The organism is Oceanisphaera submarina, from assembly GCF_046521305.1.
Classification (GTDB): domain Bacteria; phylum Pseudomonadota; class Gammaproteobacteria; order Enterobacterales; family Aeromonadaceae; genus Oceanimonas; species Oceanimonas submarina.
The window spans coordinates 1-56,010 of the sequence record NZ_JBKGFN010000012.1; the positions used below are offsets into that span (position 1 = coordinate 1).

The window sequence follows — 56,010 nt, forward strand, 5'->3', positions numbered from 1 at the left end:
CGTGTCAGTGGATGCGCATTATAGGGAGCGGCCGATTTTGCGCAAGGGCTTTTTTTGATAAAAACAGGCCTTTGGCGATCAATTGCTTATACTCCAAGCAAAAACACAGCTTAACCACAGAGTTACCCACAATGCAGCCTCGTTTTTATCGATAAAGCCGTTAGAATGGCTGTATCAGTGTTCGCCTTTCGGGAAACAATCATGGTCACACCATTGAAAAGCTATAACGGCATCACTCCCATTCTGGGCAAGGGAGCCTTCGTGGAAGCCTCCGCCGTACTCTATGGAGATATAGAGCTGGGGGAAGACGCCAGCATCTGGCCGCTGGTGGCCGCTCGCGGTGACGTCAATCTTATCCGTATCGGTGCCCGTTCCAATATTCAGGATGGCACCGTACTCCATGTCACCCGCAAGAGTTCCGCCCGGCCGGAGGGATTAGCCCTGCTGATCGGAGATGACGTCACGGTCGGGCACAAGGCGATGCTGCATGCCTGCATCATCGGCAACCGGGTGCTGATTGGCATGGGGACCATAGTACTGGATGGAGCTGATGTAGGAGATGACGTGATTATCGGTGCCGGCAGCCTGGTTCCACCGGGGAAGAAACTGGAGTCGGGCTATCTGTATGTCGGCTCACCGGCCAGGCAGGTGCGTCCGCTGACGCCAGAAGAAAAAGCCTTTTTACCCGAATCGGCTGCGAACTATGTCCGTCTTAAAAACGAGTACCTGAAACAATAGTGAGGAGTGGGAGAACAAGCCCAGGCAGACCCGCCGACTTGTTCTGGTATATATCTTGCGCCTCTCCCCTCACAGTTTTATAAATACAAGCCACCGTCGGGCGCGAAGGCTTCCTCTCCCACCAGCTCGGCGACCCGTTCTTCGATATCGAAACGTACCGACTCGAAGGCCAGCATGATATTGCCTTCATCTATCAGGCTCTGACCGGTCATGTGCTCGAGATGGGGCAACGCCAGAAAACAGTCAATTTTTCGCCCCTGCCAATGAGCGGTAAAGGCAATACCCTGTCGCTCCGATTGCCAGTCGAGATCGTCGTCTACAATAATGTCCTGATTCATGTTGCTGCCTCCAGTTTCGCTCGCAATGACGTCAACACCGGCATCATGTCTGGCCATACACCACGCCAGAGATAAAAGCTTTCAGCTGCCTGCCCCACCAGCATACCCAGACCATCATGTCTATGTTCCAATCCAATCTCCCTGGCCCAGGCGAGAAAGACGGTTTCTTCACGCCCATACATCATATCGTAGACCCGGGTCCCGGGATGACAAACAGCGGCGTCGAGTGACAGCCCCTCTCCCTGCAGGCTGGCAGAAGTGCTGTTGATGATGATATCGAAACCAACACCGGGCGTATCGAGTGGCGCACTGGTGATATTGCCAAGGTGCTCAAAACGCTGCACCAGTTCATCGGCTCTCGCTGGTGTACGATTTGCCACCACCAGTTGTGCCGGTTGTTCCTCCAATAAGGGCGCCATGGCCCCCCGGGCCGCACCACCGGCACCGAGCAGTAATATTCTGGCGCCAGCCAGGGGGAACCCCAGTCGTTTGAAATCCAGCACCAGGCCCGCGCCATCGGTGTTGTCCCCCAGCCAACGGCCATCCTCCTGCAGATGCAGGGTATTGACGGCACCAGCCAAACGGGCCCTATCCGTCAATTCTCCTGCCAACTCCATGGCCTGAGTCTTGAACGGCACCGTGATGTTGCAACCTTTGCCGCCTTCGCGTGCAAAGTGCATCAGGGTATCGGCAAAACCATTGAGGGGCGCAAGCAGGCGCCGATAATCGACTTGCTGGCCGGTTTGTTCGGCAAAACTGCCATGAATAAAAGGTGACTGGCTGTGCTTGATCGGATGACCGATAACCGCATATCTGTCCATGAATTCTGCTCTCGTAGCTGGGCGTAAACACCGGTACCGGATAAGGGCTGCCTGCATCCGGAACCGACGGCAATAATGATAATATTGCCACCGCCGACGCTTTTTTGGTTGCATTAATTACTAAAACGAATAGATTTTGCGCTAACGAACAGAAATTTTGTGGCTAGCCTTGGATACTGAACTCTTAAAAACCTTTCTGGAAGTTTCCCGCACCCGCCACTTCGGCAAAGCGGCGGAGCACCTTTACCTGACGCCGTCGGCGGTCAGCTTTCGGATTCGCCAGCTCGAAAGCCAGCTGGGGGTCACGCTGTTTACCCGATTGCGCAACAATATTCAGCTTACTTCCTCCGGTGATGCGCTGATCCCTCACGCCGAGTCCATGCTGCTGGCCTGGGCCCGAGCCCAGCACGAGGTGGCCCTGAGCGAACGCCAGACCCAGCAACTGGCGGTGGCCGGCACAGCCAACTTGTGGGATGCCTATTTGCAGGATGGATTGCACCGGCTTTACTGCGAACTGCCGGCACTGTCATTGCGTGCAGATATCCGGACTCCGGAGCAGATGACCCGCGCCCTGCTCGGGCGCACCCTGGATCTGGCGTTTCTGACCGATCCGGCTCGTATCGAAGGGGTCCGTCATATCGCCATACACACCATGGAGTTGCAGCTGGTTTCCACTTATCCGGGTCTGGATACCACCAAGGCCATGGCTCAGGATTATATTCGCATAGACTGGGGCACCGCCTTTAATACCCAACACGCCAAGCTGTTCAATACCTCGACCCCGCCCCTGCTGCATACCGGTTCGGTACGGATTGCACTGGAATATCTGCTGCATCATGGCGGCAGCACCTTTCTGCCCAGCTCCATGATCAGCAACTACCAGCAGCAGGAACAGCTGTTCATCGTAGATGATACTCCCTCAATCAAGCGGGAGGTCTATGCGGCCTATCTGCCGGGCGGGGAACGCCAGGGACTGATTGACCAGGTCATCACCCTGTTTGGCCCCCAAATCGACGGCGATTAAAACCAGTCTCTCGGTACCAGGAAGTCGTTGAGTCGGGACTCTGCCGTCCCCGGCTCCGGCTGCCAGTTATATTCCCAGCGCGCCAGAGGGGGCATCGACATCAAAATGGACTCGGTTCTGCCCCCGGTCTGCAGGCCAAATAGCGTGCCTCTGTCATATACCAGGTTGAACTCCACGTAACGGCCTCGCCGATAGAGCTGAAACTGTCGCTCGGCCTCGCCGTAAACAGTGTCCTTGCGTCGCTCGATAATAGGGATATAAGCATCGAGATAGCCACGCCCCACCGACTGCATGAACTCGAAGCAACGCTCGAAGGGCCATTCATTCAGATCGTCGAAAAAGAGTCCACCCACGCCCCGGGTTTCATCTCTGTGCTTGAGGTAAAAATAGCGATCGCACCAGGCCTTGTATTCCGGATACACCTGCTCACCGAAAGGCGCGCACAGATCCCGGGATACCCGGTGCCAGTGCCGGCAGTCCTCTTCCACCGGATAGTAGGGCGTCAAATCGAAACCGCCGCCAAACCACCAAACCGGATCGGCGCCTTCTTTCTCGGCGATAAAGAAACGAACATTGGCATGACTGGTCGGTACATGAGGATTATGAGGATGGATCACCAGCGACACGCCCATGGCTTCGAAGGAACGACCGGCCAGTTCGGGCCGGTGCGCCGTGGCAGAGGCCGGCATGGCGGTACCATGAACATGAGAGAAGTTAACGCCCCCCTGCTCGATCACGCTGCCGTTGCGCAAGACCCGGCTGCGGCCACCACCGCCTTCTGCACGAGTCCAGCTGTCTTCTTCGAAGCGGCCGGTGCCGTCCGCCAGCTCCAGCCGAGTGCAAATATCATTCTGTAACTGCAGCAAAAATGCTTTAACGGCCATGATATCCGGTTTACCGCTCATGTCTCTTCCTTCTAATGTGATGTTCAGGCCGCGCGCACCACGGCGCCGGTAATGCCATCCCGGATCAGTGACGGATTGGCACGCCCATCCGTCTGCCCGGGCAGGATATAGTCGAGCGTGGCTCCCATTAATTCCGCCAACTGCTGCTCGCTTCTTGCCGGCGGCTCTCCGGTTTTATTGGCACTGGTAGAGACCAGCGGCTTGCCGAAGGCCAGGCACAAATCGTGAACCTGCCGATGCGCCGTGACCCTGACCGCCAGCGAGTTGAACCGCCCCTTGAGCCAGGTTGGCACCTCGGGTCGGGCCGGAATAATCCAGGTATAGGGGCCGGGCCAGCTGTTGAGAATAACCTCGAGCCGCCCTTTCGGTAACGCGGCCAGATCCAGGTAGGGCAACAGCTGGCTGAAATCGGCGGCAATCAGTACCAGTCCCTTCTCTATTGGCCGCTGCTTTATCTCGAGCAACCGCCGCACGGCTTCCCCGTTATCGGGATCGCAGCCCAGGCCAAATACCGCCTCGGTGGCATAACCGATGATACCGCCCCGGCGCAATTGCTCTAGTGTGGCGTTCAATTCTTGTGGGTTCATTAACTGACAATTTCCTTCATAAAACAATTCAACGCTGGTAACCACAGCCCTTGTTGGGGCAATGCAGGCCGCCCTTACGCTCCGCCAGAATGCCGAAGCCGCATTCGGGGCAGGGCTCGGCCACCGGCCGCTCGTTAATCACATAACGACAGGCCGGATAATGATTGCAGGCATAGAAGCGTTTACCATAACGGGAGGTTCTTGCCACCAGCTGGCCTTTGTTGCAGGCCGGACACGACGGATCAGTCCGCCCCTGATCGTTGATGTCGGCCACATGGTGGCAGGCGGGATAATGGGTACAACCGATAAAAAGGCCGTAGCGGCCTTTCTTGATGGCAAGAGGATAACTGCATAGCGGACACTGGCTGCCTTCCAGCACTTTCTCTACATCCTGATCGTGTTCGATGACCTTGAGCGGGCGCAGATAATCGCAGGCAGGGTAGGACGCACAACCGACAAAGGCGCCATGTTTGCCATGACGCAATTCCAGCGTACCGCCGCATCGGGGACAAGGCTCATCGCCCCAATCAGGGCCAGGTTCCTGGGTATTAAACAGACTGGAATCGATTTTCGACATACCGCGCCTCCGAATTCATTGACCGAATTCTACCAGCGCGGCCGCCTTCAGTGAACCGCCCCTTCCGGCTGTTCGAAAATCAACTCTTCCAGCTGCTGATAGGCCGACTCGCTGCCGGGCACATTGAACAGCACCATCATCACCACCCACTTGAGGTCATCCAGCTCGATTTCCGGCGGATCCAGCTCCATCAGCCGATCGATGACAATCTCGCGAGTTTCGGCATTCAGCACCTTTATCTGCTCCAGGAACAACAGAAACCCTCGCCCCTCCGCGTCTATCTTGTACAGCTCTTCCTGCGTATAGATACGGAATGAATCAGGTGCGGATCTCGCCCATATCGGCGCCTCTTCCGCTTCCTGCAATTCGGCAAGGCGTTCCAGCCAGGCCAGCGCCTTGAGGATCTCTTCCTTGTGAAAGCCCGCCTGGGTTAATTCATCGGCGAGAGCATCCTGTTCCACCATGGCATCTACATCGGTATGGATGTAGGTTTCGAACAAGTACATAAGTACATCGAACATGCTCAGCTCCTCCTCGCTCTGACATAACCCCCGGGTACAGCCTCCACCCAGCCAGCCAATTCCAGCTCGACCAACCGGGTAAGCACCTCCTGCACCGGCTGCTGACAACGGGATGCGATCAAATCCACCGCCGTTGTCTCTAAACCTACGTTATCCAACAACTCCGGATAAGGCAATAATTCCTCAGTGGCCGCTGGCCGAATTTTGATCGCCGCCACCGAAAATGCCACCAGTTCATCGAGCACATCATCGGCGTCGGAAACCAACTTTGCCCCTTGCTGGATCAACCGGTTACAACCACTGGCCTGCGGATTTTGCCGGGCACCGGGAATGGCGAACACTTCTCGCCCCTGCTCCATGGCGTAACGGGCGGTGATCAGGGAGCCGCTGCGCTCGGCGGCCTCAACGATTAACACCCCCAGACTCAAGCCACTGATAATGCGATTACGGCGAGGAAAATGATGCGCCAGCGGTCCTTCCCAAGGGTAGCATTCGGATAGCAGGGCCCCCCCGCTATCGATAATCTCCGAGGCCAGACGCTGATGCCGCTTGGGGTAACACCGGGCCAGTCCCGACCCCAGTACCGCCAGAGTGAGGCCATCGACATCCAGCGTCGCCCTATGGCTGAGGCCATCGACCCCTATCGCCAGGCCCGAGGTAATGACGGCACCGGCAGTCGACAATGCCGGAACCAGATTTTTGGTATTTTCTCTGCCGACATAGGAGGGATGGCGACTGCCAACCACCGCAATTTGTGGCAGCGGCAAGGTCGATAGCTCGCCTTCCACAAACAGCAGCAGCGGGGCTCCGGATACCGCCCTGAGCTGCTCCGGATAAGCCGGGGCATCCCACGGCAAAATATGACGATTCGACGCCTGCCCCTGCCATTCCAGCAATGGCTCCAGAATCGCTAGGTGCGATGTCTGCAGCTGCTCCAACTGCTCTTCGCTCAGGCCGCTGGCGGCCAGTTGCCCGGAGCTGTACCACTGCTCACCGAGCTTGCTGCGCAGCCGAATGGCCCGAACCGGCCCTATGCCCCTGGTACGCTGCAGTGCCAGCCAGGGGAGCAGCGGATGCTGCTCAAGACCCGAACCCGGCATCACTCACATGGCTCAGCGAATAATTCCTCTGAACCAGGCCTCTGTTGTCCAGCACCAGGGCGGCACTGGTTTGATCGTCAACCCTGAACACCATGATACGGGCTACCGCCTCGGCCGGTAGCTGCTCGGGCCGGCCACTGGTACGCAGATAGGCACCCGCCTGGCTCGCATAGCTCAGCCTGCCGGAAGAACCGGGGGTAACATCGTATACACCGGGTCCGGGTTTCATCACCGCATAGAGATCACCGGACCGGACACCATCCGTATGCCCCTTGTTGATAAAGACGACGCCATGGCGTCCGGTGACACTGCCCTCGGTACCCATGGCCAGAATATACGCCTGATCGAGCCTCGGCCCCGGCCGGGGGTAGTGAAATGCGGCAATGCCGCCATCCATGGTCAGGGGCAGCACCTTGTCTCCCTGGCGAATCTCCTGCTTCATGCTGCTGACCCGGGCCTCGGTCATCTGATAGCCCCTCGGTTCCCCTGCCAGCAAGGTGCCAACCAGCGCCGCCTTTTGTCCAAGTTCGGCATGAGTAACACGATCGGTCAATATTTCCAGCGGGCGATAAACCCCATAGACGGTGCCCGGAGTCAGCTGCCCGCGCACGTAGACCGACGAGTCTTTCACCATGGTCTCCCGGCCCTGCTGATCGCCGAGGATATAAGAAGCCCGATCAAATACTGCCGGCGACATGACGCGATGGCTGTCAACGAAGTTCAGCATAGAGCTGAGCGGAATGGTCGCCACTGAGGGGGCTGTGCGTACCCGTGGAGAAAGACGCACCACCTTGTCAGCCTCTCCCTTGACCAAGCGGGGCTGCCCGTCCACCCAGATCAACCGCAGCACATCGCCCGGGTAGATAAGATGAGGGTTGGCTATCTGCTGGTTGGCCTGCCACAGCTTCGGCCACAGCCAGGGAGATTTCAGAAAGTGAGCCGAAATATCCCACAGGGTGTCTCCCTTGCGTACCCTGTAACGCTCGGGATAGCTCTCATTCAGCTCAAGACGACTGGTATCCGGCTCATGGCCGTTATCCGGTTCAAAACTGTTGGCCTGCAGGCCAAAACAGCACCCGGCCAGCAACCCGAGTAAAAATCGGCCTCTCTGCGTCATAACATCCGTGTCCTTAAGTTATTAACTCTTGCTGTTTTTTATGCGCTTAAATGGCTAAAATACTATCAGTATCGATACAGAAATCAGCAAGGTAGTCATGGCAAAAGTATTAGAAGTATTACGTTTTCCCGATGAGCGACTGCGTACCGTCGCCCAACCCGTCACCGAGTTCACTCCGGCTTTACAGCAAATTGTAGATGATATGTTTGAGACCATGTACGCCGAAGAAGGCATAGGCCTGGCGGCAACCCAGGTCGACGTTCATCAGCGGCTGATCGTGATCGATGTGTCCGATGACCGGCAGCAACAACTGGTGCTGATCAACCCGGAAGTGCTGGAGCAAAGCGGCAGCACCGGCATTGAAGAAGGATGTCTGTCGGTGCCCGGTGCCCGCGCCCTGGTGGAAAGAGCCGAGCGCATCAAGATCCGGGCCCAGGATCGTCATGGCAAGGCATTCGAGCTGGAAGCAGACGATCTGCTGGCCATCTGCATACAACATGAAATGGATCATCTGATCGGCAAGCTGTTTGTCGATTACCTTTCTCCACTCAAGCGCCAGCGCATACGCCAGAAAATGGAAAAGCTTGCCAAGCAAGAAGCACAATAATTCCAATAATAAAGGACGCCCCTTGAGCAAACTCAATATCATTTTTGCCGGCACCCCGGACTTCGCCGCCCGCCACCTGCAGTCGCTGCTCGGCTCGGAACACAATATCGTCGCCGTTTATACCCAGCCGGACAGACCCGCCGGCCGTGGCAAGAAGCTGACCCCCAGCCCGGTCAAGGTGGCCGCCGAACAGGCCGGCATTCCGGTATTTCAGCCCCAGAGCCTGCGCAATGAAGAAGCGCAACAGCAGCTTGCCGCCCTCAACGCCGATATCATGGTGGTGGTGGCCTATGGTCTGATCCTGCCCCAGGTGGTGCTGGATACCCCACAACTGGGCTGCATCAATGTGCACGGTTCCCTGCTGCCACGCTGGCGTGGCGCCGCCCCCATTCAACGCGCCATCTGGGCCGGCGACCGGGAAACCGGCGTCACCATCATGCAGATGGACAAGGGGCTGGATACCGGTGCCATGCTACACCTGGCTCGTCTGCCGGTAGCGTCTGCAGATACCTCCGCCAGCCTGTATGACAAGCTGGCCGACATAGGTCCCCAGGCGCTGCTGCAGGCCCTGAGCCAAATCGCCGATGGCAGCATCACCGCCGAGCCCCAGGATGACGCTCAGGCCAACTATGCGGAAAAACTCTCCAAGGAAGAAGCGCTCATCGACTGGCAGTTGCCGGCCGAGCAGCTCGAACGCAATGTCCGAGCCTTCAACCCCTGGCCGGTCAGCTATTTCATGGTCGGCGAGCACAATATCAAGGTCTGGCAGACCGAAGTGCTCGATGAAAACAGCGACCAGCCACCCGGTACCATCATTCGTGCCGGCAAGGCCGGTATCGACGTGACCACCGGCAACGGTGTACTGCGTCTGCTCACCCTGCAACCGCCGGGCAAGAAGGCCATGGCCTGTCAGGATCTGCTCAACGCCCGCAAGGACTGGTTCCAGACCGGCAACCGCCTGGCGTGAACACACTCAACTCAGTGGTAATCATATGAAAACCCGTGCCGCCGCGGCCAACATCCTTCATCAGGTACTCAACCAAGGGCAGTCGCTGTCTACCCTGCTGCCGCGTTATCAGCAGGAAGTGGCCGCCAAGGATCGCGCCCTGCTGCAGGAGCTGTGTTTCGGCACCCTGCGCTGGTACAGCCGACTCGACGCCATCGCCAAGCAACTGCTGGAAAAGCCGCTCAAGGGCAAGTATCAGTCAGTGCATTCGCTGCTGCTGGTGGGTATCTATCAGCTGCTTTATACCCGGATACCGGCTCACGCCGCCCTGGCGGAAACCGTCAACGCCTGCAAACTGCTGAAAGCCGACCCCTTCAAGGGCATGGTCAATGGCGTACTACGCAACGTACAGCGCCGGCGGGAAGAACTGACCGCCAAGGTCGACGCCCTGCCCCAGTTGCGCCTCGCGCATCCCAACTGGCTGGTCAAGCGCCTGCAAAAGGCCTATCCCGAACAGTGGCAGGACATCCTCGAGGCCAATAACCAGCATCCGCCGATGTGGATCCGGGTCAATCAGGCTCATCATTCGCAGGAAGATTACCTGGCATTGCTGCAGCAAGCCGGTCAGGAAGCAGAGCCCGACAACCTGGCCGAGAGTGCCCTGCGCCTGGCCCGACCGGTGGATGTGGCCACTTTGCCCGGTTTCGAGCTGGGTCACAGCTCGGTGCAGGATGCGGCGGCACAGATGGCCGCCCAACTGCTGGAAGCCGCCCCGGGCGATACCATTCTCGATGCCTGTGCCGCCCCCGGTGGCAAGACCGCCCATATTCTCGAGCGCCAGCCGGCGCTGGCCCAACTGGTGGCCCTCGACATGGACGGCGAGCGTCTAAAACGGGTGCACCAGAATCTGGAACGCATCGGGCTGCAGGCCACGGTTATTCAGGGAGACGCCGCCCGGCCCGCCGACTGGTGGCAAGGCGCGGCCTTCGATCGTATCCTGCTGGACGCGCCCTGTTCAGCCACCGGCGTGATTCGCCGCCACCCGGACATCAAGTGGCTGCGCCGCCCGGACGATATCGCTCAGCTGGCAGCGCTGCAGGCGAAAATTCTCGACGCGCTTTGGCAACAGCTCAAGCCAGGTGGCACCCTGCTCTACGCCACCTGTTCCATCTTGCCGGACGAGAACAGCACCCAGATCAAGGCGTTTCTGCAACGTACCCCGAATGCCCGTCATCTGCCCCTGCACCCGGGTGATACGGTCGAACAACCGGGCTGGCAATTACTGCCGGGAGCCGAACAGCGGGATGGCTTTTATTACGCCAAGTTGAGTAAATTGCCATGAAAATCATCATCCTCGGCGCCGGTCAGGTAGGAGGGACCCTGGCGGAAAACCTGGTGGGTGAGAATAACGATATCACCATCGTCGATACCGATAGCGAGCGGTTGCGGGAACTGCAAGACAAATACGATTTGCGGGTCGTCACCGGCCACGGTGCCTACCCCAACGTGTTGCGCGAAGCCGGTGCCCAGGATGCAGACATGCTGGTGGCGGTGACCAGCAGTGACGAAACCAACATGATCGCCTGTCAGGTGGCTTATTCGCTGTTCAACACGCCCAACAAGGTGGCCCGGATCCGCTCGCCGGAATTTCTGGCCGAGCGTGAACGGCTGTTTCTCAACGAGGCACTGCCGGTCGACAACCTGATTGCGCCCGAGCAGTTGGTGACCGAATACATCTATCGGCTGATCCAGTATCCGGGAGCCCTGCAGGTAGTGGACTTCGCCGAAGGCAAGGTCGGCCTGGTGGCGATCAAGGCCTATTACGGCGGCCCCCTGGTGGGCAATGCCCTGTCTACCCTGCGCGAACACATGCCCAACATCGATACCCGGGTAGCGGCCATCTTCCGTCAGGACAGACCGATACGCCCCCAGGGCACCACCATTATCGAAGCCGACGACGAGGTGTTTTTCGTCGCCGCCAGCGGCCATATCCGTGCCGTGATGTCGGAACTGCAGCGTCTCGAAAGCGACTACAAGCGCATCATGATAGTCGGCGGCGGCAACATAGGTGCCGGTCTGGCCCGTCGACTGGAAAAGCGTTATTCGGTCAAGCTTATCGAGCACAATCCCAGAAGAGCCGAGCGGCTGTCCGAGCTGCTGGAACATACCATCGTTTTCTGCGGTGACGCCGCCGATCAGGAACTGCTGGTAGAAGAGCATATCGATCAGGTCGATGTATTCATCGCCGTCACCAACAAGGACGAGGCCAACATCATGTCGGCCATGCTCGCCAAGAAGCTGGGCGCCAAAAAGGTGATGGTACTGATCCAGCGCGGTGCCTACGTGGATCTGGTACAGGGCGGCAGCATCGATGTGGCCATCTCGCCCCAGCAGGCCACCATTTCGGCGCTGCTGACCCATGTACGCCGGGCCGACATCGTCAACGTCTATTCCCTGCGCCGCGGTGCGGCCGAGGCCATAGAGGCCATCGCCCACGGTGACAGCGCCACGTCCAAGGTGGTGGGCCGCCAGGTCGGTGAACTCAAGCTGCCCCCCGGTACCACCATAGGAGCCATAGTGCGCGGCGACGAGGTACTGATCGCCCATGACAGAACGGTGATCGAACAGAACGATCACGTGGTACTGTTTCTGGTGGACAAGAAATTCATTCCGGAAGTGGAGCGGCTGTTCCAGCCCAGCCCCTTCTTCCTTTAAGACTCGGTTTTTTCATCATTCGGGAGAAATGGTGTTCAACCTGCGGCCCATCGCCTTTATCCTGAGCATGGCTCTGTCCAAACTGGCACTGTTCATGTGGTTGCCAACTCTGCTGGCCCTGTCGGGCCGCAGTCAGGGTTTTCAGGAGTTTTTGCTGGCAACCCTGCTCACCCATAGCACGGCTCTTTTTTTGCTGGCCTTGGGACGGCGCGAAAAGATCCACCTCAGAATCAAGGAAATGTTCCTGCTCACTACCCTGGTGTGGACATTGATCTGCGTGTTTGGCGCCCTGCCTTTCGTATTCATTAGCCACATCGACTTCACCGATGCCTTCTTCGAAACCATGTCGGGGGTAACCACTACCGGTTCTACCGTACTCACCGGCCTGGACAGTATGCCCGCCGCCATCCTGCTGTGGCGCTCTGTGCTGCAATGGCTGGGCGGTGTCGGTTTTATCGTGGCAGCGGTGGCGGTACTGCCCTATCTCAATGTGGGCGGGATGAAGCTGTTCCAGACCGAATCCTCCGACTGGTCCGACAAAAGCGCGCCACGAGCGGCCACCATGGCCAAACGCATCGTGTTGCTGTACCTGTTGCTGACATTGCTGTGTGCTGCTGGCTACTATCTGCTGTCGGACATGAACGCGTTCGAAGCGCTGAATCATGCCATGACCACCCTGAGTACCGGCGGCTATTCCACCTCCGACGGCTCCATGAATCACTTCTCCCCTTCCGCACACTGGGTCGGAACCCTGTTCATGTTTATCGGCGGCCTGCCCTTTTTACTGATGATCTACAGCCTGCAACATCGTAACCTGAGTCTGTTCCGGGATGCCCAGGTACGCGGCTTCTTCTGGTTGGTCCTGGCAACCGGTCTGATGCTCAGCCTCTATCTCTGGGCAACGGGGCGCTACCCGCTGGGTGACGCTGTTCGTATCAGCCTGTTCAACCTGGTCTCGGTGATCACCACCACCGGCTACGGGCTCGGCGATTTCGGCGCCTGGGGGGCCTTTCCGCTGGTGCTGTTCGGTCTGTTGATGATGTGCGGCGCCTGCTCCGGCTCTACCGCCGGTGGCTTCAAGATCTTCCGCTTTCAGGTAGGCATGACCCTGTTTCAGAAGCAGTTACATCAACTGATGCACCCAAGGGCGGTGTTTCCTCAACAATATAATGGCCGTAGCGTCAATGACGACATCATTCGTTCGTTGATCACCTTTATCTTCGGCTATTTCGCAACCATGGTGGTGCTGGCCCTGCTGCTGACGCTGATGTCGCTGCCGCCGCAAGTCGCGATCAGCGCGGCGATGACGGCCGTCGCCAACGTGGGCCCGGGCATAGGTGAAGTCATAGGCCCGAGTGGCAACTTTGCCGGCCTGCCCGACGCAGCAAAATGGTTGCTGGCACTGGGCATGCTGATGGGGCGGCTGGAGATCATGACGGTCATGGTGCTGTTCTTCCCCAGCTTCTGGCGCAGCTAGCCTGATGTAGCGAGGTGTGAGGCCTTAGGCCCGCCCCCTCACGATCTCGGGCAGGCTTTCTTCCTCGGCAGCCCTTTCCCGCAGGTGTTCGGGCAGGGGCTTGGTCACTTCCACCCCCAGTTCGCGAAACGCCTCGGCCTGACGGATCAGGTTGCCGCGGCCGCTGGTCAGCTTCTTCATCGCACGTTGGTAATTATCGTCGGCCCGTTGCAGCGACTGGCCTACGGCTTCCATGTCTTCCGTGAACAGACGCAGCTTTTCGTAGATCTTGCCCGCCGATTCGGCAATCTTGCGGGCATTCTGATTCTGCCGCTCCACCCGCCACAGATTCTCTATGGTGCGCAACGCCACCAGCAGGTTAGTGGGACTGACCAGAAGGATATTATGATCCAGGGCATACTTCACCAGTCCCGGCTCCGCCTCTACCGCCACCAGGAAAGCCGGCTCCACCGCCACAAACATCAGTACATAATCGAGGGTTCTGACCCCCTTCAGGTTCTGATAGTCCTTGCGTCCCAGCTCGCGAATATGCCCCCGCACCGAGGTGACGTGATCACGCAGCGCCTGCGCGCGCACAGCCGCATCCTCGCCGTTGAAGTAGCGCTCGTAGGCGGTAAGCGAAACCTTGGCATCGATGATGATGTCCTTGTCTTGCGGCAGATGTACTACCACATCCGGCTGGTAGCGCTTGCCTTCGGCATTGTTCAGGCTGAGCTGGGTGCTGTACTCGTGCCCCTCCCGCAACCCGGATTCGGACAGCACCCGCGACAAGACCACTTCCCCCCAGTTGCCCTGCTGTTTGCTGTCTCCCTTCAACGCCCGGGTCAGGGCCGCGGTCTCCACGCTCATCTGCTGGTGCAGCTCGGCCAGCCGTTCTACCTCGAACTTCAGGCTGTGGCGCTGGCGGCTTTCGTCCGCATAAGTTTCCTGCATGCTGCGACGAAAGCCTTCCAGTTGCTCACGCAGCGGCGACAACAGTCCGTCCAGGCTGTTCTGGTTCAGTTCACGGAAACTATGGGTTTTCTGTTCAAAGATGCGCTGGGCCAGGTTCTCGAACTGCTGCCCAAGTCGGATTTCACTCGCCTCGAACTGGGCCTGCTTTTCTGCCACCCCCTGTCGCTCCTGACGCAACAGGGTTTCGTATTCCTTAAGCCGGCCGTTCATTTTCAGCACCAGTTGCTGCTGTTGATCCAGCCGTTGCCGGGTCTCCTGCAGCTCACTATTGCGCTCTTCCAACTGAGTCTGCAACTGCCGATTCTGCTGGGCCAGCAATTGCAGTCGGGTACCCAGACCGAGTCGGGTCAGACCCCAGCCGGCCAGCCCGGCCGCTGCCGCCAGCCAGTAAGGCCAGCTTGTTGCCAATAACGAGGCCATCATCGCCTCCTCTGCTCAAGCATCGCCAGCACCCGCCGGTTAAAACGCAGCCAGAGCAAAACATAGAGAAAATACAGCAGGATAATCAGCCATTTGTGCTGATTTACGCCATTATCGAACTCCGCCAGCGGCAGCCCTCGCAGCTGGCTGTACAAAAATAACAGCAGCGGAAACATCAGAAATACCGACCAGCGCCAGCACTGACTGAGAAAAGAAATAAAAAGGCCGTTATCCAAGGTGTGAATCCCAACATACGATGATCAGGCAACAGCTTAACAGCGACCACGAGGGAATTCAGCCGGATCGCCCCAGATAACTCTTTAACTGCTCGGACGGAATTGAACTGCAGGAGGACAACGTATAGGCGGCCCACCGTCCGGCTTGATCCAGCGCCGCCGACATCGGCAGGTCCGCCACCAGACCGTGAATGAGGCCACCGGCAAAGGCATCGCCGGCGCCGGTGGCATCCACTACCGACACAGGACGGGCCGGTACCCGAATATGCTGATCGGCAGAAAACGCCTCCGCGCCCTGTTCGCCGTGCGTCACCACCAGCCATTGCAGCCGTTCACCGGCCAACTCACGGGCATGGTCGAACACGTTATCCTGCCGGGCCAAATCGGCGGCGGAAGCGATCATCACCTGGCAGGGCCGGGACCAGCGCCCCTCCTTGGGGTACTGACTGACCACCAGGCTGTGCTCCGCCATCTGCGCCATGTAAGCGGCGGCCTCACCGCCGTCATGGTTCACATACAGACAGTCTACCGGCGCTATCGGCAGGCCTCCGGGCAGCGCCGGGCGCCGGTGCTGGCGCAATATGGTCCTTTCACCCAGACTGTCGACCAGCACCAGCAGCTCGCCGGTTTCCCCATCAAACTGCTCCAGGTGCGTCACATCCAGCCCCAGATCGGCGGCTTGCCGGCGTAACCAGTCACCGGTATCGTCGTTACCGATCCGGGCGGCAATACTCACCCGATGCCCGGCCCACAACAAGCCAATGCCGGTGTTCGCCGCGCCGCCACCCAGACGACAACCCTGATCCCGATACAACAGACGGCCGCCGGCGGCTAGTGGCTCGTTCAACACCAACACATGATCGCAATTCAGATTGGCCAGCAGCAGTATTTTTGCCATTCAGCACCCTTAAGGCTATTTCACCGTTATCTGGATAACATCCGACATCACCGGGGGTTGATGCGGAACATGCTGTGCATCTCCCAGCACCAGTTGCAACCGGTAGTCTCCCGGCGGCAGGATAAGCCGGGTTTCGGTCTGACCGCCACCGAAGTGGTGCACCTGGTCGCTGGCGGGCAGCGGCTGAGACAAGTCCGGCATGGGATCGGCGTTAATCAGCAGATGATGGTGGCCGGTGTTTTCCTTTTCCACCCCGGCCGGCGCCACGCCCATGCCTTCCAGCCCAAAGCGCACGGTAAACTCGCTACCCAGCACCTCACCGTCGGCCGGACTGAGGAAATAGACCCGGGCGCCCTCAGGCGCCGGGGTGGCCGATACCGATAACGCCGCCACCAAGGCGGCAGCACCGAGCATGTTCGTTACTCTCATCATTTTCAGTCTCCGTGGGGATATGAGCCCCAAGCATAGCAGCTGGTTTCGAAGCGATGACGGCGCCAAAACCCTCCGCTGTCGATTCAGTCGGCCCGGCCCATGTAACGACGCTCAACGGTATGAACTCGCACCTTGTCACCGATTTTCAGATATTCCGGCACCTGAATGGTCAGGCCGGTGGCAAAGGTGGCCGGCTTGGTGCGGGCCGAGGCAGAAGCCCCCTTGATATCGGGCGTGGTATAGACGATCACCATCTCCACCGTCTGGGGCGGCTCCAGGCCAATCACCTGATCGTCCACCAGCATCACCTGAATGCCCTGGGTATTTTCATCCAGAAACTGCAATTCGTCGGCAATGTCGCTGCTGCGCACCGGGTACTGACTGTAATCGTCGGTATCCATGAAAATATGGTCATCACCGTCGACATAAGACAACACCACGGTGCGCCGCTGCAGTTCGACGGTAGTGAGCAGCTCATCCCCCTTGAAACGCTCCTCGACCTTGAATCCGCTTTTCAGATCGGTGAAACGCATTTTGTACAGGGTGGCGCTACCGCGCGCGCTCGGGCTTTGCACCTCGATATCGCGCACCAGCAACAGCTTGCCGTCCAGTTCAACCACCATGCCTTTCTTGACTTCATTTGCCCTTGCCATGATTCGTCTCCTGCCGTCAGATGGCGCATCTTAGCCAAGGCCTGACGCCGACACCATCCCCCCATGATGATTTAAAAACCGGTAGTATTAGTGATTGTCATACGACTCCGCTTTACCATGATTATTATCAATAAAATCACGATTTTAGACGTATCGCTTTAGGGGGGACACTGATAGTCTCATACAGGCTGGCAACATCTTCGCATCATGCATTAGTCAGCCTGAATATAACAACATAACAAGCACGGGACGCTTCAACCTGCGGAATGGAACACCGGCACGGCCTTGGCTGCTGTTGGCATTATCCAATGGTCACGGCTCATCCCCCACCCAGAATTCAACAGCAACAGCCAGTGGCGGCCAGCCATTGGGAGGATGGACATGCAATTTCTGAATAATCTCAGCCTGCGTTACAAGTTGCTGGCCATGGTCGCCAGCCTGTTTATCGGCATTCTGCTGGTACAGGGCTCGGCCATGATCGGCCTGCGTCACGAGTTGCTGGATGCCCGCAAGGAAAAGGTACAAGAGCAGGTAGAAACGGCAGCGTCACTGGTCGGTTACTACTATGCCCAACGCCAGACGCTGGGCGAAGAAGAAAGCAAGCGCCTGGCCAAGCAGGCGGTGGGGGCACTGCGCTATGGCAGCGACGGCTACATGTGGATCAACGACATGCAGCATCGCCTGGTACTGCACCCGATCAAACCCGAAGTCGAAGGCAAGGACATGACCCAGGTGCAGGACGCCGCTGGTCAGTACCACTGGCAGGCCATGGTGCAACGGGTCAAACAGCAAGACGCCGGTTTTGTGGAATACAGCTACATCGGTCCCCAGTTCGACTCGCCCCAGCAGAAGGTGTCTTATGTGCAGGGCTTTACTCCCTGGGGCTGGGTCATCGGCAGCGGTGTCTACCTGAGTGACATCAACACCTTGTTCTGGCAGCAGGCCACCAAGTCATTGCTGTTGATGGCACTGGTCATGGCGCTGGCACTGATTGTGGTGGCGTTGATCAGCCGTTCGCTGACCTTCTCGGTAGCGCGGGTACTGGATGTGGTGCAGCAGTTCGGCAAGGGCGACTTGAGTGTTCGTACCCACTCTACCCGCGAAGATGAAATCGGTCAGCTGTCGCGCGGGGTCGATACCATGGGCGAGCAGCTGTGTACCTTGCTGCAGAAGGTACGCAATGCCTCGGCGACCCTCGATGATGAAGCGGAAGGGTTGAGCGTCAAGAGCCAGCAAACCCGCGCCAGCATGCAGGCGCAGTTTTCCGAAGTGGATCAGGTGGCCACCGCCATGAACGAAATGAACGCCACCGTGCACGAAGTGGCCCGCTACGCCAACGATGCCTCTCAGGCTGCCGATCACGCCAACACCGAGGCCTGCATGGGGCACGATGACGTTGCCCGCAGTATCGATACCATGCTGCACCTGGCCGAGTCGGTTACCCAGGCCGACAATGCCATGCGCGAGCTGGAAGGCCAGACCCAGCAGATTGGCTCCGTGGTCGAGGTGATTCGTACCATCTCCGAGCAAACCAACCTGCTGGCCCTGAACGCCGCCATCGAGGCCGCCCGGGCCGGTGAGTCCGGCCGCGGTTTTGCCGTGGTGGCCGATGAGGTGCGTTCGCTGGCGCAACGCACCCAGGACTCGACCGGTGAAATTCAGCGCATGATCCAGCAACTGCAGAGCCATGCCGGCACCGTGGTCGAGCACATGCAAAGCAGTCAGGAACAGGCCGGAATCAGCGTCGATGTGGTGCGCGCCGCCGGTAAGGATCTGGAGAAGATTCTGGACGAGGTGCAGCGCATCAACGACATGAACGCCCAGATCGCCACCGCCTCGGAAGAGCAGTCTGCCGTGGCCGAAGAGATCAACCGCAACCTGCTGCACATCAACGAAGGCTCGCAGGAAGCGCTGCAGGTGAGTGAGCTGATTTCACAAACCAGCCACCGGGTACTGGGCGCCTCGCGCGATCTGAGTCAGCAGATAGCGCACTTCCGGCTGCAGCAACCCGAGGAGCACAGCTCCGTGTTTGATGCCATCAAGGCCAAAACCCAACCCGCCTGATCCGGCACCAGCAACAACAAGGCCGCCCATTGGCGGCCTTTTTTTATTGCCAGATTGCATCACCAGACGTCATCGTCAGCGCTATACCGTCTCGCCTTTCAGCTCAATCACCATGTTGTCCCACCCCGCCGTCACCCCGTTCGGCAGAGCATGTTGCTGCAACCAGACATGAAAATCATGGCCGATATGAGTCAGGATCATCTGCTTGGGTCGCAGGCTGTCATGCAGTTCCAGCACCTGTTCCAATGCGTTGTGGTTGCGGCCCTCGCTGCCGGGAGGAAAGCTGCAGTCGATCACCACCGCATCCAGTGTTGGCTGAGCATGCAACCAACGGCTGCTGTGCGCCGGCAACCCCAGAGTATCGGTCAGATAGGCCAGTCGGCGCTCGCCAAAGTGAAACAGATACCCCAGGGTCGGGCGGGAGTGCACCAGATCGAGCGGAGTAATGCTCAACTCGCCCAACTGCCATTGCTGCCCGTGCTGCAGCGGCGGCCGAAAATCCAGACAGCCGGGATGCTTGAGCAGGTCGGCGCAACCGGCCGAATCGTTCGGGCACCACACCCGTATCGGTGCGCTACGGCCCCAGCGCAGATGAAACAGCCCCTGCACATGATCCACATGAAAATGGGTCAGCAGAATGCCCTCCAGGCTGCCCGGCACAAAGCGCCGGTGCAGATCCATCAGGCCGCCGTCGATCAACAGCCGGTGGCCATCCCATTCCACCAGGGCCGAACAGGGTTCACGCCCCTGTTCCGGCTGGGCATGAGCCTGGGCACAATAATGGCAGTCACAGCCATACAACGGCATGCCACCGGCGGCGCCCGTTCCCAGCAGGGTCAGACTCATCATCTTATTTTTCTCCCTGCAAATACCCCTGAAACTGACGCAGGGTCTCGGTCAGGGGCCCGCCGTTGTCCAGCCGCCATACCGAGTCCGGCAACCCACGGCTCTGGACCCGCGCCCGCTCCAGCCGCCGGAGAATATCGTCCTCACTTTCCCGCCCCCGAGACCGTAATCGCCGGCCCAGGATATCCGGAGAGACAGTGACCATCACCGGCACCAGCCGCTCCCCGAACCGGGCCTGCGCCCGGGGCAGAATGGCCCGCGAGCCGTTGACCATGATATCGACGCCGGATGCCAGCCAGGAGTCTATTTCGCATCCCAGGGCGTAGCGATGGCCATTGGCCTCCCAGTCGAGCGCAAACAGACCGAGCTGCTGTCGCAGCCGAAATTCCTCGTCGGAGAGTTCGACATGATTTTCGCCCCCGGCCGAGGCGGCGCGGGTGATATAACGGTGGGCCACCAGCAACTGATTAGCGAGTTGCTTGCGCACCACCAGCATAAAGCTGTCCTTGCCGGCGCCGGAAGGCCCCATCACATAAAACAGCCGTCCCCTGCCATCCTTCATGACACCACTCTCCTGCATCAGTACGCCAGTTCACCCCGGCACCAGACCCGGGTCGGATAGATCTGGCCGTCATGCTGTCGTACCAGCACCAGATCGGCCCGCCGGCCTTCCGCCAGTACCCCGCGGTCGTCCAGCCCCAGGGCTCGCGCCGGGTTACAGGTCGCCAGCCGCACCGCATCCGCCAGCCCCAGTGCATTACGTTCATCTTCCGCCAATCGGAACACGGCGTCGAGCAGACTGCCCGGATAGTAGTCGGACGACAGCACATCCAGCACCCCCAGTGCGGCTAGCTCGTGGGCGGCCACATTGCCCGAATGGGAGCCACCGCGCACCACGTTGGGCGCGCCCATCATCACCATAAGATCATGCCGATGAGAGGCGGTCGCCGCTTCGACCGTGGTCGGAAACTCGGCAATCACCATGCCCAGCCGACGGGATTCCTGTACATGGGCCAGGGTGGCGTCGTCGTGGCTGGCCAGGGAAATGTCACGCTCCCGACACTGGCGGGCAATTTCCGCCCGGTTGGGCGCCGACCAGCGGGCCGACAACGCCAGCTGGCTCCGTTCAAATTCCTGCATCTGCTGATCGTTGAGGTGATACTTGCCCTGGTAATACTCCCGGTACTTGACCATATTGACGAACTGGCGCTGGCCGGGGGAATGATCCATCAGCGATACCAGCCGTACCTCCGGCAGTTCCAGATAATGCTCGAACAGCGGCACCGTGGTCTCGTGCGGCAGCTCGCAGCGCAGGTGCAGCAAATGCTGGGCCCGGTTCAGGCCCTGCCGTTCGCTGTTCACCACCGTATGAATCATCTTGTCGAGGTTGTCCTGACGGGTGCCGCCGTCCCGCTCGTCGCCGATGGCCACCGCATCCAGTACCGTGGTGATGCCCGACGCCACCACCTGGGCATCGTGGGCGCGCATGGCGCCAAAGGGCGGCCAGCTGACCTTGGGCCGTGGAGTAAAATGCTTGTCCAGGTTGTCGGTATGCAGCTCCACCAGGCCGGGCATCAGCCAGCCGCCGTTGCCGTCAATGGCGCCCGGCTGTTGGCTCGGGCTGTCAGCCAGGGCGCGGATCTCGCCATCGATAACCTCGACCGAGCCCGGCACCACTTCGTTTTCCAGAACCAGGTTCACATTGGTAATAATCATGCGGAATGCTCCTCTTGCGCTGTGGCTGGCTGTTGGTTGCTGTCGGACTGGATTTCGTAGAGCTGGTCGGCCACCTGCTCGCGCACGTCTTCATCATGAAAGATGCCGACGATAGCCGCACCCCGGGCCTTGGCTTCCCGAATCAGTTCCACCACCACCGCCCGGTTGGTTGCATCGAGCGAGGCAGTCGGCTCGTCGAGCAGCAGAATCGGGTAGTCGGCAATAAAGCCCCGGGCAATGTTTACCCGCTGCTGCTCGCCGCCGGAAAAGGTCGCCGGCGCCAGCGCCCACAGATGCTCCGGCACGTTGAGCCGGGTCAGCAGCCGCTCGGCACGTGCCTGGGCCTCGGCCCGGTTGCCGCCCTGCTCGATCATCGGCTGCATCACCACCTCCAGGGCGCTGATACGGGGGATCACCCGCAGAAACTGGCTGACCCAGCCGATGGTGTGGCGGCGCACATTGACCAAAGTGCGCGGCGGCGCCTGAGTCATGTCCAGCAGTTGTCCCTGATGCTGTACCTCGATGCGGCCACTGTCGGTCAGGTAGTTGCCGTACAGGGTACGCAGCAGGGTGGACTTGCCGGTACCAGAGCGACCGTGAAGTACTACACACTCCCCCTGCCCGACCGAAAAGGAAGCACCGGCCAATACCGGCAGCCGAATGCCATTCTGGTTGTGCAAAACGAAGGTTTTGCGAACATTCGAAACGTTTAATGCGAAAGTCATGACCGCTCCTAGCTTTGCAGTACAGAAGACACGAGTAACTGGGTATAGGGATGCTGCGGATCGTCCAGCACCTGATCGGTAAGCCCGGTTTCCACCACCCGGCTTTGTTTCATCACCATCAGCCGGTGCGCCAGCAGGCGGGCCACCGCCAGATCGTGGGTGACGATCACCACCGCCAACCCCAGCTCGGACACCAGTCGGCGCAGCAGATCCAGCAGGCGTGCCTGTACCGACACGTCCAGCCCGCCGGTGGGTTCGTCCATGAAAATCAGCTTGGGATGGGTCACCAGGTTGCGGGCAATCTGCAGCCGCTGCTGCATACCGCCGGAAAAGGTCACCGGCATATCGTCGATGCGGTCGACGGGAATTTCCACGTCCTGCAGCCACTGCAGCGCCTGCTCGCGAATGCTGCCATAGTGGCGCTGGCCCACCGCCATCAGCCGCTCGCCGATATTGCCGCCGGCCGATACCCGCGGCCGCAGCCCGTCGAGCGGATGCTGGTGCACCACGCCCCAGTCGGTGCGCAGCAATTGCCGGCGCTGGCTTTCGGCCATTCGATACAGGCTGACCACCTGCTGCAACTGGCTGTCGGCGCTGCCACGCAGATAGAGCACTTCGCCCTCATCCGGAGCCAAGCGGCCGGAAATAGCCTGCAGCAGAGTACTTTTACCGGAGCCGGACTCGCCGACGATGCCCAGCACTTCGCCCGGATAGAGATCGAACGACACCTCGCTGAAGCCCTTGCCCGGCGCGTAGAGTTTGCTGAGGTTCTGCACCGACAGCAGCGGCTGTTCCTTCACCGTGATGGTGATTTCCGGCCGGGCCGTGATGTCGGCCTTCGGAGCGGATAATACGGGCTGATTCATGACTGTTTCTCCTGCTGCTGACGGCAATAATCGGTATCGGAGCAGATAAAGACCCGGCTACCCTGATCGTCGGTCACCACCTCGTCGAGGAAGCTGTCGGTGGAGCCGCAGATATCACAGGGCTCGTCCCACTGCTGTATTTCGAAGGGATGATCCTCGAAGTCGAGGCTCTTGACCCGGGTATAGGGCGGAACGGCGTAGATGCGCTTTTCCCGGCCGGCGCCAAACAGCTGCAGCGCCGGCATCATGTCCATCTTGGGATTGTCGAACTTGGGAATCGGCGAGGGATCCATGATGTAGCGGTCATTCACCTGCACCGGGTAGGCATAGGCGGTGGCGATATGGCCGTAACGGGCGATGTCTTCATACAGTTTGACGTGCATGATGCCGTACTCTTCCAGTGCGTGCATTTTGCGGGTTTCGGTTTCGCGCGGCTCGATAAAGCGCAGCGGCTCCGGAATCGGCACCTGATACACCAGGATCTGGTCCGGCCCGAGGGCGGTTTCCGGAATGCGGTGGCGGGTCTGGATCAGCGTGGCCTCGGTGGTCACCTCGGTGGTGTTCACCTGGGCCACCTGCTGGAAGAAGGAACGAATGGACACCGCATTGGTGGTGTCGTCCGCGCCCTGGTCGATCACCTTGAGGGTATCGTCGCGGCCAATCACCGCCGCAGTCAGCTGCACGCCGCCGGTGCCCCAGCCGTAGGGCATGGGCATTTCCCGGCCGCCGAAGGGCACCTGATAGCCGGGTATGGCCACCGCTTTCAGCAGCGCCCGACGGATCATGCGCTTGGTCTGTTCATCCAGGTAGGCGTAGTTGTAGCCGTGATGCTGTACATCGTTGGTGGTCTGGTGAGTCATCATGCCTGTTCCCCTGCCTGGCCGGCTGCCGGGCCATGCGTTTGTTCGTGTTCCCGCCGCATCTTGCGCAGCAGCTCCAGTTCGGCCTGAAAATCCACGTAATGCGGCAACTTAAGGTGCGATACAAAGCCCGAGGCTTCGACGTTGTCCGCATGGGCCAGCACAAATTCCTCGTCCTGGGCCGGTCCGGCCACCTGCTCACCGTATTCCGGCGCCTGCAGCGCCCGGTCTACCAGCGCCATCGACATCGCCTTGCGTTCGCCAAAGCCGAAAGTCAGGCCGTAACCCCTGGTAAAGGCCGGTTTTTGCTGTTTGTCGCCGACAAAGCCGTTGATCATCTGACACTCGGTCAGCTCGATATCACCGATATCGATGGCAAAACCCAGCTCTTCCGGCACCAGTTCCAGGGGCACTTCACCGCAGCGGATTTCGCCGGCGAAGGGATGGTTGCGGCCATAGCCACGCTGGGTGGAATAACCCAGCGCCAGCAGAAAGCCTTCGTCACCGCGCACCAGTTGCTGCAAACGGGCGGAGCGGTCGCAGGGGTAAGTGGCCGGTGTCATGGTGATATCGGCCGGCGTTTCGCCGTTGTCGGTTTCCGTCACCATCAGCTCGAGCTGTTCGAGAATACCGGCCACCTGGGGACAGGCTGCAGGTTCGCTCGCCACCGGCTCCGGTCCCGGATGTTCGCCGTCGGCCAGCAGGGTAAAGTCCAGCAAGCGGTGGGTATAGTCATAGGTCGGCCCCAGCAACTGGCCACCGGGCAGATCCTTGTAAGTCGCCGAAATACGGCGTGCGATGCGCATGGCGGCGGTATCGACCGGCTCGGTCGTCGCCAGCCGTGGCAGGGTGGTACGATAGGCGCGCAGCAGAAAAATCGCCTCCACCAAGTCGCCCCCCGCCTGCTTGACCGCCAGCGCCGCCAGTTCCTTGTCGTAGACGCCGCCTTCGGTCATCACTCTGTCTACCGCGCCGGCCAGCTGCTCTTCTACCTGAGCCACGCTGATTTCGGGCCTTTCGGTATTGCCCCGTCGTTTTTTCGCCTGCAGTTGGTGTGCTGCGGCAATGGCTTTTTCGCCCCCTTTCACTGCTACATACATGCTTATCTCTCCACTCGGGTGGTACGCGGAATGGCAACCAGTTCCCGGTCGCACACCAGCATCAGGTCGATACCCAGCGGGAAGGCCGCATCCCGCTCACTCAGAAAACGCACCAGTGCCTCGGGCACCTGTCCCAGAAAAATACGGCGAGTATCGGGAATACCCGGCCCCGACAGGGTGACCTCGACGCCCCGGTCCAGCGAGTCGGTTTCGATCAGCAGGGTAGCGCCCTGATCCGGGTATTCTTCATTGCCCACCGGCAGGCGACTCAACAGCGCGCCGCAGTCGTCCAGGTCGGCACCGGCCAATACCGCAAAGTCGGCCTCGGCGGCGTCGCTACTCAGCGGGGCCGCCACATGAAAGCGAAGATTCTCGAGCACGGCATCGTCCTGCTGCAGCGCAGGCGATAACCAGAGCCGGGTGCCGCTGTCGGCCAGGGTCAGCAGTGTCTGCACACAACCGGCGCTCAGGTTGCCGAAACGGCCGGCGCGGTCCAGTTCGACCCGGGTGCCCGGCTCCGACATCGCCTTCAACAGGCGGCGAAAGCAGACCTGACTGTCGTGGATGGCATCCGTAAATGCCGTGGTGATCATGGTCATTCGTCTTCTCCCCGCACCATGGTAAAAAAGTCCACCTTGCTGGCCGCCACTTGCTGGCGAGTAGCGGCTTCCTGCTCTGCCCTCTGCGCCGCCAGCGGAGCAATCAACCCCTTGTCCAGCACTTCATGCCCGCTGCGGGTTTGCATCAGCGCATCAATCAAGGCCGCCAGCTCCGCATGGGGTTTGTTGCGACCGCGCAGGTAGCTGTAGCCCAGCTCGCCGCTGTTCAGCTTGACCACCGCCCGGGTAATGGTGACATCGCCGAGGTTGAACTGCCGGCCGGTGGCGCCCATGCGGGCCCGAACCTGGGCCAGGCCAATCTCGGGAGCCCGAATCAACTGGTACTCAGGGGTCAACTGCAGGGCTTGCCAGCCGCTTTGCAGTGCCGAAAACGATGTTCGGGCCAATACCGACATCCATTGTTTGCGTTGTGGTGTATTCATTTAGTGCTCCACGACATATTCAATTAAATCGGAACGAGCCGAACTTACGGAAAACTCCGCTATCTGTTCCGTTCCTTTAAGCTGGTTCTGGGTTTTAATCCGCATCACCGGAATGGACTTGTTGATCTGCAATAAACGACTTTCTTCACCGGAGGGTATTCTGGCCCCCAGGCGGGTCGACTTTCTTTTCAGCTCGATATCCAGCGTTCGTTTTAAAAACTCGTGCAAGGAGCCTTGCTGAAATTGTTTTAATACCGGCCACCACTCCGGGTTACTCAAATAATGGTGGATGACGGAACGGGGAATGTTTTCCGTTTTCCGCAGTGTTTGTATGTAAATAATCTTCTGCTGCTGACCCAGCTGTAATTCATGCGCCAGCCGGGCGGTAACCGGTATCAGACGGGCGCCGATCACCTGGCAGCTGGGCAGAGAACCCTGCTCCAGAAAGTTGCCGGTGAAGTGGGCCCCATCGTGCAGCTTGTAGAGGTGCGGCTGACGCAACACCATGTTGCCCTTGCCCTGATGGCGCTGAATCAGGCCATTGGCCACCAGCTCGTCGATGGCTCGCCGTACCGTGTGGCGATTGACTCCAAAGCGCTCGGCCAGCTGCATTTCGGGCGGAAGATAATCACCCGCCTTGAAATACCGGTGAATATCCGCTTCCAGTTGCCGGTAAATAACCTGGTAGACGCGCATGCTTCCCCCTTTCTCTCTGGCCTGTTTATTCGCCGATCTTGTCTAGACAAGTCTGGCTAAATAAATCAGATATAGCGTTTGCGAATGGCCTGCGAGGCCACATCGAGCAGGCTCACGGTCACGATCACCACCAGCATGATGGCCGCCGTCTGTTCGAACTGAAAACTGCGAATCGCTTCCCACAGCAAGACCCCGACGCCGCCGGCACCCACCATGCCCACCACGGTGGCCGAGCGTACGTTGGACTCGAAACGGTAGAGCGAATAGGAAATCCACAGCGGAATCACCTGCGGCAGCACACCGTAGAGAATTTCTTCCAGCTTGGTGGCACCGGTGGCCCGCACCCCCTCGATGGGGCCCGGCTCTATCGCTTCCACCGCCTCGGAAAACAGCTTGGCCAGCACGCCGGTGGTATGTACGAACAGCGCCAGCACCCCGGCAAAAGGCCCCAGCCCCACCGCCACCACAAACAGCATGGCAAACACCATTTCGTTGATGGCCCGGGCCGCATCCATCAGCCGGCGCATCGGCTGACACACCCACTGGGGAAACAGGTTGTCGGCACTCAACAAACCGAAGGGAACCGCCAGCACGATGGCCAGCAGCGTGCCCCACAGCGCCACCTGCAGGGTGACCAGGGTTTCTTTCAAATACAGCTGCCAGTGGGTAAAGTCCGGCGGAAAAAAGTCGACGGCCAGCTCGGCCATGTTGCCGGCATCCTGCACCAACACCGCCGGATTCATTTCGGCGCCCTGCCAGGCCCAGGCCAGTACCAGCGCCAGCAGCATCCACTTGACCATTTGCCCCAGGCGCGAGCCTGGTTTAGGCCGGGTAACGACGTCAGTATTCATCTTTACAGTCTCCGATGCCCCCCCGGGGCCGGCCATGCCGGCCCCGAGGCGGTCTTTAGTTGGTCATGGCTGCCAGGGCAGACATCTGACGATTCAGAGCCGCCAGTTCCATTTTTACCTGATTAATGTCGGCCGCATCGGCCTCGTTGTTTTCCAGTTCGTTCAAATCCTTGAACAACTGCAACTGGCGGATAGGCAACAGCTGCATGTCGCTGGAAGGAGTGAACGAGTCCCACTGCAACGCTTCCAGAATCGCCTTCTGCTGCGGATCATCGGACTGGCCATACTTCATGAAGAAGTCGTACACCACCTGCTTGGTGGCTTCCGGCAGATTTTTACGCCAGACAATGGGGTCGGCCGGGATCAGTGGTGACTTCCACAACACCTTGATATTTTTTACCTTCTCCGGGCTGTGCTGGGCGAAGCGCTCCAGGCTTTCGGTGTTGTTGGTGGCCACATCCACCTGCTTGTTGAGTACGGCGAACACGTTCACCTCGTGGCTGGAATTGAGGGTGCGCTTGAACTCCTGGGCAGAAACCTGGTTCTGGGCAAACACATAGTAGGAAGGCACCAGAAAACCGGAGGTCGAGTTGGGATCGCCATTACCGAACGTCAGCTCTTTACGCTGTGCCAGCACGTCGTCCACCGTGTTCAGCGGGCTGTCCTTGTGGGCGATCAGCAGACTCCAGTAACCGGCCTGGCCATCTTTGCCCACCGTCTGGGCAAAGATTTCTCCCCCGGCCCGATCGACTGCTTCCATCGCCGACTTGTTGCCCAGCCAGGCAATGTCGACCTTGTCGAAGCGCATACCCTGAATGATGCCGGCGTAATCGGGGGCGAAGAAGGCGTCCACTTCCACCCCCAGCTGTTTTTCCATCTCGGCGAGGAAGGGTTCCCAGTGCTGCTTGAGATTCTGCTGGGATTCGGTAGAAATAATGCCGAAGTTGATGGTCGACAAGGGCGCGTCCTCGGCCAGTACCGGGGTGGCGATCATGGCGGCCAGTAACGAGGCGCCACCGGCGAGCTTCTTCAGTGTTCGAATCATGACAATTGTCCTTGAATGGAGCGGGATGCAAAGGCGGGGTTGACCCGCAACGGGGTAATCGCCGGGCCCTGAATGGCGGCGGTAGCGGTCGTGGGGGCTTTGCTGTACAGCGCGGTCAGCGCCTGCTCGCCGATATCGGCCGCGGCCCCCTGATAGAAGACTTCACCTTCGCGCAGGGCCACCAGTTGCTGGCAGTATTTCAGTGCGTAATCCACCTGATGCAGGGTCACGACGATGGGGATGCCTTCCCGCTCGTTGATGTCCTTGAGCAGCTCCATGACGTTACGCGCCGATTCGGGATCGAGTGACGCTATGGGTTCGTCGGCAAAGATGATGCGCGCCTTCTGCATCAGCGAACGAGCGATAGCCACCCGCTGTTGCTGACCACCGGACAGGGTAGACACCCGCTGGTGGGCATAGTCCGCCATGCCCACCCGATCCAGCGCCGCCATGGCCTGCTGTTGCTGCTCTTGAGTAAAACAACCGGTCAGGGTGCGCCACTTGGCGGTGGAGCTCAGGGCCCCAATCAACACATTGGTCAGCACGCTCAGACGATTCACCAGATTGAATTGCTGGAAGATATAACCCGCCCGGGCCCGGCAGCGACGCACCTGCTGCGCCGCCTTGCCCCGGGATTGCACCAGCTCCCCCAGGATCCGGACCTCGGTACCTTCCCGGCGATCGGAAAACACCAGACCGCTCAGATGACGCAGCAGAGTGGACTTGCCCGAGCCGGACGGCCCCAACAGCGCGGTGATCCCCGGGTGGGAAATATCCAGACTGATCTCTTTCAGCGCTTTTTTATTGTCAAAGCTCTTGCTCAGACTTCTGACCTCAATGATCTTGTTCATTGCTAGCAGCCTCACGATAGGTTCGGGAGCCATACTGGTGGTCGAAGATGACGGTTTTATTGAAGAATTAAGTCAACCGGATGAACAGCCGCCACTGTTGCAGCGAAAAGAAAACTCTCAACACACTGTTATTAAAGGATTTATTGAGGAAGGCGGTATTATGCGGCGCACTTGTATAGACAAGGCTTTCAGAAAAGCTTCATCTTTCAAAGCGATGAGGAGAGCACAGCTGTCGCTCAAGGCGAAGGAAATGAAACGACGGCAATGACAACTGAAGGAATACGGCGGAAGAGAGAAAGGCCCGGGACTGGCGCCAGGGTAAAAGCCGAGTCAGAGCCGAAAACAACAAGGCCGCCAATGGGCGGCCTTGTTGTTATATAGCTTGACGCTATTTGGTGATACCGGGTGATTAGCCCTGTAGCACCTTGTCCAGCGCCTGCTCGAAGGTGGCGACGGTGCGATCCACATCCTGCAGTTTGTCGAGACCGAACAGTCCGATGCGGAAGGTCTGGAAATCGGCCGGTTCATCACACGCGAGCGGCACACCCGCGGCGATCTGCAGCCCTTCGGCGACAAACTTGCTGCCGCTCTTGATGGCCGCATCCTCGGTGTAGCACACTACCACGCCAGGGGCGGCAAAGCCGTCTGCGGCCACGCTCTTGATACCCCGCTCGGCCAGCAGGGCGCGTACCCGGTCACCCAGTTGCTGCTGACGCCGCTTCATCTCCGCAAAGCCCAGACCACAGGTCTCCTTGATGGTATCGCGGAACTGGGTCAGGGCATCGGTGGGCATGGTGGCATGATAGGCATGACCGCCCTGCTCGTAGGCTTCCATGATCTGCAGCCATTGCTTCAGATCACAGGCAAAGCTGCTGCTCTGCGTCTGCTCTATGCGCTGGCGCGCCAGCTCGCTCATCATCACCAGGCCACAGCAGGGAGAGCTGCTCCAGCCCTTCTGGGGAGCGCTGAGCAGAATATCGACACCGCATTCCTTCATGTCTACCCAGATGGCGCCGGAGGCGATACAGTCGAGCACGAAGAGGCCACCCACTTCGTGTACCGCCGCGGCCACCGCCTTGAGGTAGTGATCCGGCAGCACCATGCCGGCGGCGGTTTCTACATGGGCGGCCAACACCAGGCCCGGCTTGTTGGCCCTGATGCCGGCAACCACTTCCTCTATGGGGGCCGGGGCCATGGCCGCCTGGGGGCCTTCCTCGACAGTGCGGGCCTTGAGCACGGTTTCCGACGCGGGTATCTTGCCGGCCTCGAAAATCTGGCTCCAGCGATAACTGAACCAGCCATTGCGAATGATCAAGCAATCCTGATCGGTGGCAAACTGACGGGCCACCGCCTCCATGCCGAAGGTACCACTGCCGGGCACCACCACCACCGAATGGGCCTGATACAGTCCCTTGAGGCTGGCGGAGATATCACGCATCACCTGCTGAAAACGCTGGGACATATGGTTCAGGGATCTGTCGGTATAAACCACCGAATATTCCAGCAGGCCATCGGGGTCGATATTGGGCAGTAATCCGGACATAATTACCTCTTGGGTCAAATAACTGATACAAAAAACGCCGCATGTGAGTCAGCGCCCAGCGCCGGCAAGCAGACCTTCAGCACCAAGAATGGCACAGGTGAGCCCGAAGAGGCGAGCCCATTATGAGTCTGTGCGGTGCCTGACCGGTATTGTGCAGCCGGGACGGCCACCCGAGCGTGGGTTTTAATGATGCCCAATCTGTCTGTATATAACAAACACCTAATGGATAAAATCCATATTTACGGCCGTTGCCAGCATCTACGAACAGGGTGTTGGCATAAACTCGATATTTATAACCAGGATGACAACTCTCTATGAACGAACAATTCAGTCTGGAAGGACATGCCTTTATTCCCCTGCACAACCTGCTGAAAGTACTCGGCTGGTGCGACTCCGGCGCCATGGCCAAGATGGTGATCGATGAAGGGATGGTACAGGTAAATGGTGAAATAGAAGTGCGCAAGCGCTGCAAGATAGTGGCCGGTCAGTGCGTTAGCTTTAACGGACAAGAAGTCGAGGTCACCGAATAACCATCATGAGGCCCAGAGTCGAACCCGCATCGCCCAGGGCACCGGCGGCCCCCACCAGGGAGGACGGAAATGCCGGAACGGCAGCAGCATGCGGACAGAGGGATCGGCTCTGCCGACCTTCCGTTTCAGGGACAAAACGGAGAGCGGACATGAATGTATCTACAGCGAGCCGGCGGAGCGGGTCCTTTATCCGGAATTGATATGACAATCAAACAGTTCGATTGTTTAATGGGCCAGGCATAAACCAGATGCACGGAAATCGGAAAACAAAAAGGGCTCATCATTTGATGAGCCCTTTTTGAGGATTTGGTCGGCATGAGAGGATTCGAACCTCCGACCCCTTCGTCCCGAACGAAGTGCGCTACCAAGCTGCGCTACATGCCGTCAACGGGGCGAGAATTTACAGAAATGACGGTATTGTTGCAAGCTATTTTTAAGCGCCGGCACTATTTAGATCCCAGCAGGCGTCGACTCCAGTCCGTCACTCGCCCCTCGGTCAGATAAGCTGTCGCTTTTTCACGCCAACTGCCTGATAAATAGTCTGATTCGGCCAATTTCTGTAACGCCGCCCGCTCGAAGCTCTGATTAAACACAATGTCACCAACCCGCTTCACCGGCATGTGCGGGCAAGGTCTCTCGACCAGCGTCATTTCGGCCTCCGGATCCACTTCGCCTTCTTCCAGTACCCGCAGCAACCAGCCCGTTCGACCATTGGCCTGCACCAGTACCGAGAAAAAATCATAACCGAAGCGAGCATTGAGCTTGTAGCAGGGCGAGCGCGGCTGGCTTATCTGGATCAGGGCCTCGTCCAACCGGTAGATATCCCCGATACAGGCCTCCGTTTCATCCAGGCCGATGCCGGAGATATTCTCGCCGAAGGCCCCCGGCGCCAGCAACGCGGATGAGGCGGTCAGCCCCATGCCCTGAAACCAGCTGCGCCAGAAGCCGTAATGCTCTCGCGGGTAGTAATGCAGCGCCCGCTCGGGCCCCCCGTGAAAGCGGCCAGATACCTGGGCGTCGTCGCTCAACCCGGTCAGACTGCAGAATTGCCGAACATTAACCGCTCGTTTATCGATGGCACTGCTGATGCTCGGGTTCAGCATGGCCGGCTGGCCCGCCAGTATTTTCACCTGCATGATGACCTCCCGCTGGCCTGAAACAATGAGATTAAGGAAATGCCCTGCCAGGCAGGTGGATTGAGTCTATAACAAAGTATGGGCTAACTCATTACGGGATCATCGGGGATCGACCGCCATGAAGAAATTGCTGCTATCACTGCTCGCCCTGTTCAGCCTGTCTGTGCAGGCAGCACTGACGGTCAGGATCCCGCTGCCGGAGCCCGCTCCGCCACTGTACCCCTACTATCGGCAACTGCTGACCCTGGCACTGGAAAAGAGTGGCGAAGACTTTGCCATTGATCAGGTAGCACTGAACGAACCCCAGCAGCGGCTGGCACAGAGGCTGCTCGAGGGTAAAACGGTCAATCTGCTCTGGATGGGCACCTCCGGCGAATACGAGCAGACACTGCTTCCGGTGCTGATACCCCTGCTTCGCGGCCTGTCCGGCTTCCGGTTGTTGCTGATCAACCAGACCCGGCAACAGGACTTCAGCCGGGTGCAGAGCCTGGGTGAACTGGCCACCTTTATCGGCGTGCAGGGCATCGGCTGGAGTGATATCGATATTCTCAAACAGGCGGGATTGAACATCAGTGCCGCCCCCCGAGACACCATTCTGGACATGCTGAATCGCAACCAGCATGTGGACTATTACCCGCGCAGCCTGGTGGAGGCCCACGCCGAGCTGGCCGCCACCACCGGGCACTATCCACTGCTGATGGCCGAACCCCGATTGCTGCTGCATTACCCTTTCGCCATCTATTTTTTCGTCAGCCCCGAATACCCCGAACTGGCCGAGGCCCTGAAACGGGGATTGACCCTAGCCTATACCGATGGCAGTTTCATGACCCTGTTCGAGCAGTACCCACCGATCCGTGCCAGCCTGCCGGTACTGCAACAGCCGAGATTACGGCTGGAACTCGCCAATCCCTTTATGAACGAATCCAGCCGCCGGGTGCCGGCGCAGTACTGGCACCCGGCCGCCCGGCCTTGAAAAACGGCCGTCGGCTGTTCACTATCATTGAGTCATGATCCTTGATGGAGTTACATCCGGTGAAAATCGCCTTTTTCAGCAGTCAGCCCTACATGCAGCAGCCTTTCGCCGCGCACAACCGGGACCATGGCTTCGACATCAACAGCGGCAAAATCGGCGCCCAGGGGCTGGACATCTGTGAAGAAGAGGAAAACCTGTTCTTCAGCGACAAATCCTGTGAAATCATCCATGATGACACCTTTCATCTGCGGTCGACCTACCCCAACGTGATCCTGACCGATCACCAGGCGTTTCTGACCCGGGAGGCACTCGCCGCCATCGCCCATATTACCCTGGACAACCTGCAACGGCTGTCCTGCAACAAACCTTGTGATAATCAAATAAATTAAGGAGTCGTTATGAAAACAACCATTGCCGCCACCGCCGCCCTGCTGCTGACCGCCTGCAGCGGCGGCCTCAAGGTGATCGAGTCCGATCTGCAGCATCACCACTGGAACCTGACCGCCATCAATGGCGTGGCCGTCGACCCGGAGATCAAATCGGATCTGGAAGTTGCCGAGCACTTCAGCATCAACGGCATGGCCGGCTGTAATCGCTTCTTCGGCAGCGCCACCCTGGAGCAGGGTCGTCTGAAAGCCGCTCCCCTGGCCAGTACCAAGATGGCCTGTGACCCGATAACACAACAAGTGGAAACCGCCGTACTGCACACCCTGAGCGAAGGCGCCACCGTCAACAACAAAGGGCAGCAGCTGGAGCTGGTCGGCGAGAAATATACCCTGACCTATCAACTGGCCGACTGGATGTAACCATGAACGAGCACTTCCTGATCTGCCCGGTCTGTCAGGCCAAAAACCGGATTCCCGGCGAACGACGGCAACAGACGCCAAAATGCGGTAAATGCAAGGAGTCCCTGCTGCCGCACCAACCGCTGACGCTGGACGGCCCATTCATGGACCGGCTACTGGCGAACGAAACCCTGCCGCTGGTGGTCGACTTCTGGGCGCCCTGGTGCGGTCCCTGCCAGAGCATGGCACCGGTGTTTTCTGCCGCCGCCGGCGAGATGAATGGCCAACTGAGACTGGCCAAGCTGGATACCGAGGCGCATCAGGCGGCAGCCGCCCGCTTCGGCATCCGCTCCATCCCTACCTTGATAGCTTTCAAACAGGGCAAGGAAGTCGCCCGCCAGTCCGGCGCCCTCTCCGCCGGCCAACTGCGGCAATGGCTACAGAGCCTGCCGGTATAAACGGAGATAAAAACAGGCTGCGTCCGAGGAAAATATTGAGCAAGGGATCATGGATTATCAGACGCGCAAGCTGGTATAAGAAGGTTTTTACTCCTGTGGAATGCATGATGGATCAACTCGAACAACAGCGCCTGGCGCACATCCTGAATCAGACGCGCAGCATTGCCCTGGTCGGGGCTTCCAACCGACCGGAACGAGCCAGTTATCAGGTAATGGAATACCTGCTGCAACACGGCTATCAGGTGCACCCGGTCAACCCGCAGCTGGCCGGCGCCGTCATTCTCGGCCAGACTTGCGTCGCCGAGCTGGATGAACTGGATCAGCCGGTGCAGTTGATCAACGTATTCCGACGTGGCGAATATGCCGCCGACATCGCGCTCGAAGCCATCGCCCATGACGCCCGGTGTCTGTGGCTGCAGGAGGGAGTTCAGAGTGCGGCGGCAGCCGAATCCGCCGCCGAGGCCGAGCTGGAATACGTCGAGGATCTCTGCATCAAGAAGGTACACCGACAACTGCTGGGCTAACCACCACATCCATTCCAAACAAAAAGGGGCCCTGGCCCCTTTTTGTTACAGACGATCAGTGCTGATGGTGCTCTTGCGGTGCTGTTGGCTCCGCATCCACGGCGACTTCCACCACTATGGTACCGGCCTGCTTGAAGTGCAGGGTCAGCGGGAAACGCTCACCGACTGCCGGCACCTGCTTCAGCCCCATCAACATCAGGTGATGGCCACCCGGTGCCAGCGTCAGCTCGCCACCGGCCGGGATCACCAACTCGTGCAGCTGGCGCATCTTCATCAGCTCGCCGTCCTTGATGTGGGTGTGGATCTCCACCTGGTCGGCAACCGGACTCTCGGCGCCCAGCAGCACATCCTCCGCCTCCCCCTTGTTGGTCACCGTCAGATAAGCCACCCCAGTGGTGGCCACCGGCGGCAGCGGCCGGCTCCAGGGGTGAGCAATGTCCAGGTTGCCGCCATGATAACTGTGAGCCGAGACCACGGAGGAGCCCAGCAGCAGGGCCGTGGCCAGCAAGGTGCGTAACGATGACATTATTTCATTCCTTTCAGAGGATTAGATCCGAACCATTGTAATAGGCGCCGGCAAAAAGGCCAGAGCATTAGCCCTGGCCTTCAATATGCGGAACCATGTCTCTCATGGCCTAGCCGGTTATATCCACCGCCCTGGTGGCCACCACAGCCTGTGCTTCTTTCGCCACCGAGCTGTCTTCCGCCCGTTTGCCCAACACTCGCAGCCCCAGCGCCATGGCCAGGGCACAGATGGCGATACCCAGCCACCAGGGCAGACCATAGGCCACCGGCACTATGCCGAACAGGGTAGCGATCACACCCACGAACAGCGCGTAGGGCAACTGGGTCCGCACATGCTCGACCAGACCACAGCCGGAGGCCATGGCGGCCAGCAGCGTGGTTTCCGCCAGCGGAGAACAGTGGTCGCCCCAGACGGCGCCGGCCAACACCGCCGCCACCGAGGCATAGAAGAGGTGCATAAACTCGGGATCACCGGCCAGACCGTGATGCAACAACACAGCCCAGGCCAGCGGCACCACCAGCGGCATCATGATACCCATGACGCCCCAGGACGAGCCGGTAGCGAAGGCGGTAAAGGCCGACAACAGGAACACACTCACCGGGATCAGCTCGGGTGTCAGGCTGTCGCTCAGCACGCTCACCAGATAATCGCTGGTATGCAGCGACTCGTTCACCGACGACAGAGCCCAGGCCATCATCAGTATGGTGATCGGCAGCAGCATGGACTTTACCCCCTCAAACCAGTAATGAGCCGCTTCGTCCATACTCAGAAGTCGCTGCACCTGCGTCATGATCAGCGCCACCAGGGTGCTGAGCAGCGAGCCCCACATCATGGCGGTGAAAGAGTCACCGTTGCCAAACACGTCACGCAACTGGTACTGGGCCGGGTGGCCCAGCTCTTCCATGCCGGTATACCAGATGCCGCCCAGGGTGGTCAGCACCAGCACCGTCATCGGAATGATGGCGTTCAGCGCCCGATGCGGTATGCCCGGTTTGGCATCGATACTGGCCTCTTCGGCGATGGCTTCCCGATCGGTCAGGACATCGTCGGCGTCCTGCTGTTGCTGCACCGCCCTGATCTCGGCCTTGAGCATGGGCCCGAAGTCACGACCGCTGAGGCTTATCATGAACACGAACAGCAGAGCCAGGATCGGATAGAAGCTGTAGCTGATGGTCGCCAGAAAAACCCCGTAGGCCGAACCCTCGAAGCCTTCAATCTGGCCCAGCGCCTCGTCGATCAGACCCACCTGAAAGCCTATCCAGGTCGTCACCAGCAGGATGGCCGACACGGGGGCGGCGGTCGAATCAACGATATAGGCCAGCTTTTCCCGGGAGATACGCAGCCTGTCGGTAATATTACGCATGGTATTACCGACGATCAGCGCATTGGCGTAGTCGTCGAAAAAGATGGCGGTGCCCAGCAGTCCTGTGGTGGTCTGGGCACTGCGCCGGCCCCGCACGAAACGGGTGATATGGTTGGCAATGCCGACGGTGCCACCATTGCGGGAGATGATACCCACCATACCGCCGATCAACAGACAGAACAGCACGATCGACATGTGCTCGGAATCGCTGGCGGCGGTCAGTACATGCACGTTGACCGAGTCCAGCACGCTGACCAGCGCCTTGTCACCGGCCATGCCATAGCTGAGCCAGCCGCCGGAACAGATGGCCAGAAACAACGCCAGTATCACCTGCCGGAACACCAGCGCCAGCACGATGGCCAGCAGCGCCGGCACCACCGACAGCCAGGCGGCAATGGCCGGACTGTCTACCTCGGCCAGCACGGTACCAACCTCGTCCACCAGGGTGATCCCGGCGTTATCGGTGCTGCTCAACAGCCCTTCCACCATGGCTTCGCCGTCGATAAAGGTCAGCGCATGGCGCTGCCCTTCATGCTCCAGCCACAATGGCTGCTCGGGTTCGCCGCTCAGGGTCACGCTGAAGGGAATTCCCTGCAGCACCAGGCCGGGCATGTCGATTGTTGGTGTTTCGGCCCGACTGATCGCCGGCGCCAGCAATAACAGCAAGACCAGCCAGATGCCGCCCAGGCCAAACCATTGTTGTGTTTTCATATTATTCCCTTCCATGGTAATTGAATTTTTTACCGGATTGTCAGACCGAGCGCAGATACCAGTCGAACTCCTGCGGGCTGACATTGCGCATAAACAGCAGCCGTTCACCGTGGCGGTTGGCGTGATATACCCGACAAAATTCCCGCCCCAGATACTCCGGCAGCAGTTCGTTGCGCTGCCACTGCTCCAGTGCCTGAATCCAACTGGACGGCAGGCTGGGCGGGTGGGAGGCATAACCGTTGCCCACCACAGGCGCGGGCGGGGTCAACCGCTGGGTGATGCCGTAATGAATGCCGGCCAGAATACTGGCCATCAGCAGATAGGGATTGGCATCGGCGCCGGCCACTCTGTGTTCCAGCCGCCGGGCCTCGTCACTGCCACCGGGAATGCGTACCGCCACGGTGCGGTTGTCGGCGCCCCAGGTCTGGCTCATCGGCACATAGAAACCGGGCTGAAAACGGCGATAACTGTTGGCGTTGGGCGCGAATATCACCATGGACTCCGGCATCAGCGTCAGGGTACCGGCGATGGCGCTTTTCAACACGGCACTGCCCAGGGGATCGTCCGCTTCGCCCTTGAACACATTGTTGCCCTGCTCGTCCAGCAGGCTGACATGAATATGGGTGCCGCTCCCCGCCTCCTGGTTGTAAGGCTTGGCCATAAAAGTGGCGTCCATCTGGTGGCGAGCCGACACGCCCTTGATCAGCCGCTTAAGCAGCACCGCCTCGTCACAGGCCTGCATGGCATTGTTTCTGTGCTTGAGATTGATTTCGAACTGCCCCGGAGCACACTCGGCGATGGCGGTATCCACCGGCAGACGCTGGGTTTGAGCCGCCTCGTGAATGGCTTCGATAAAGTCGCAGTGATCATCCAGATCCGACAGCGAATACACCTGACACTGGGTGTCCCGCTTGCCGGTGACCGGAGATACCGGCGGTTGTAGTTGCTGCCACTCGTCCCGTTCCCGATCGACCACGTAGAACTCGGTTTCCACCGCCACCACCGGAGTCAGCTTCAACTCGGCAAAACGGTCCAGCACTCGCTGCAACACATGGCGCGGATCATAGATAAAGGGGGCTCGGCTGTTCTCGTACATGCTCATCAGCACCTGGGCACAGGGCCTGTCCTGCCAGGGAGTGCGACTCAGGGTGCCAGGTACCGGAAAACACAAGCGGTCGGATTCGCCCTGATCCAGCCCCAACCCGGTTTCTTCTATGGTGTTGCCGTTGATGTCCAGCGCAAACAGCGAGGCTGGCAGGCAAATCCCGTCCTCATAGGCCTTGAGCAGGCTGTCTCGCGGGATGCGCTTGCCGCGGATCACCCCGTTGATATCCCCAATCATCAGGTCGATGGAATTGATATCCGGGTTTTGTTCCAGAAATTCCCGGGCTTCCTTCAGTCCTGCTTCCACCTCTACTTCATCCATCACGACCTCCTTGTTGGCCCTGGCAACTTTATTGTTGGCTTTTAATAAACACAAAGAACAATCATCGTTATAAAATAATCACCACATCAACGCAATCACCGCCCTCGAGAAATGGTTGCACATATGTTAAAAATAGCGACACTCATCACACAAACCCCAACAAATCACGATAACCGTTGTTAACCAACTTGGCTTTCCCGTCTGGTTTGTGCTCTTATTCTTTACAGTCACGGCATCGGTGATGTTAAATATATAAACCAACCAACTTATTGGGTAGCTACATGGAAAGAGCAACGCACAAACCCCTGATCGGGGTGACCGCCTGCCAGCGGCACATTGAAGGCCATGACTGCCACATGGTGGTCAACAAGTACGTGAATGCCCTGCGCCAGGCGGCAGGAGTAGAAGTGGTACTGCTGCCGGCACTGGAACGGGGGCTGGCGCCGGGTATTCTGGAGCGACTGGACGGCCTCTGCCTGACCGGTAGCTACAGCAACGTCGCGCCCCACCATTTTGAACAAGCACCCTGGCCCGGCGACTGTCGCTACGATGCCGATAGAGATGGCAGTGCCCTGTCGCTGATCAAGCAGGCGCGCCGACTGAAACTGCCCATGCTCGGCATCTGCCGCGGCCTGCAGGAAATGAACGTCGCCTATGGCGGCAGCCTGCGCCACAAACTGCAGGAACAGGCCGGCCTGCTCGACCACCGGGAACCGGCTCATGACTGGAAAGACAGCCACTATGAACCGGCTCACGACATCAGCCTCAACCCGGACGGCCTGCTGTATCGACTGACTCAAGCAACCGAGTTCAGGGTCAACTCCCTGCATCAGCAGGGTATAGACCGGCTGGGCCAAGGCCTGATCGCCGAGGCCCTGGCGCCGGACGGTCTTATCGAGGCCGTCAGCGATCCCGCCCAGCCCTTCGCGCTCGGAGTGCAATGGCACCCGGAGTGGCAGCCTGATCAGCATCCGCTGTACCAGGCCATTTTTACCGCCTTCGGCGCCGCCTGCGCCCGGCATCAAGAGATCATCAAGGTCTGAACAAGCGATGATAATTCGACCAGTCGAGGGCAGGCGGTAGCCTGAGCCAACCGTCGATGGCAGGGGTGCCATCGACGAGCATACAGGGAAGTACTTGCTGCGTGTTGGCGTGGCTGCTGCCTGCCCTCGGCGATTTCAGATCCGAACCCACATAAACGAAAAGGACATCATCATGCCAAAGTACGACACCCGGGAATTACGCCAGCAAGACGGCCGCCATCACATTCACCCCTTTACCGACACCAAGGAGCTGGACGGCAACAGCCGCATCATCACCCGGGCCGACGGTATCTATATTTATGATTCGGAAGGAAACAAAATCCTGGATGCCATGGCCGGCCTCTGGTGCGTCAACCTCGGTTACGGCCGTCAGGAACTGGTAGACGCCGCCACCGCCCAGATGACCGAGCTGCCCTACTACAACAACTTCTTCAAGACCGCCCACCCGCCGGCCATCAAGCTGGCCAGGAAGCTGACCGAACTGGCGCCCGAGCACATCAACCATGTGTTCTTCACCGGCTCCGGCTCCGAGTCCAACGATACCGTGGTGCGCATGGTACGCCGCTACTGGCAACTGAAGGGGCAACCGGAAAAGACCGTGATCATCGGCCGTCGCAACGGCTATCACGGCTCCACCGTGGCCGGTGCCAGCCTGGGCGGCATGGCACCCATGCACGAACAGGGCGGCCCCATGCTGCCGGATATCGAGCATATCGCGCAGCCCTACTGGTTTGGCGAAGGTCGGGAAATGGACCCGCAGGCATTCGGTCTGCTGGCCGCCCGCTCGCTGGAGCAGAAGATCAAGGAAGTCGGCGTTGATCGGGTCGCGGCCTTCATTGCCGAGCCGGTACAGGGCGCCGGTGGCGTCATCATTCCGCCGGAAAGCTACTGGCCCGAGATCCAGCGCATCTGTGATCACTACGGCATACTGCTGATTGCCGACGAGGTGATTTGCGGCTTCGGCCGGGTCGGTCAGTGGTTCGGCAGCCAGCATTTCAACATCAAGCCCGATCTCATGCCCATCGCCAAGGGTCTGTCTTCCGGCTATCTGCCCATCGGCGGCGTGCTGGTCGGCGACCGGGTCGCAGATCTGCTGATCGAACAGGGCGGCGAGTTCTACCACGGCTTCACCTACTCCGGTCATCCCGCCTGCGCCGCCGTGGCCCTGCGCAACCTGGAGCTGCTGGAAGAAGAAGGCATTGTCGAGCGGGTACGCAATGCCACCGGCCCCTACTTCGCCAAACAGTGGGCCAGCCTGGCCAGTCACCCGCTGGTGGGCGAAGCCCGCAGCCTGGGATTGCTCGGCGCCCTGGAACTGGTGGCCGACAAGGACACCATGGCCCGTTTCGAGACCGGTATCGGTGGCCAGTGTCGGGATAACTGCTTCAAGACCGGCGTAGTGATGCGCTCGGTGGGCGAAACCATGGTGGTATCACCGCCACTGGTGATCACCGAAGCCGAGATCGATGAGCTGGTTGCACTGGCGCGCCAGAGCCTGGATCTGACCGCCCGCCAGCTGGGCATCATGGACTGAGGAGAAACACATGAATCCATCATCGCTTGCCGACTGGCAGGCCCGGAGCGAACAGCTGCGGCCGGAAGGCCGCGCTTTTATCCAGGGCCAGTATTGTGATGCGGTCAAGGGCGACCGCTTCGCCACCCTCAATCCGGCCAACGGATTGCCGCTGGCCGAAGTCGCCAGCTGTGACGAGCAGGATGCCCAGCTGGCAGTCACTCATGCCCGCGCCGCCTTTCGTCGCGGCGACTGGTCGGCACTGGCGCCGACGGCCCGTAAAAAAGTCATGCTCAGGCTGGCCGAGCTGGTCGAGCTGCACGCCGAAGAGCTGGCTCTGATCGAGACTCTGGACATGGGCAAGCCCATCAGCGACAGCCTGAATGTGGATCTGCCTTCCGCCGTCAACTGCCTGCGCTGGAACGCGGAGGCCATCGACAAGGTGTATGGCGAAGTGGCCCCCACCGACACCGACAGCCTGGGGTTAATCACCCGAGAACCACTGGGCGTGGTGGCCGCCATAGTGCCGTGGAATTTTCCGCTGATGATGGCCTGCTGGAAAATCGCCCCGGCGCTGGCCGCCGGTAATGCGGTGATCCTCAAGCCCTCGGAAAAATCACCGCTCAGCGCCATCCGTCTGGCGGCCCTGGCCCGGGAAGCCGGCGTTCCCGACGGTATCTTTCAAGTGTTGCCGGGCTTTGGCCACACCGTCGGCAAGGCGCTGGCGCTGCATCAGGACGTCGACGCCCTGGCCTTTACCGGCTCGACCCAGGTCGGCAAGCTGCTTACCCAGTACGCGGGCGAGTCCAACCTGAAGCGTACCTTCATGGAATGTGGCGGCAAGAGCGCCAACATCGTCTTTGCCGATGCGGGAGATCTCGACAAGGTGGCGAGGGAAGCCGCCCAGGCCATCTTCTTTAACCAAGGCGAGGTGTGCATCGCCGGCTCCCGCCTGCTGGTGGAAAACAGCATTCGCGAGGAACTGGTCGAGCGCATCATCACCTATGCGCAAGACTGGCAACCGGGCAATCCGCTGGATCCGGCGAGCGCCATGGGTGCCATCGTCGATGCCACCCAGCTCGACGGCATCCGCAGCCATGTGGCCAAGGGCATAGAACAAGGTGCCCGCCTGCGACTCGGCGGCGAGCCGGTGCTGACCGACCGTGGTGGTTACTACTTTCCGCCGACGGTGTTCGATCGGGTCGACAACCGTCAGGCGCTGGCCCGGGAAGAGATCTTCGGTCCGGTACTGGCGGTGATCGGCTTCGACAGCGCCGAAGAAGCGATTGCCATCGCCAACGACTCGCCCTACGGACTGGCGGCGGCGGTCTGGACCCAGAACCTGGACAAGGCGCTGAACACGGCGCGGCGACTGGAGTCGGGCCAGGTTTATGTCAACAACTACGCCGGGGGCGACATGACGGTGCCCTTCGGCGGGGTCAAACAATCCGGCAACGGCCGGGACAAATCGCTGCATTCACTGGCGGAATACAGTCAGACCAAGACCACCTGGATAGCGCTCAACCGCTAATACCCCCGGGACAAGGCCATCAACACACTTCTGGCTGGCCCGCCGGCTCCGCCGTTTCATTCCCGAGGCGGCGGAGTCATGCCGACCAGCTTGATCAGCGTTTGCAGCTCCCGCTGCACCGACTCGTCAAACGGAAAGCCGATGTTGATACGCAAACAATCCCGGTAACGGTCGGAGGCGGTAAATAGTCCGCCGACCCGGATATCCAGCCCCGCCAGCTCCGCCGCCGTACCAAGCGCCCCGGCATCCAGCCCCGGTATCTGAATCCACAGCACCAGGCCGCCATCCGGCTGGGAAATCCGGCTGCCCACGGGCAGGTATCGGGCAAGATAATCGAGATAATGCCGTTTGTGCTCGGCCAACCGATAGCGAGTGCGCTTGAGGTGCCTGGCATAGGCGCCGACCTCGATGAAATCGGCCAGCGCCAGTTGCATCAAGGTAGGCACGCCAAGCGCCCGCTGCACAACCGGCTGAAAATAGCGCCCCGGCCGACACCAGCCCAGACGATAGCTGGGCGACAGGCTCTTGGACACGGAGCCGCACCAGATCACGAAGCCCCCCTCGTCATGATAGGCGGCCGGCAGCGGTACATGCTGGTGGTGCGCCAGCTCGAGATAGACATCATCTTCAATCATCGGCACCCGATAACGATTGGCCAGCTGCGCCAGCCGCTGTTTCTGTGCCATCGACATGGTGAGGCCCTGGGGATTCATGTGCGTGGTACAGAACAGACCCGCCTGCACGGTACCGAGCCGCAAGTGGTGCTCCAGCTGATCCAGATCGATCCCCTCTTCCAGTGATGGAATTTCCACGATACGCAATGACAGCTGAGACAGCACCTCCAGCAAACCGTTATAACAGGGCGAGCTGATGGCAACGGCATCACCGGGCCGGGTACAGACTTCGAGCACGGTTTTCACCGCATCCATGCAGCCATGTGTGATCACCAGCTCATCATCATCGAGCGCAAAGCCGCACTGGCCGAAGTGTCCGGCCAGTGCGGCGCGCAGTGCCGCTTCGCCTTGCGGCGCCGGATAACGGCTCAGACCCGCAGCCGCACGTTTCATGGCCCGTCGAAAGCTGCTCTCCAGGGCCCGCTGGCTGGTCTCTTCCAGAAACAGGCGTGAGGTGCCAAGGGGTCCGTTCAACGCCGAAGCGTGACAATGCTGTCCCGAGAGGACGGCGACCCGGCTTTCAAAGGGTTTCCATTCGGGATGCCCGACAACAAGTCGCTTAGGTGCCACGAAAAAACCTGCCTTGGGACGCGCCACCAACCAGCCGAGAGACTCCAGCTCGGCGTAACAACTGACGGCGGTGGACAGGCTGACCCCGTGCTGCCGGGCGAATTGCCTGAGCGACAGCAGGCGATCACCGACGGCGAGTTTACCCGCCCGGATATCATCGATAAATTTCTCCGCCAACTGCCTGTATTTCGCCATGCCACCCCATCTGTACCCATTAATTTCAAAAAAATTGTATCTGTACCGACTGCTACCCGCAAGCGACACTGAGGCTGTCTCACACAAACAGGAGGGAGGGGCGGATGAAAGGTCGGGATTTATTACTCATCATCTTGGTGATGGCCATTTGGGGATTCAACTTTTCGATGATCAAGCTCGGAGTGACCGATATGGATCCGCTGTTGATCGCGGCGGCACGCTTTTTCTGCGCCACCTTTCCCATCATTTTCTTTATTCGCCGGCCCAATGTGCCCTGGCGTTATCTGATGGGTTATGGTCTGGTGTTTGGTACCGGTATCTGGGGCATGGCGTCGAGCTCCATCACCTTCGGCCTGTCGTCTGGCATGGCGTCGGTGCTACTGCAACTCGACGTGCTGACCACAGTGCTGGTAGGCGTGCTTTTTTACAAGGAGATAATCTCCCCTCGTATGTGGCTCGGCATGACGATAGCGTTGGCGGGGTTGCTGATTTCCATTGTGTACACCAATGGCAATGTGACCCTGGCAGGCGTGATCTTCATCCTTATTTCGGCGATTTGCTGGCCACTGGCCGGGGTCATGGTACGCCAGTCGGGTACCCGCTCGGCCTTCGCCTTCAACATCTGGGGCATGCTGTTTGCACCGCTGCCGCTGATCGGCCTGAGCGTGCTGTTCAACGGAGTCGACATCCTCGCAATCACCTATCGACAGTGGGATACCAATGCCTGGATTTCGGTGCTGTTCCAGGCCTACCCCACCACACTGTTCGGTTACTGGGTATGGAACAAGATGCTGCTTCGCTACCCGATGAGCCAGATGGCACCGCTTACCCTGCTGGTATCGGTATTCGCACTGGTCAGCGGCTACCTCATTTACGGCGAACAACTTTCCACCGCCCAGTGGGTGTCGTGCAGTGCCTTCCTGCTCGGCGTCGGCCTGGTGCTTTACCGAGGCCCCTTGCCCCGCGGCGTGGCCGGACCCGCAGCACAGAAGCCGGTTTCCTGAGAGTAATGACGGACTGAGGTTGTCAGGCGTTGGCATCAAACGAGGGCTCTTTTGGAGCCCTCGTTATCTCTGTTTCAGAAATGCTTGGCGGGGGTCGAACAGCTCACCACCCGGCAGGGTTGGTCGCTGTTGTTGCGAAAACGGTGCGGTTGGGTGGTGGAGAAGTAATAACTGTCGCCTTCCTGCAGCACCCGTACCTGACCGCCGACGTTCAACTCCACCTCGCCTTCTATTACCACCCCCGCTTCTTCGCCCCGATAGGCCATCATGTCATGGCCGGTATCGGCACCGGGAGGATAGGTCTCGATAATAAAGGACATGGCGCGGTTCTTGCGATTAGAACCCACCAGCTTCAGCGACAGGTTACCCGAACCCACATCCTGCAGCTCGTCGGCGGCATAGAAAATCTGATCGGTATTCTGCAAATCCAGGGTAAAGAACTCCCCCACCGTCATGGGGATGCCATCGAGAATTTTCTTCAGCGAACTGACCGAGGGGCTGACCTTGCCCTGCTCAATCAACGACAGGCTGGAATGAGTCACACCGGTGCGCTTGGCCAGCTCCCGCTGGGAAATATTACGCAGTGTACGCACCGCCTTCAGCCGGACACCCACATCGCTGGACATATCATCACTACCTTGTTGTTCCGCAGTCGTCATATCGTTACGCCAATAAGAAAAGGGGGGATTTTGTGCGCCTCGCATTCTACAGCAAGGTCAAATAATCCGTAAGTGAATGGCTGTCACGGACTGCCGCAGACAAGGCCGTCATGACAGCCCAGCCAGCAATACCGGGACGAGGCATAGCAAAGACAAAAAAACACATAAAATCAATGGATAACATCCGGCTGGAGAGGAAAATACTGATAAAAACGGAAGCGCGGATAGAGATTAGTGCCAGCTTTCTATCGGGAATGCAGACACATAAATCAGATTTGGTTTATGTGTTGGTTAAAGTGATGGGTTCGAGTTTTATCGGCAAAATATAGCACTGATTATTCAGGTGGTAATCAGCAACTCCATAAAGGCTTCTACCGGCATGGGTTTGTGGTATTTGAACCCCTGCAGATAATTGCAGCCCTGATGCTGCAGCCAGGCTTCCTGTTCACTGTTTTCCACCCCCTCGGCTATCACTTCCACGCCCAACCCCCTGGCCATCCCCAGGATGGACAGGGTAATGGCGCAGTCATCCGCATCCTGTGGCAGGTCCTGGATGAAAGAGCGATCGATTTTCAGCTTGGTGAACGGCAAATTCTTGAGTCGCAGCAATGAAGAGTAACCGGTACCAAAATCGTCGATGGACAACTTGATACCCATGCGCACCAGCTCTTCGAGGGTTTGCCTCAGAACCGTCGAGTTCCCCTTGATGGCATCCTCGATCACTTCCAACTCCAGCTGAGCGCCAAGTACCTGATAACGCTGCAGCCTTTCCCAAACCTTATCCGCCAGCAGGGGATCCATGATGGAGTCGGAAGAGAGGTTCACCGCCACCGGAGGCATCGGCAACTCCTGTTCACGAGCCCGCTGTATATCCCGACATACCCGTTCCAGCACCCAGAGATCCAGACTGCCGATCAGCCCCGTATCGTAAGCCAGAGGCAGAAATTCCGCCGGTGACATGAAGCCCTGGGTCTCATGCTGCCAGCGCACCAGGGCTTCGGCGCTAACCACCGAATGGCCATCGGCGGACATGATCGGCTGATACACCACGCTCAGCCCATCGGTGGCAATGGCTTCGGTCAGCTGGCTTTCCAGCTGAAAACGCGCCTTGGCGGTGGTAGAGATAGCCTGATTGAAATACTGAGCTTGGCGCCGGCCACAATCCTTGGCGTGATACATGGCCGACTCGCTGTGGCTCAGCAGGGTTGATACATCACCACCATCATAGGGATACATAGCAACACCAATACTGGTACTGACCTGAACGTTCTGCTCTCCTACCCTGATGTTCCTGTTGACCATGTCCAGAATGGAGGTGACCGCCTCGCGCATCGCGTTCACATCCTCCTGGAAACGGTAGATCATGGCAAATTCATCCCCTGCCACCCGCGCCACCATGTCCTTGCCCGGCAGCAGCATGCCTCGCAATCTCGCCGCCACCTCGCTCACTACCGCGTCCCCCGTCTGCTGACCCATGCCGTTATTGATGGCATTGAGCCGGTCGATATCGATCCATAACAGGGCAAAGGGCTGCTGCGGGTTACGTTCAATCAGCTGCTGGATTTGATTGCGCAGCGCGCGCAGGTTCAGCAGACCGGTAAAATCATCATGATGAGTAATGTAGTCCAGCTCTTTACGGCTGCTCAACCAGGCTTCGTGGGTGTTGATGAGGCTGATGGTATCGGCGACGGCCGCCACGCAGGCGATATCGGCCAGACTCCACTGCCGAGCTTGCCGGTGTTCCAGGCAGATAACACCATGCAAGCGATTGCCATCAAAAATAGGCGCATCCAGCATGGACACCACGGGCTGCTCTGCATTCGGATAACACGGATGAAAGGAGCGGGTACGGGGATCGATGCGTACATCTTCGGCACAGATAATTTCGGCGGTATCCAGCGCAGAAAAATAGGCTTCGTGCTGGTTCCGGCTCAGGCTGATATCATGATTCTGGTCACCCTGGGCCCCGGGATAAAACAGCTCACGGTCAAGATGGTTACCACAGAGGCTAAGCGTCCAGAGGCTGACATTGTCGACCTCCAGCAGCTCTCCACAGAAACCACACAAGGCTTCCAGCTTCTTGCGCTTGCTCTTCCCTGTGAAACCCTGGCCATTTAACAACTGCGTCAGGGCCTTGTGATAACCGAAAAAGCGCTGAATTTGTTCCACAGTTCATCCGTTAACTATTGCGTTTTATCTATAATGACAAACCCATTTGAACCTGTCCATTCACTTGCCGGTTACGTGATTAAAACAAAGAGCCAACACGGGTTTTCAAGCGGTTTCAGCCTGCGTCCACTTGTTGATTGAGCGGTCAGAGTCTGTCCGTATCGCGTATTACTCTTCGCGTACTATGGTCACCTGACTGAAGCCCAGTTTGCGAAAGTATTCTTCCCGAAAGTCCTTCATGGTTTTGCGGTCGTTGCGGCTGACATTGGCCACCTGGCTTTCCATCCGGTGAAATTCGGTCAGATCCACCCCTTCCGCCGTTGCGATGGCGTCATAAACGCTGTGGTGCTTGTCATTGGCAAAACCGATTTCTTTTTGCTGCTTGAGATAGTGATAACTGATACGAAAAGCCATGGTGGTATTCCCCGGAAAAACGCCATTGTCGCCGCAACCGCCATACCGACTCAAGTCCTCCCTGCGAAGACAGATTCCCATTCCTCATCCGGCAGCGCATAATCGGGTCATGAAACGAACGGACTCTTTTCCCGCTTCCTATGCGATCCGCAAGCGAAGCCCGCTCATCCTGCTGTTGCTGGGCATGGCCCTACTCGCCTTCACGCTGTATAACACGGCGTACATGCAGGCCATGGAACGGATCCGCGAGCAGGCCGATGCCAATCTCAGCCGCTATATCGTCAGCCTGCAGCATCAGCTCGACCGGCACCGGGATCTGCCCCGCCTGCTGGCCAGCCAACAGCAGTTGATCCACCTGCTAGAAAACCCCGGCAATGTCCAGAGCATCGAGACCGCCAATCGTTACCTGGCCCGAGTCAATGACACCATGGGCGCGACCGACAGCTATGTGCTCGGCACCGACGGCATCACCCTGGCTGCCAGCAACTGGGGGCAGCACCACTCCTTTATAGGCAACGACTACAGCTTCCGACCCTATTTTCAGCAGGCCATGGAAGGCGGTGCCGGTCGCTATTTCGCCCTGGGCAATACCTCCCGGGTACGCGGCTATTTCTTTTCCTACCCGGTGTTCCGGTCTGCTCAGATCATTGGGGTTGTCGTGGTGAAGGTCGATCTGGAGGATATAGAAGAAGACTGGAGCGATCCCTTGCAAGATATTCTTGTCATGGATGAAGACGGCGTGATATTCATTTCCACCCGGACCAACTGGCGCTTTCGCACCCTCGGTTACTTACCGGAGATCGGCAGGAGCACCCTCAGACAGTCCTACGGCAATCATGAGCCGAACCCCCGACAGGGCCTGCCACCGGCCAGCCCGCTGGCAAGTTGGCTCACCGAAATGGATATTGCCCGTATCACCGCCAGCCGCCGTTACGGCCAGGCCCCGCTACTGCCACTCGACATCATTCGCCGGGAAGTCACCGAACAGGGTGATCTGCTGCTGACCCTGTTCGATACCCCGGCCACCACGTCCGACCGGCAATCCGGCCGAGCCGGTCATTATCTGCTGCAAAGCCGTCTACTGCCCAACGCCAGCATGCGGGTAGCGGTGCTGGCCAGTCTGCGTCCCTTGCAGATCAGCATCTTCAAGACCCTAGCCCTGGGCCTGACTTTCTATCTCATTCTGGCGGCCCTGATACTGTTCTTCAGTGCCCGCCACCGGATGAAACAGCAACATCAGGCCGAACTGCAACAGGCACACGAAGCCCTGGAACTAAGGGTTAAGCTGCGTACCCGGGAGCTGACCGATGCCAACCAGCGCCTGCAGCAGGAAATAGAACAGCATCATCAGACCCAGAATCAGCTGATTCAGACCGCCAAACTGGCCGTGCTCGGCCAGTTGTCCGCCGGCATCAACCATGAACTCAGCCAACCGCTCACCGCCATCCGCCATTTCGCCGACAACGGCCGCAAGCTGCTCACCCGGGGCAGGACCGAGCGGGTGGGCACCAACCTGGAAGAAATTGCCGGACTCGCCGACCGCATGGCTTCCATTCTGCAGCCACTCAGGGAGTTCACCCGCCAGCATCAGGGGCCCGGACAAGGAGTCAATCTCCAGCATCTGCGCCAGGGAGTCATGGTGATCATGAGCGGTCAGCTGGAACAGCAACGGGCCAGCATCACCTGGCCTGAGGGGCTGGAGAAGATCTGGGTCGCCGGCGGCATGGGCCGGCTGGAGCAGGTACTGGTCAATCTGATCAGCAATGCCCTGCAGGCCATGGCCGAACAACCAAATCCCCGGATCGAGATCACCCTCGGCAGCAGCCCCCAGTGGGTGTGGCTGAGCGTACATGACCATGGGCCAGGCCTGAGCCCCGACGCCCTTGCTCATGTATTCGAGCCTTTTTACACCACCAAACCGACCGGTATGGGGTTGGGGCTGTCTATTTCCCACCGTATCGTCCACAGCCTTAACGGCAGACTCGAGGCCGCCAATCACCCACAGGGCGGCGCCCTGTTCACCCTGACCCTGCCGTCACTTTCACCTCGGGAGCCTTCATGAATCATGACATTACCGTCATCCTGGTCGATGACGATCCCCATGTCCGCCTGTCGGCCGGGCAAACCCTGGAGCTGGAAGACTACCAGGTGCTCGCACTGGCCGATGCTCGTCAGGCCCTGGCCCGGATCACCCCCGACTTTGCCGGCGTAGTGGTCACCGACATCAACATGCCGGGCATGAACGGGCTGGATCTGCTGCAACAGCTCAAACGGATGGATCCGGACATTCCGGTGATCCTGATCACCGGGTTCGGAGATATTTCGATGGCGGTCGGTGCCATCCGCAACGGCGCCTACGACTTCATCGAAAAACCCTTCTCCGCCGACCTGCTGCTCGATGTGGTACATCGTGCGCTGGAAAAACGTACCCTGACCCTGGAAAATCGCAAGCTACGTCAGGAACTGCAGGCCCAGAGCGCCCCCGGGCCGCGCATCATCGGCACCTCTTCCGCCATACTGCAACTGCGCCAGTTGATACTGACCGTGGCCGACACCCCGGCCGACGTGCTGCTGATGGGAGAAACCGGCACAGGGAAGGATTTGCTGGCCCGCTACATCCACGAACACAGCCCACGCCGGGAGCGCAACTTTGTGGCCATCAACTGTGGCGGTGTGCCCGAGACCCTGATCGAGTCGGAGCTGTTCGGTCACGAAAAGGGCGCCTTTACCGATGCCAGAGAGCGACGCATCGGCAAGCTCGAGCATGCCAACGGCGGCACCCTGTTCCTGGATGAAATTGAAAGCATGCCGATGAGCCTGCAGATCAAACTGCTGCGAGTGCTTGAAGAAAGAGCCATAGAACGGCTGGGATCCAATACCCTGATCCCGCTCGATCTGCGTATCATCGCCGCCACCAAAGCCGATCTTCGAGCACTGGCCGAACTCGGAGAGTTTCGCGAGGATCTCTATTACCGGCTTAACGTGGTACGCATCGACATTCCTCCCCTGCGGGCCCGCCGCCAGGACATTCCCATGCTGTTCCAGCATTTCGCCCTGCTCGCCTCCACCCTGTACGAGCGTGAAATTCCGCCGCTGTCGCCCGATCGTATACACAGGCTGATGAGCCACGACTGGCCCGGCAACGTGCGTGAGCTACGTAACCTGGCGGAGCGTTATGTGCTGCTCGGTGAAGCCTGTACCTTCGACTTCGACAACAGACCCATCACCGAGCCAGAGCCGGTGACTCGGGGGCTGGCCGCTCGGGTCGAACATTTCGAGAAGACTCTGATCCAGACCGAACTGGCCCGTCACGGCGGCTCCATCAAGGACACCCTGGAAAGTCTCCAGCTACCGCGCAAAACTCTGTACGACAAGATGAAAAAACACGGTTTGGACAAGAGTGACTACCGGGGAGAGCCGGACTAATGGGGGGATTTCCACCCACCGGCAGGCCCACTCCGGGCGCTGCTTTACACCCAGAGAACCCTCGTTTGCACCCGCTTTAGCGCCAATGGGTGGAAATCCCTCCTGGTCGGAGCCAAAACCGGCGGATTTCCACCCATTTTCTTTCTCCTGTCGTCTGCTTTTCTGCGGGTGACCCGTCGCCAGCCCCAGCCCCCGGGCCTCTGCTCCCGGCTCACCAAACCTGGCCTCATTTTTGCTACATGGCATTAACAACAACGCCATACGGTTATTCGTTCTCAGGATACACCGCGGCAGGGAAAGCCAACCGGCCCCAGGCCGGAGCAAATACAGAGGTCAAAATGTCAAACGACAAGCAACAACTCGACAGCCTGAGTCCCGACGAGCAAAACAAGCTCAAAGAACTGATGGAAAAAGATGCCAAGAGCGAGCGCAGGCTCGTGGGCCCCTGGGCCTGGTTGACGGCCGCCCTGGCCGCAACCATGGTAGCCATCTATTTTTACGGCGCCGGCGTCGCCGCCCTCAGCACCCAGTACCATCTCGGTATCTATGTGCTGATCACCTTCGTGCTGGTCTTTCTGTTATACCCCGCGGGTAGCCGGGCCGCTCATGGTGGCCTGTCGTTGATCAGCGCCACCCTGCTGGCGGTACTGGTCAGCTGCTTCCTGGTGTACGATTCCGCCACCGCCTTCTACCAGCAGCTGACATTGTTCCGGGAGACCTGGGACTACGACGGCCTCGGCATGGCACTGGAGCAGGATCTGGACAAGCTGCATTATGGCCTGTGGCTGATCCTGCCCTTCGCCGCCATCCTGCTGCCGCTGGATCAATGGCTGAACCGGCGTAATCACAACAGCCCGACCGCCAGCGATGTGATACTGGCCCTGATGACCGCCGGTACCGTGCTGTACTGGATCAGCCAGTTCGAACTGCTCAACTACCGAGCCGGGGCAGAAAACGAGGTCGACATGCTGGTCAGCATCGTCGGCCTGCTGCTGTCGCTGGAAATCTGCCGCCGGGTGCTGGGCTGGTCCATCACCCTGATTGGGGTAGCGATGATCGCCTTTGCGCTGTTCGGACCCTATCTGCCCGAGCTGCTGGCTCACCGGGGCTTCCGTTTCGAACGCCTGGCCACCGCCCTATTCCTGACCACCAACGGGGTATTCGGGGTTATGGCCAGCGTACTGGCGACCTATGTCATCCTGTTCATCTTCTTCGGTGCCTTCCTGCAGAAGTCCGGCGCCGGCAAGTTCTTCATCGATCTGCCGCTGGCCCTCGCCGGACATTCCACCGGCGGACCGGCCAAGGTAGCAGTGATCTCCTCCGCCCTGTTCGGCTCGGTGTCCGGTTCGGCCATCGCCAATACCGTGTCTTCCGGTGCCTTCACCATTCCGATGATGAAACGGGCCGGATTCAAGCCCCATGTGGCCGGTGCCATCGAGCCCGCCGCCTCCATCGGCGGCATGTTCCTGCCCCCCATCATGGGCGCGGGCGGCTTCCTGATGGCCGAACTGACCGGCACTCCCTATTCCACCATCATGATGCTGTCCATCGGCCCTGCCCTGCTCTACTTCCTGGCGGTGTACTGCATGGTGCACTTCGAAGCCAAGAAGCACGGCCTGGTAGGAATACAGGGCGAGGAAATCCCCCACTGGAAAACCGTGTTCAAGAGCGGCTGGTACTATGCCCTGCCACTGGTAATCATCACGGTACTGTTGCTCACCGGCCGCTCCGCCGGCAACTCGGCGTTCTGGGCGACGCTGTCGTGCATCGCGGTAAGCTGGGTCGACAAGGAAACCCGTATGGGGCCCAGGGAGATCTGGGATGCCATTCAGGTCGGCGCACGCAACACCCTGATCGTGGGCGCCACCATCGGCGTGATCGGCATCATCGTCGGCACCATTTCACTCACCGGCATGGGGCTAAAATTCTCGGATCTGATCATCTCCATGGCCGGTAACAGCCTGATGCTGGCGCTGATACTGGTGGCCATCGCCTCGCTGGTGCTGGGCATGGGTGTTCCGGTCACCGCCGCCTATCTGATCGTCGCCGTGCTGGCGGTACCCGCCCTCGGCGAATTCGGCGTCTCGGCCATTGCCGCCCACATGATTGTCTACTGGCTGTCCCAGGACTCCAACATCACCCCGCCGGTATGCGTGGCCGCCTATGCCGGCGCCGCCATCGCCGGCTCGGATCCCTGGAAGACCGGCTGGACCTCGTTCAAGTTCGCCAAGATGCTGTACGTGATGCCGCTGCTGTTCGCCTATGTACCGGCCATGCTGCTCGACGGCAGCGTGCTGGAAATCATCTCCGCCTTTGTGTCCGCCACCCTGGGTACCATCGCCTTCGGCGCCTTCGCCATGGGTTATCTGCGCCGCAAGACCCGGCTGTTTGAATGGCTGCTGCTGGGCGCCGCTACCCTGTTGCTGTACTGGCCGACGCTGATTTCCGACATCGGTGGCCTGACGCTGGTCTCCCTGGTGTGGTGGCTGCAGCGAGAAGGTGACTCCCCTCTGCCGGCCCGGCCCTCAAACGCTCATTAAGGATTGCCCATGATTCAGATAAAACTGATTGTGTGTGCCACCGACTTTTCCTCCGGCGCCGCCGGGGCGGCAGAGCTGACCAGCCACCTGGCCCGGATACACGACGCCCGACACAGGCGCGGTATCCCCGCGGGGGTGATGGACGCCTTCGTCAGGGAAGTCAACATCCTGGCAGTGACCGAAATGCATGATTTTGTGCAGCGCCTGTTCGGCCAGTTCCAGGGCAAACTGACTACCGAAGTGGTGATTAGCCCCGGCGCCGAGGCCGTCCTGTCCCAGACCGAAAAGCTGGGGGCCGCTCTCATCGGCAGCCATGGCCGTCACGGCCTGAAAAACTGCTGCTGGGCTCCACCACCGAGCGTGTCATTCATCAATCATCGATTCCGGTATTAACGGTCCCAGAACGCGGCTAAACGGCCGCTCCCTTCCCGAGGGAAGACAACGCGAAATACAACCATACAAAGGAAACAATCATGACACTGAATAAAATGTGCAAGCCTGCCAGGGCACTGACTTCCATCACCCTCGTGGCCGTGACCACACTGGGAATGGGCATAGCCCATGCCCAG

At 59.3% G+C, this 56,010-nt stretch carries 59 protein-coding genes and 1 tRNA gene (1 of these 60 only partly in view); 24 read left to right on the top strand and 36 right to left on the bottom strand.

The genetic code is table 11. The annotated features are described in order from the left end of the window. Positions 1-201: 201 nt before the first annotated feature. Entirely contained in the window at positions 202-738 is a 537-nt protein-coding gene (locus ACLEIV_RS12150) for a gamma carbonic anhydrase family protein (protein ID WP_410456904.1), read from the top strand. Between the two features lie 77 nt (positions 739-815). On the opposite strand, the gene ACLEIV_RS12155 is transcribed toward ACLEIV_RS12150, so the two are convergent. Then, entirely contained in the window at positions 816-1,076 is a 261-nt protein-coding gene (locus ACLEIV_RS12155; RefSeq protein WP_410456905.1) for a DUF1488 family protein, read from the bottom strand. Continuing rightward, positions 1,073-1,897: a shikimate dehydrogenase gene (gene aroE / locus ACLEIV_RS12160; protein ID WP_410456906.1), complete on the bottom strand. Its 825-nt coding sequence runs from the start codon at positions 1,895-1,897 to the stop codon at positions 1,073-1,075. Before aroE ends, ACLEIV_RS12155 begins: the two co-directional genes overlap by 4 nt. Positions 1,898-2,066: 169 nt before the next feature. Between aroE and hdfR the strand changes: the two genes are divergently transcribed. Continuing rightward, a complete protein-coding gene (hdfR, locus tag ACLEIV_RS12165; protein WP_410456907.1) occupies positions 2,067-2,921 on the top strand; it encodes an HTH-type transcriptional regulator HdfR in 855 nt (284 codons plus the stop codon). Here hdfR and hemF read toward each other — a convergent pair. Genes hemF through ACLEIV_RS12195 form a run of 6 tightly spaced genes read right to left on the bottom strand, consistent with a single transcriptional unit; the run spans position 2,918 to position 7,728 of the window. Continuing rightward, positions 2,918-3,826 (bottom strand): oxygen-dependent coproporphyrinogen oxidase, encoded by a 909-nt coding sequence (gene hemF, locus ACLEIV_RS12170; RefSeq protein WP_410456908.1) that lies wholly within the window; start codon positions 3,824-3,826, stop codon positions 2,918-2,920. The two genes, hdfR and hemF, sit on opposite strands and share 4 nt — an antisense overlap. A 23-nt stretch (positions 3,827-3,849) precedes the next feature. Then, positions 3,850-4,413, bottom strand: a complete 564-nt coding sequence (gene tsaC, locus ACLEIV_RS12175; RefSeq protein WP_410456909.1) for an L-threonylcarbamoyladenylate synthase type 1 TsaC — start codon at positions 4,411-4,413, stop codon at positions 3,850-3,852. Positions 4,414-4,441: 28 nt separating this feature from the next. Further along, complete coding sequence (locus ACLEIV_RS12180) at positions 4,442-4,990, bottom strand: DNA topoisomerase family protein (protein WP_410456910.1); 549 nt, start codon at positions 4,988-4,990, stop codon at positions 4,442-4,444. Positions 4,991-5,037: 47 nt separating this feature from the next. After that, positions 5,038-5,511 carry a DUF494 family protein gene (locus ACLEIV_RS12185; RefSeq protein ID WP_410456911.1) on the bottom strand — a complete coding sequence of 158 codons (474 nt, stop codon included), beginning with the start codon at positions 5,509-5,511 and terminating at the stop codon, positions 5,038-5,040. 2 nt (positions 5,512-5,513) lie between these two features. After that, the gene (dprA, locus tag ACLEIV_RS12190; RefSeq protein WP_410457029.1) at positions 5,514-6,611 is read right to left on the bottom strand and encodes a DNA-processing protein DprA; all 1,098 of its coding nucleotides are present in this window, start codon (positions 6,609-6,611) and stop codon (positions 5,514-5,516) included. Further along, entirely contained in the window at positions 6,592-7,728 is a 1,137-nt protein-coding gene (locus tag ACLEIV_RS12195; RefSeq protein WP_410456912.1) for a LysM peptidoglycan-binding domain-containing protein, read from the bottom strand. The genes dprA and ACLEIV_RS12195 overlap by 20 nt, the downstream gene beginning before the upstream one ends. Positions 7,729-7,825: 97 nt before the next feature. Between ACLEIV_RS12195 and def the strand changes: the two genes are divergently transcribed. Genes def through ACLEIV_RS12220 form a run of 5 tightly spaced genes read left to right on the top strand, consistent with a single transcriptional unit; the run spans position 7,826 to position 13,473 of the window. Next, positions 7,826-8,335 carry a peptide deformylase gene (gene def, locus ACLEIV_RS12200; protein WP_410456913.1) on the top strand — a complete coding sequence of 170 codons (510 nt, stop codon included), beginning with the start codon at positions 7,826-7,828 and terminating at the stop codon, positions 8,333-8,335. Between the two features lie 22 nt (positions 8,336-8,357). Next, positions 8,358-9,302: a methionyl-tRNA formyltransferase gene (fmt, locus tag ACLEIV_RS12205; RefSeq protein ID WP_410456914.1), complete on the top strand. Its 945-nt coding sequence runs from the start codon at positions 8,358-8,360 to the stop codon at positions 9,300-9,302. 25 nt (positions 9,303-9,327) lie between these two features. Next, on the top strand, positions 9,328-10,623 hold the full coding sequence (gene rsmB, locus ACLEIV_RS12210; RefSeq protein ID WP_410456915.1) for a 16S rRNA (cytosine(967)-C(5))-methyltransferase RsmB: 1,296 nt from the start codon (positions 9,328-9,330) through the stop codon (positions 10,621-10,623). Continuing rightward, positions 10,620-11,996 carry a Trk system potassium transporter TrkA gene (gene trkA / locus ACLEIV_RS12215; RefSeq protein WP_410456916.1) on the top strand — a complete coding sequence of 459 codons (1,377 nt, stop codon included), beginning with the start codon at positions 10,620-10,622 and terminating at the stop codon, positions 11,994-11,996. Before rsmB ends, trkA begins: the two co-directional genes overlap by 4 nt. 31 nt (positions 11,997-12,027) lie before the next feature. Further along, positions 12,028-13,473, top strand: coding sequence for a TrkH family potassium uptake protein (locus ACLEIV_RS12220; RefSeq protein ID WP_410456917.1), 1,446 nt, complete (start codon positions 12,028-12,030; stop codon positions 13,471-13,473). Positions 13,474-13,497: 24 nt separating this feature from the next. Here the strand turns inward: ACLEIV_RS12220 and rmuC are convergent, their stop codons facing one another. The 5 genes from rmuC to efpL all read right to left on the bottom strand — a co-directional run bounded on the left by rmuC (position 13,498) and on the right by efpL (position 17,066). Next, a complete protein-coding gene (gene rmuC / locus ACLEIV_RS12225) occupies positions 13,498-14,847 on the bottom strand; it encodes a DNA recombination protein RmuC (RefSeq protein ID WP_410456918.1) in 1,350 nt (449 codons plus the stop codon). Further along, complete coding sequence (locus ACLEIV_RS12230) at positions 14,847-15,083, bottom strand: hypothetical protein (protein WP_410456919.1); 237 nt, start codon at positions 15,081-15,083, stop codon at positions 14,847-14,849. The genes rmuC and ACLEIV_RS12230 overlap by 1 nt, the downstream gene beginning before the upstream one ends. Before the next feature lie 58 nt (positions 15,084-15,141). After that, positions 15,142-15,981 carry a PfkB family carbohydrate kinase gene (locus ACLEIV_RS12235; RefSeq protein ID WP_410456920.1) on the bottom strand — a complete coding sequence of 280 codons (840 nt, stop codon included), beginning with the start codon at positions 15,979-15,981 and terminating at the stop codon, positions 15,142-15,144. Between the two features lie 15 nt (positions 15,982-15,996). Next, positions 15,997-16,413, bottom strand: coding sequence for a DUF4399 domain-containing protein (locus tag ACLEIV_RS12240; RefSeq protein WP_410456921.1), 417 nt, complete (start codon positions 16,411-16,413; stop codon positions 15,997-15,999). An 83-nt stretch (positions 16,414-16,496) separates the two neighbouring features. Beyond that, positions 16,497-17,066 (bottom strand): elongation factor P-like protein EfpL, encoded by a 570-nt coding sequence (efpL, locus tag ACLEIV_RS12245; RefSeq protein ID WP_410456922.1) that lies wholly within the window; start codon positions 17,064-17,066, stop codon positions 16,497-16,499. 381 nt (positions 17,067-17,447) lie between these two features. Between efpL and ACLEIV_RS12250 the strand changes: the two genes are divergently transcribed. Then, positions 17,448-19,130, top strand: coding sequence for a methyl-accepting chemotaxis protein (locus ACLEIV_RS12250; protein ID WP_410456923.1), 1,683 nt, complete (start codon positions 17,448-17,450; stop codon positions 19,128-19,130). An 81-nt stretch (positions 19,131-19,211) separates the two neighbouring features. Here ACLEIV_RS12250 and phnP read toward each other — a convergent pair whose 3' ends face one another. The 13 genes from phnP to phnC form a co-directional block, all read right to left on the bottom strand. Further along, positions 19,212-19,979, bottom strand: a complete 768-nt coding sequence (gene phnP, locus ACLEIV_RS12255) for a phosphonate metabolism protein PhnP (RefSeq protein ID WP_410456924.1) — start codon at positions 19,977-19,979, stop codon at positions 19,212-19,214. Position 19,980: 1 nt separating this feature from the next. Continuing rightward, complete coding sequence (gene phnN / locus ACLEIV_RS12260; RefSeq protein ID WP_410456925.1) at positions 19,981-20,538, bottom strand: ribose 1,5-bisphosphokinase; 558 nt, start codon at positions 20,536-20,538, stop codon at positions 19,981-19,983. Between the two features lie 17 nt (positions 20,539-20,555). After that, the gene (gene phnM, locus ACLEIV_RS12265) at positions 20,556-21,692 is read right to left on the bottom strand and encodes an alpha-D-ribose 1-methylphosphonate 5-triphosphate diphosphatase (RefSeq protein WP_410456926.1); all 1,137 of its coding nucleotides are present in this window, start codon (positions 21,690-21,692) and stop codon (positions 20,556-20,558) included. Beyond that, on the bottom strand, positions 21,689-22,417 hold the full coding sequence (phnL, locus tag ACLEIV_RS12270) for a phosphonate C-P lyase system protein PhnL (RefSeq protein ID WP_410456927.1): 729 nt from the start codon (positions 22,415-22,417) through the stop codon (positions 21,689-21,691). Before phnL ends, phnM begins: the two co-directional genes overlap by 4 nt. 8 nt (positions 22,418-22,425) lie before the next feature. Then, positions 22,426-23,283, bottom strand: coding sequence for a phosphonate C-P lyase system protein PhnK (phnK, locus tag ACLEIV_RS12275; protein ID WP_410456928.1), 858 nt, complete (start codon positions 23,281-23,283; stop codon positions 22,426-22,428). Further along, positions 23,280-24,146, bottom strand: coding sequence for an alpha-D-ribose 1-methylphosphonate 5-phosphate C-P-lyase PhnJ (locus ACLEIV_RS12280; protein ID WP_410456929.1), 867 nt, complete (start codon positions 24,144-24,146; stop codon positions 23,280-23,282). The genes phnK and ACLEIV_RS12280 overlap by 4 nt, the downstream gene beginning before the upstream one ends. After that, complete coding sequence (locus ACLEIV_RS12285; RefSeq protein WP_410456930.1) at positions 24,143-25,243, bottom strand: carbon-phosphorus lyase complex subunit; 1,101 nt, start codon at positions 25,241-25,243, stop codon at positions 24,143-24,145. Before ACLEIV_RS12285 ends, ACLEIV_RS12280 begins: the two co-directional genes overlap by 4 nt. A 2-nt stretch (positions 25,244-25,245) precedes the next feature. Next, entirely contained in the window at positions 25,246-25,842 is a 597-nt protein-coding gene (phnH, locus tag ACLEIV_RS12290; protein WP_410456931.1) for a phosphonate C-P lyase system protein PhnH, read from the bottom strand. Further along, positions 25,839-26,285, bottom strand: coding sequence for a phosphonate C-P lyase system protein PhnG (phnG, locus tag ACLEIV_RS12295; protein WP_410456932.1), 447 nt, complete (start codon positions 26,283-26,285; stop codon positions 25,839-25,841). Before phnG ends, phnH begins: the two co-directional genes overlap by 4 nt. Beyond that, complete coding sequence (gene phnF / locus ACLEIV_RS12300; RefSeq protein ID WP_410456933.1) at positions 26,286-26,981, bottom strand: phosphonate metabolism transcriptional regulator PhnF; 696 nt, start codon at positions 26,979-26,981, stop codon at positions 26,286-26,288. It abuts the gene before it with no gap. 65 nt (positions 26,982-27,046) lie between these two features. Beyond that, positions 27,047-27,832 carry a phosphonate ABC transporter, permease protein PhnE gene (gene phnE, locus ACLEIV_RS12305; RefSeq protein WP_410456934.1) on the bottom strand — a complete coding sequence of 262 codons (786 nt, stop codon included), beginning with the start codon at positions 27,830-27,832 and terminating at the stop codon, positions 27,047-27,049. A gap of 55 nt (positions 27,833-27,887) precedes the next feature. Beyond that, positions 27,888-28,877: a phosphonate ABC transporter substrate-binding protein gene (gene phnD / locus ACLEIV_RS12310; protein WP_410456935.1), complete on the bottom strand. Its 990-nt coding sequence runs from the start codon at positions 28,875-28,877 to the stop codon at positions 27,888-27,890. Next, entirely contained in the window at positions 28,874-29,728 is an 855-nt protein-coding gene (gene phnC / locus ACLEIV_RS12315) for a phosphonate ABC transporter ATP-binding protein (protein WP_410456936.1), read from the bottom strand. The genes phnD and phnC overlap by 4 nt, the downstream gene beginning before the upstream one ends. A gap of 37 nt (positions 29,729-29,765) precedes the next feature. On the opposite strand from phnC, the gene ACLEIV_RS12320 reads away from it, so the two are divergent. Further along, positions 29,766-29,996, top strand: coding sequence for a hypothetical protein (locus ACLEIV_RS12320; protein WP_410456937.1), 231 nt, complete (start codon positions 29,766-29,768; stop codon positions 29,994-29,996). A gap of 141 nt (positions 29,997-30,137) precedes the next feature. On the opposite strand, the gene ACLEIV_RS12325 is transcribed toward ACLEIV_RS12320, so the two are convergent. Further along, positions 30,138-31,271: an aminotransferase class V-fold PLP-dependent enzyme gene (locus ACLEIV_RS12325; protein ID WP_410456938.1), complete on the bottom strand. Its 1,134-nt coding sequence runs from the start codon at positions 31,269-31,271 to the stop codon at positions 30,138-30,140. Between the two features lie 314 nt (positions 31,272-31,585). On the opposite strand from ACLEIV_RS12325, the gene ybcJ reads away from it, so the two are divergent. Beyond that, positions 31,586-31,801, top strand: coding sequence for a ribosome-associated protein YbcJ (ybcJ, locus tag ACLEIV_RS12330; protein WP_410456939.1), 216 nt, complete (start codon positions 31,586-31,588; stop codon positions 31,799-31,801). 307 nt (positions 31,802-32,108) lie between these two features. On the opposite strand, the gene ACLEIV_RS12335 is transcribed toward ybcJ, so the two are convergent. After that, a tRNA-Pro gene (locus ACLEIV_RS12335) sits at positions 32,109-32,185 on the bottom strand. A 62-nt stretch (positions 32,186-32,247) separates the two neighbouring features. After that, the gene (locus ACLEIV_RS12340; protein ID WP_410456940.1) at positions 32,248-32,937 is read right to left on the bottom strand and encodes an MOSC domain-containing protein; all 690 of its coding nucleotides are present in this window, start codon (positions 32,935-32,937) and stop codon (positions 32,248-32,250) included. A gap of 118 nt (positions 32,938-33,055) precedes the next feature. Between ACLEIV_RS12340 and ACLEIV_RS12345 the strand changes: the two genes are divergently transcribed. From ACLEIV_RS12345 to ACLEIV_RS12365, 5 genes are all read left to right on the top strand, one after another. Next, the gene (locus tag ACLEIV_RS12345) at positions 33,056-33,910 is read left to right on the top strand and encodes a hypothetical protein (RefSeq protein WP_410456941.1); all 855 of its coding nucleotides are present in this window, start codon (positions 33,056-33,058) and stop codon (positions 33,908-33,910) included. 59 nt (positions 33,911-33,969) lie between these two features. Further along, complete coding sequence (locus ACLEIV_RS12350; RefSeq protein WP_410456942.1) at positions 33,970-34,299, top strand: Rossmann-fold NAD(P)-binding domain-containing protein; 330 nt, start codon at positions 33,970-33,972, stop codon at positions 34,297-34,299. A gap of 9 nt (positions 34,300-34,308) precedes the next feature. Continuing rightward, positions 34,309-34,716 (top strand): META domain-containing protein, encoded by a 408-nt coding sequence (locus tag ACLEIV_RS12355; RefSeq protein ID WP_410456943.1) that lies wholly within the window; start codon positions 34,309-34,311, stop codon positions 34,714-34,716. A gap of 2 nt (positions 34,717-34,718) precedes the next feature. Then, positions 34,719-35,153, top strand: coding sequence for a thioredoxin TrxC (trxC, locus tag ACLEIV_RS12360; RefSeq protein ID WP_410456944.1), 435 nt, complete (start codon positions 34,719-34,721; stop codon positions 35,151-35,153). Between the two features lie 104 nt (positions 35,154-35,257). Further along, a complete protein-coding gene (locus ACLEIV_RS12365; protein WP_410456945.1) occupies positions 35,258-35,677 on the top strand; it encodes a CoA-binding protein in 420 nt (139 codons plus the stop codon). Between the two features lie 55 nt (positions 35,678-35,732). Here ACLEIV_RS12365 and ACLEIV_RS12370 read toward each other — a convergent pair whose 3' ends face one another. The 3 genes from ACLEIV_RS12370 to ACLEIV_RS12380 form a co-directional block, all read right to left on the bottom strand. Next, entirely contained in the window at positions 35,733-36,203 is a 471-nt protein-coding gene (locus tag ACLEIV_RS12370) for a copper chaperone PCu(A)C (protein ID WP_410456946.1), read from the bottom strand. 109 nt (positions 36,204-36,312) lie between these two features. Beyond that, on the bottom strand, positions 36,313-38,277 hold the full coding sequence (locus ACLEIV_RS12375; RefSeq protein ID WP_410456947.1) for a Na+/H+ antiporter NhaC family protein: 1,965 nt from the start codon (positions 38,275-38,277) through the stop codon (positions 36,313-36,315). Between the two features lie 40 nt (positions 38,278-38,317). Next, positions 38,318-39,703: a glutamine synthetase family protein gene (locus tag ACLEIV_RS12380; protein WP_410456948.1), complete on the bottom strand. Its 1,386-nt coding sequence runs from the start codon at positions 39,701-39,703 to the stop codon at positions 38,318-38,320. 281 nt (positions 39,704-39,984) lie between these two features. Here ACLEIV_RS12380 and ACLEIV_RS12385 point away from each other — a divergent pair, with 281 nt between their 5' ends. The 3 genes from ACLEIV_RS12385 (at position 39,985) to ACLEIV_RS12395 (ending at position 43,790) form a co-directional block, all read left to right on the top strand. Then, positions 39,985-40,746, top strand: coding sequence for a gamma-glutamyl-gamma-aminobutyrate hydrolase family protein (locus ACLEIV_RS12385; RefSeq protein ID WP_410456949.1), 762 nt, complete (start codon positions 39,985-39,987; stop codon positions 40,744-40,746). Between the two features lie 172 nt (positions 40,747-40,918). Continuing rightward, positions 40,919-42,280: an aspartate aminotransferase family protein gene (locus tag ACLEIV_RS12390; RefSeq protein ID WP_410456950.1), complete on the top strand. Its 1,362-nt coding sequence runs from the start codon at positions 40,919-40,921 to the stop codon at positions 42,278-42,280. A gap of 10 nt (positions 42,281-42,290) precedes the next feature. Continuing rightward, a complete protein-coding gene (locus ACLEIV_RS12395; RefSeq protein WP_410456951.1) occupies positions 42,291-43,790 on the top strand; it encodes an aldehyde dehydrogenase in 1,500 nt (499 codons plus the stop codon). Between the two features lie 56 nt (positions 43,791-43,846). Here ACLEIV_RS12395 and ACLEIV_RS12400 read toward each other — a convergent pair whose 3' ends face one another. Continuing rightward, positions 43,847-45,229: an aminotransferase-like domain-containing protein gene (locus tag ACLEIV_RS12400; protein ID WP_410456952.1), complete on the bottom strand. Its 1,383-nt coding sequence runs from the start codon at positions 45,227-45,229 to the stop codon at positions 43,847-43,849. Between the two features lie 104 nt (positions 45,230-45,333). Between ACLEIV_RS12400 and ACLEIV_RS12405 the strand changes: the two genes are divergently transcribed. Beyond that, entirely contained in the window at positions 45,334-46,233 is a 900-nt protein-coding gene (locus ACLEIV_RS12405) for an EamA family transporter (RefSeq protein ID WP_410456953.1), read from the top strand. Positions 46,234-46,307: 74 nt separating this feature from the next. Here ACLEIV_RS12405 and ACLEIV_RS12410 read toward each other — a convergent pair whose 3' ends face one another. From ACLEIV_RS12410 to ACLEIV_RS12420, 3 genes are all read right to left on the bottom strand, one after another. After that, positions 46,308-46,892 (bottom strand): cupin domain-containing protein, encoded by a 585-nt coding sequence (locus ACLEIV_RS12410; RefSeq protein ID WP_410456954.1) that lies wholly within the window; start codon positions 46,890-46,892, stop codon positions 46,308-46,310. 339 nt (positions 46,893-47,231) lie between these two features. After that, positions 47,232-49,061, bottom strand: coding sequence for a sensor domain-containing phosphodiesterase (locus ACLEIV_RS12415; RefSeq protein WP_410456955.1), 1,830 nt, complete (start codon positions 49,059-49,061; stop codon positions 47,232-47,234). A 168-nt stretch (positions 49,062-49,229) separates the two neighbouring features. Beyond that, positions 49,230-49,475 (bottom strand): DUF2960 domain-containing protein, encoded by a 246-nt coding sequence (locus ACLEIV_RS12420; protein WP_410456956.1) that lies wholly within the window; start codon positions 49,473-49,475, stop codon positions 49,230-49,232. Positions 49,476-49,584: 109 nt separating this feature from the next. Between ACLEIV_RS12420 and ACLEIV_RS12425 the strand changes: the two genes are divergently transcribed. The 5 genes from ACLEIV_RS12425 to ACLEIV_RS12445 form a co-directional block, all read left to right on the top strand. Next, positions 49,585-51,537 carry a sensor histidine kinase gene (locus tag ACLEIV_RS12425; RefSeq protein WP_410456957.1) on the top strand — a complete coding sequence of 651 codons (1,953 nt, stop codon included), beginning with the start codon at positions 49,585-49,587 and terminating at the stop codon, positions 51,535-51,537. Then, positions 51,534-52,901, top strand: a complete 1,368-nt coding sequence (locus tag ACLEIV_RS12430; protein ID WP_410456958.1) for a sigma-54-dependent transcriptional regulator — start codon at positions 51,534-51,536, stop codon at positions 52,899-52,901. The genes ACLEIV_RS12425 and ACLEIV_RS12430 overlap by 4 nt, the downstream gene beginning before the upstream one ends. Before the next feature lie 338 nt (positions 52,902-53,239). Beyond that, complete coding sequence (locus tag ACLEIV_RS12435; protein WP_410456959.1) at positions 53,240-55,441, top strand: TRAP transporter permease; 2,202 nt, start codon at positions 53,240-53,242, stop codon at positions 55,439-55,441. A gap of 341 nt (positions 55,442-55,782) precedes the next feature. Then, positions 55,783-55,854, top strand: a complete 72-nt coding sequence (locus ACLEIV_RS12440; protein WP_410457030.1) for a hypothetical protein — start codon at positions 55,783-55,785, stop codon at positions 55,852-55,854. Between the two features lie 60 nt (positions 55,855-55,914). After that, positions 55,915-56,010: the start of a TAXI family TRAP transporter solute-binding subunit gene (locus tag ACLEIV_RS12445; protein WP_410456960.1), read on the top strand. It continues 903 nt past the right edge of the window; only the first 96 of its 999 coding nucleotides appear in the window; it begins with the start codon at positions 55,915-55,917; its stop codon lies beyond the right edge, outside the window.

Bases quoted from the DNA above. Each gene is read 5' to 3' on its own strand.
- ACLEIV_RS12420 (WP_410456956.1), bottom strand. From the start codon at position 49,475: ATGGCTTTTCGTATCAGTTATCACTATCTCAAGCAGCAAAAAGAAATC.
- ACLEIV_RS12365 (WP_410456945.1), top strand. From the start codon at position 35,258: ATGATGGATCAACTCGAACAACAGCGCCTGGCGCACATCCTGAATCAG.
- ACLEIV_RS12380 (WP_410456948.1), bottom strand. From the start codon at position 39,703: ATGGATGAAGTAGAGGTGGAAGCAGGACTGAAGGAAGCCCGGGAATTT.
- hemF (WP_410456908.1), bottom strand. From the start codon at position 3,826: ATGAGCGGTAAACCGGATATCATGGCCGTTAAAGCATTTTTGCTGCAG.
- phnM (WP_410456926.1), bottom strand. From the start codon at position 21,692: ATGATTATTACCAATGTGAACCTGGTTCTGGAAAACGAAGTGGTGCCG.
- ACLEIV_RS12425 (WP_410456957.1), top strand. From the start codon at position 49,585: ATGAAACGAACGGACTCTTTTCCCGCTTCCTATGCGATCCGCAAGCGA.
- ACLEIV_RS12395 (WP_410456951.1), top strand. From the start codon at position 42,291: ATGAATCCATCATCGCTTGCCGACTGGCAGGCCCGGAGCGAACAGCTG.
- phnD (WP_410456935.1), bottom strand. From the start codon at position 28,877: ATGATTCGAACACTGAAGAAGCTCGCCGGTGGCGCCTCGTTACTGGCC.
- phnL (WP_410456927.1), bottom strand. From the start codon at position 22,417: ATGACTTTCGCATTAAACGTTTCGAATGTTCGCAAAACCTTCGTTTTG.
- efpL (WP_410456922.1), bottom strand. From the start codon at position 17,066: ATGGCAAGGGCAAATGAAGTCAAGAAAGGCATGGTGGTTGAACTGGAC.
- ACLEIV_RS12155 (WP_410456905.1), bottom strand. From the start codon at position 1,076: ATGAATCAGGACATTATTGTAGACGACGATCTCGACTGGCAATCGGAG.
- ACLEIV_RS12375 (WP_410456947.1), bottom strand. From the start codon at position 38,277: ATGAAAACACAACAATGGTTTGGCCTGGGCGGCATCTGGCTGGTCTTG.
- tsaC (WP_410456909.1), bottom strand. From the start codon at position 4,413: ATGAACCCACAAGAATTGAACGCCACACTAGAGCAATTGCGCCGGGGC.
- def (WP_410456913.1), top strand. From the start codon at position 7,826: ATGGCAAAAGTATTAGAAGTATTACGTTTTCCCGATGAGCGACTGCGT.
- ACLEIV_RS12285 (WP_410456930.1), bottom strand. From the start codon at position 25,243: ATGTATGTAGCAGTGAAAGGGGGCGAAAAAGCCATTGCCGCAGCACAC.
- rsmB (WP_410456915.1), top strand. From the start codon at position 9,328: ATGAAAACCCGTGCCGCCGCGGCCAACATCCTTCATCAGGTACTCAAC.
- trkA (WP_410456916.1), top strand. From the start codon at position 10,620: ATGAAAATCATCATCCTCGGCGCCGGTCAGGTAGGAGGGACCCTGGCG.
- ACLEIV_RS12185 (WP_410456911.1), bottom strand. From the start codon at position 5,511: ATGTTCGATGTACTTATGTACTTGTTCGAAACCTACATCCATACCGAT.
- aroE (WP_410456906.1), bottom strand. From the start codon at position 1,897: ATGGACAGATATGCGGTTATCGGTCATCCGATCAAGCACAGCCAGTCA.
- ACLEIV_RS12180 (WP_410456910.1), bottom strand. From the start codon at position 4,990: ATGTCGAAAATCGATTCCAGTCTGTTTAATACCCAGGAACCTGGCCCT.
- ACLEIV_RS12240 (WP_410456921.1), bottom strand. From the start codon at position 16,413: ATGATGAGAGTAACGAACATGCTCGGTGCTGCCGCCTTGGTGGCGGCG.
- ACLEIV_RS12150 (WP_410456904.1), top strand. From the start codon at position 202: ATGGTCACACCATTGAAAAGCTATAACGGCATCACTCCCATTCTGGGC.
- ACLEIV_RS12345 (WP_410456941.1), top strand. From the start codon at position 33,056: ATGAAGAAATTGCTGCTATCACTGCTCGCCCTGTTCAGCCTGTCTGTG.
- ACLEIV_RS12405 (WP_410456953.1), top strand. From the start codon at position 45,334: ATGAAAGGTCGGGATTTATTACTCATCATCTTGGTGATGGCCATTTGG.
- ACLEIV_RS12355 (WP_410456943.1), top strand. From the start codon at position 34,309: ATGAAAACAACCATTGCCGCCACCGCCGCCCTGCTGCTGACCGCCTGC.
- ACLEIV_RS12400 (WP_410456952.1), bottom strand. From the start codon at position 45,229: ATGGCGAAATACAGGCAGTTGGCGGAGAAATTTATCGATGATATCCGG.
- trxC (WP_410456944.1), top strand. From the start codon at position 34,719: ATGAACGAGCACTTCCTGATCTGCCCGGTCTGTCAGGCCAAAAACCGG.
- rmuC (WP_410456918.1), bottom strand. From the start codon at position 14,847: ATGGCCTCGTTATTGGCAACAAGCTGGCCTTACTGGCTGGCGGCAGCG.
- ACLEIV_RS12280 (WP_410456929.1), bottom strand. From the start codon at position 24,146: ATGATGACTCACCAGACCACCAACGATGTACAGCATCACGGCTACAAC.
- ACLEIV_RS12410 (WP_410456954.1), bottom strand. From the start codon at position 46,892: ATGACGACTGCGGAACAACAAGGTAGTGATGATATGTCCAGCGATGTG.
- ACLEIV_RS12390 (WP_410456950.1), top strand. From the start codon at position 40,919: ATGCCAAAGTACGACACCCGGGAATTACGCCAGCAAGACGGCCGCCAT.
- phnF (WP_410456933.1), bottom strand. From the start codon at position 26,981: ATGCGCGTCTACCAGGTTATTTACCGGCAACTGGAAGCGGATATTCAC.
- phnN (WP_410456925.1), bottom strand. From the start codon at position 20,538: ATGAAGGATGGCAGGGGACGGCTGTTTTATGTGATGGGGCCTTCCGGC.
- ACLEIV_RS12385 (WP_410456949.1), top strand. From the start codon at position 39,985: ATGGAAAGAGCAACGCACAAACCCCTGATCGGGGTGACCGCCTGCCAG.
- ACLEIV_RS12325 (WP_410456938.1), bottom strand. From the start codon at position 31,271: ATGTCCGGATTACTGCCCAATATCGACCCCGATGGCCTGCTGGAATAT.
- ACLEIV_RS12435 (WP_410456959.1), top strand. From the start codon at position 53,240: ATGTCAAACGACAAGCAACAACTCGACAGCCTGAGTCCCGACGAGCAA.
- phnP (WP_410456924.1), bottom strand. From the start codon at position 19,979: ATGATGAGTCTGACCCTGCTGGGAACGGGCGCCGCCGGTGGCATGCCG.
- ACLEIV_RS12340 (WP_410456940.1), bottom strand. From the start codon at position 32,937: ATGCAGGTGAAAATACTGGCGGGCCAGCCGGCCATGCTGAACCCGAGC.
- ACLEIV_RS12250 (WP_410456923.1), top strand. From the start codon at position 17,448: ATGCAATTTCTGAATAATCTCAGCCTGCGTTACAAGTTGCTGGCCATG.
- phnE (WP_410456934.1), bottom strand. From the start codon at position 27,832: ATGAATACTGACGTCGTTACCCGGCCTAAACCAGGCTCGCGCCTGGGG.
- phnG (WP_410456932.1), bottom strand. From the start codon at position 26,285: ATGAATACACCACAACGCAAACAATGGATGTCGGTATTGGCCCGAACA.
- ACLEIV_RS12195 (WP_410456912.1), bottom strand. From the start codon at position 7,728: ATGACGCAGAGAGGCCGATTTTTACTCGGGTTGCTGGCCGGGTGCTGT.
- phnH (WP_410456931.1), bottom strand. From the start codon at position 25,842: ATGACCATGATCACCACGGCATTTACGGATGCCATCCACGACAGTCAG.
- ybcJ (WP_410456939.1), top strand. From the start codon at position 31,586: ATGAACGAACAATTCAGTCTGGAAGGACATGCCTTTATTCCCCTGCAC.
- ACLEIV_RS12430 (WP_410456958.1), top strand. From the start codon at position 51,534: ATGAATCATGACATTACCGTCATCCTGGTCGATGACGATCCCCATGTC.
- phnC (WP_410456936.1), bottom strand. From the start codon at position 29,728: ATGAACAAGATCATTGAGGTCAGAAGTCTGAGCAAGAGCTTTGACAAT.
- phnK (WP_410456928.1), bottom strand. From the start codon at position 23,283: ATGAATCAGCCCGTATTATCCGCTCCGAAGGCCGACATCACGGCCCGG.
- ACLEIV_RS12370 (WP_410456946.1), bottom strand. From the start codon at position 36,203: ATGTCATCGTTACGCACCTTGCTGGCCACGGCCCTGCTGCTGGGCTCC.
- ACLEIV_RS12235 (WP_410456920.1), bottom strand. From the start codon at position 15,981: ATGGCAAAAATACTGCTGCTGGCCAATCTGAATTGCGATCATGTGTTG.
- dprA (WP_410457029.1), bottom strand. From the start codon at position 6,611: ATGCCGGGTTCGGGTCTTGAGCAGCATCCGCTGCTCCCCTGGCTGGCA.